This window comes from Picosynechococcus sp. PCC 7003 (assembly GCF_001693255.1).
Classification (GTDB): Bacteria; Cyanobacteriota; Cyanobacteriia; order Cyanobacteriales; family MRBY01; genus MRBY01.
Genome location: NZ_CP016474.1, coordinates 2,976,974 through 3,034,644, shown reverse-complemented (window position 1 = coordinate 3,034,644; position 57,671 = coordinate 2,976,974). Strand labels below are relative to the sequence as shown.

49 protein-coding genes (2 of these 49 running past the window's edge) are annotated in these 57,671 nt (G+C 48.4%); 23 read left to right on the top strand and 26 right to left on the bottom strand.

The window, feature by feature from the left end; translation table 11 throughout:
* From AWQ21_RS14360 to ggpS, 5 genes are all read right to left on the bottom strand, one after another.
* Positions 1-223, bottom strand: the start of a protein-coding gene (locus tag AWQ21_RS14360; RefSeq protein ID WP_065715114.1) for a molybdenum cofactor guanylyltransferase. It extends 377 nt beyond the left edge of the window; 223 of the gene's 600 nt are visible here — the first part of the coding sequence; it begins with the start codon at positions 221-223; the stop codon falls past the left edge of the window.
* On the bottom strand, positions 216-851 hold the full coding sequence (locus tag AWQ21_RS14355) for a phosphoribosylanthranilate isomerase (protein ID WP_065715113.1): 636 nt from the start codon (positions 849-851) through the stop codon (positions 216-218). The genes AWQ21_RS14360 and AWQ21_RS14355 overlap by 8 nt, the downstream gene beginning before the upstream one ends.
* A 105-nt stretch (positions 852-956) precedes the next feature.
* The gene (locus AWQ21_RS14350) at positions 957-1,898 is read right to left on the bottom strand and encodes an NAD(P)H-dependent glycerol-3-phosphate dehydrogenase (protein WP_397428185.1); all 942 of its coding nucleotides are present in this window, start codon (positions 1,896-1,898) and stop codon (positions 957-959) included.
* Positions 1,899-2,081: 183 nt separating this feature from the next.
* A complete protein-coding gene (gene glpD, locus AWQ21_RS14345; protein ID WP_065715112.1) occupies positions 2,082-3,782 on the bottom strand; it encodes a glycerol-3-phosphate dehydrogenase in 1,701 nt (566 codons plus the stop codon).
* 148 nt (positions 3,783-3,930) lie between these two features.
* Positions 3,931-5,433, bottom strand: a complete 1,503-nt coding sequence (gene ggpS / locus AWQ21_RS14340; protein WP_065715395.1) for a glucosylglycerol-phosphate synthase — start codon at positions 5,431-5,433, stop codon at positions 3,931-3,933.
* Between the two features lie 867 nt (positions 5,434-6,300).
* Here ggpS and gghA (AWQ21_RS14335) point away from each other — a divergent pair.
* Positions 6,301-8,850, top strand: a complete 2,550-nt coding sequence (gene gghA, locus AWQ21_RS14335; RefSeq protein ID WP_198159665.1) for a glucosylglycerol hydrolase — start codon at positions 6,301-6,303, stop codon at positions 8,848-8,850.
* Positions 8,851-8,951: 101 nt separating this feature from the next.
* On the opposite strand, the gene AWQ21_RS14330 is transcribed toward gghA (AWQ21_RS14335), so the two are convergent.
* The 6 genes from AWQ21_RS14330 to AWQ21_RS14305 all read right to left on the bottom strand — a co-directional run bounded on the left by AWQ21_RS14330 (position 8,952) and on the right by AWQ21_RS14305 (position 17,381).
* Positions 8,952-10,355 carry a mannan-binding protein gene (locus AWQ21_RS14330; RefSeq protein WP_065715110.1) on the bottom strand — a complete coding sequence of 468 codons (1,404 nt, stop codon included), beginning with the start codon at positions 10,353-10,355 and terminating at the stop codon, positions 8,952-8,954.
* A gap of 189 nt (positions 10,356-10,544) precedes the next feature.
* A complete protein-coding gene (locus tag AWQ21_RS14325) occupies positions 10,545-12,224 on the bottom strand; it encodes a PLAT/LH2 domain-containing protein (RefSeq protein WP_065715109.1) in 1,680 nt (559 codons plus the stop codon).
* 393 nt (positions 12,225-12,617) lie between these two features.
* On the bottom strand, positions 12,618-13,247 hold the full coding sequence (locus AWQ21_RS14320; protein ID WP_157094778.1) for a DUF1353 domain-containing protein: 630 nt from the start codon (positions 13,245-13,247) through the stop codon (positions 12,618-12,620).
* Positions 13,248-13,344: 97 nt separating this feature from the next.
* Positions 13,345-14,550: an MFS transporter gene (locus tag AWQ21_RS14315; RefSeq protein WP_065715394.1), complete on the bottom strand. Its 1,206-nt coding sequence runs from the start codon at positions 14,548-14,550 to the stop codon at positions 13,345-13,347.
* Between the two features lie 103 nt (positions 14,551-14,653).
* Positions 14,654-16,111: an MFS transporter gene (locus AWQ21_RS14310; protein WP_065715107.1), complete on the bottom strand. Its 1,458-nt coding sequence runs from the start codon at positions 16,109-16,111 to the stop codon at positions 14,654-14,656.
* A gap of 64 nt (positions 16,112-16,175) precedes the next feature.
* Positions 16,176-17,381: an RNA-guided endonuclease TnpB family protein gene (locus AWQ21_RS14305; protein ID WP_065715106.1), complete on the bottom strand. Its 1,206-nt coding sequence runs from the start codon at positions 17,379-17,381 to the stop codon at positions 16,176-16,178.
* Between the two features lie 223 nt (positions 17,382-17,604).
* Between AWQ21_RS14305 and AWQ21_RS14300 the strand changes: the two genes are divergently transcribed.
* From AWQ21_RS14300 to AWQ21_RS14280, 5 genes are all read left to right on the top strand, one after another.
* Positions 17,605-17,880: a hypothetical protein gene (locus AWQ21_RS14300; protein ID WP_083998038.1), complete on the top strand. Its 276-nt coding sequence runs from the start codon at positions 17,605-17,607 to the stop codon at positions 17,878-17,880.
* Positions 17,881-18,016: 136 nt separating this feature from the next.
* Positions 18,017-20,365 carry a glucosylglycerol hydrolase gene (gene gghA, locus AWQ21_RS14295; protein ID WP_065715104.1) on the top strand — a complete coding sequence of 783 codons (2,349 nt, stop codon included), beginning with the start codon at positions 18,017-18,019 and terminating at the stop codon, positions 20,363-20,365.
* Between the two features lie 87 nt (positions 20,366-20,452).
* Positions 20,453-21,961, top strand: a complete 1,509-nt coding sequence (gene glpK / locus AWQ21_RS14290) for a glycerol kinase GlpK (protein ID WP_065715393.1) — start codon at positions 20,453-20,455, stop codon at positions 21,959-21,961.
* A 98-nt stretch (positions 21,962-22,059) separates the two neighbouring features.
* On the top strand, positions 22,060-23,310 hold the full coding sequence (stpA, locus tag AWQ21_RS14285; RefSeq protein ID WP_065715103.1) for a glucosylglycerol 3-phosphatase: 1,251 nt from the start codon (positions 22,060-22,062) through the stop codon (positions 23,308-23,310).
* Positions 23,311-23,379: 69 nt separating this feature from the next.
* Positions 23,380-23,964, top strand: coding sequence for a Uma2 family endonuclease (locus AWQ21_RS14280; RefSeq protein WP_198159735.1), 585 nt, complete (start codon positions 23,380-23,382; stop codon positions 23,962-23,964).
* Positions 23,965-23,984: 20 nt separating this feature from the next.
* Here the strand turns inward: AWQ21_RS14280 and AWQ21_RS14275 are convergent, their stop codons facing one another.
* Positions 23,985-24,839, bottom strand: coding sequence for an ABC transporter ATP-binding protein (locus AWQ21_RS14275; RefSeq protein WP_065715102.1), 855 nt, complete (start codon positions 24,837-24,839; stop codon positions 23,985-23,987).
* Between the two features lie 97 nt (positions 24,840-24,936).
* Here AWQ21_RS14275 and AWQ21_RS14270 point away from each other — a divergent pair, with 97 nt between their 5' ends.
* The 5 genes from AWQ21_RS14270 to AWQ21_RS14250 all read left to right on the top strand — a co-directional run bounded on the left by AWQ21_RS14270 (position 24,937) and on the right by AWQ21_RS14250 (position 30,690).
* Positions 24,937-25,803 carry a glycerophosphodiester phosphodiesterase gene (locus AWQ21_RS14270; RefSeq protein ID WP_065715101.1) on the top strand — a complete coding sequence of 289 codons (867 nt, stop codon included), beginning with the start codon at positions 24,937-24,939 and terminating at the stop codon, positions 25,801-25,803.
* 78 nt (positions 25,804-25,881) lie between these two features.
* On the top strand, positions 25,882-27,498 hold the full coding sequence (locus AWQ21_RS14265; protein ID WP_065715100.1) for an RluA family pseudouridine synthase: 1,617 nt from the start codon (positions 25,882-25,884) through the stop codon (positions 27,496-27,498).
* 192 nt (positions 27,499-27,690) lie between these two features.
* Positions 27,691-28,809, top strand: coding sequence for a response regulator (locus AWQ21_RS14260; protein WP_065715099.1), 1,119 nt, complete (start codon positions 27,691-27,693; stop codon positions 28,807-28,809).
* Between the two features lie 220 nt (positions 28,810-29,029).
* Positions 29,030-29,698: a Mo-dependent nitrogenase C-terminal domain-containing protein gene (locus AWQ21_RS14255; protein WP_065715391.1), complete on the top strand. Its 669-nt coding sequence runs from the start codon at positions 29,030-29,032 to the stop codon at positions 29,696-29,698.
* Between the two features lie 92 nt (positions 29,699-29,790).
* Entirely contained in the window at positions 29,791-30,690 is a 900-nt protein-coding gene (locus AWQ21_RS14250) for an acyl-CoA desaturase (protein WP_083998037.1), read from the top strand.
* A gap of 90 nt (positions 30,691-30,780) precedes the next feature.
* Here AWQ21_RS14250 and AWQ21_RS14245 read toward each other — a convergent pair whose 3' ends face one another.
* Both AWQ21_RS14245 and hemW read right to left on the bottom strand, forming a co-directional pair.
* Entirely contained in the window at positions 30,781-31,719 is a 939-nt protein-coding gene (locus tag AWQ21_RS14245; RefSeq protein WP_065715098.1) for a GDP-L-fucose synthase, read from the bottom strand.
* A gap of 30 nt (positions 31,720-31,749) precedes the next feature.
* Positions 31,750-32,940, bottom strand: a complete 1,191-nt coding sequence (gene hemW / locus AWQ21_RS14240) for a radical SAM family heme chaperone HemW (protein ID WP_065715097.1) — start codon at positions 32,938-32,940, stop codon at positions 31,750-31,752.
* A 187-nt stretch (positions 32,941-33,127) separates the two neighbouring features.
* Here hemW and AWQ21_RS14235 point away from each other — a divergent pair, with 187 nt between their 5' ends.
* From AWQ21_RS14235 to AWQ21_RS16575, 3 genes are all read left to right on the top strand, one after another.
* A complete protein-coding gene (locus tag AWQ21_RS14235) occupies positions 33,128-34,207 on the top strand; it encodes a PIN/TRAM domain-containing protein (protein WP_065715389.1) in 1,080 nt (359 codons plus the stop codon).
* A gap of 46 nt (positions 34,208-34,253) precedes the next feature.
* Positions 34,254-34,967, top strand: a complete 714-nt coding sequence (locus AWQ21_RS14230) for a DUF1176 domain-containing protein (protein WP_065715096.1) — start codon at positions 34,254-34,256, stop codon at positions 34,965-34,967.
* A 126-nt stretch (positions 34,968-35,093) separates the two neighbouring features.
* Positions 35,094-36,077 carry a hypothetical protein gene (locus AWQ21_RS16575; RefSeq protein WP_065715095.1) on the top strand — a complete coding sequence of 328 codons (984 nt, stop codon included), beginning with the start codon at positions 35,094-35,096 and terminating at the stop codon, positions 36,075-36,077.
* Here the strand turns inward: AWQ21_RS16575 and nagA are convergent.
* Positions 36,074-37,237: an N-acetylglucosamine-6-phosphate deacetylase gene (gene nagA / locus AWQ21_RS14220; protein ID WP_083998077.1), complete on the bottom strand. Its 1,164-nt coding sequence runs from the start codon at positions 37,235-37,237 to the stop codon at positions 36,074-36,076. The two genes, AWQ21_RS16575 and nagA, sit on opposite strands and share 4 nt — an antisense overlap.
* A gap of 22 nt (positions 37,238-37,259) precedes the next feature.
* Here nagA and purE point away from each other — a divergent pair, with 22 nt between their 5' ends.
* The 3 genes from purE (at position 37,260) to AWQ21_RS14205 (ending at position 39,195) form a co-directional block, all read left to right on the top strand.
* Positions 37,260-37,784, top strand: coding sequence for a 5-(carboxyamino)imidazole ribonucleotide mutase (gene purE, locus AWQ21_RS14215; protein ID WP_065715093.1), 525 nt, complete (start codon positions 37,260-37,262; stop codon positions 37,782-37,784).
* 40 nt (positions 37,785-37,824) lie between these two features.
* Complete coding sequence (locus AWQ21_RS14210; protein ID WP_065715092.1) at positions 37,825-38,004, top strand: YgiT-type zinc finger protein; 180 nt, start codon at positions 37,825-37,827, stop codon at positions 38,002-38,004.
* 258 nt (positions 38,005-38,262) lie between these two features.
* Positions 38,263-39,195: a mechanosensitive ion channel family protein gene (locus AWQ21_RS14205; protein ID WP_065715091.1), complete on the top strand. Its 933-nt coding sequence runs from the start codon at positions 38,263-38,265 to the stop codon at positions 39,193-39,195.
* A gap of 199 nt (positions 39,196-39,394) precedes the next feature.
* On the opposite strand, the gene AWQ21_RS14200 is transcribed toward AWQ21_RS14205, so the two are convergent.
* The 5 genes from AWQ21_RS14200 to AWQ21_RS14180 all read right to left on the bottom strand — a co-directional run bounded on the left by AWQ21_RS14200 (position 39,395) and on the right by AWQ21_RS14180 (position 43,935).
* Entirely contained in the window at positions 39,395-40,090 is a 696-nt protein-coding gene (locus AWQ21_RS14200; RefSeq protein WP_065715090.1) for a YkvA family protein, read from the bottom strand.
* Between the two features lie 31 nt (positions 40,091-40,121).
* The gene (locus AWQ21_RS14195; protein ID WP_065715089.1) at positions 40,122-40,856 is read right to left on the bottom strand and encodes an ABC transporter ATP-binding protein; all 735 of its coding nucleotides are present in this window, start codon (positions 40,854-40,856) and stop codon (positions 40,122-40,124) included.
* 108 nt (positions 40,857-40,964) lie between these two features.
* Positions 40,965-41,330 carry a phage holin family protein gene (locus AWQ21_RS14190; protein WP_065715088.1) on the bottom strand — a complete coding sequence of 122 codons (366 nt, stop codon included), beginning with the start codon at positions 41,328-41,330 and terminating at the stop codon, positions 40,965-40,967.
* 80 nt (positions 41,331-41,410) lie between these two features.
* Complete coding sequence (locus AWQ21_RS14185; RefSeq protein ID WP_065715087.1) at positions 41,411-42,169, bottom strand: hypothetical protein; 759 nt, start codon at positions 42,167-42,169, stop codon at positions 41,411-41,413.
* Between the two features lie 176 nt (positions 42,170-42,345).
* Positions 42,346-43,935, bottom strand: a complete 1,590-nt coding sequence (locus tag AWQ21_RS14180; RefSeq protein WP_065715086.1) for a glycoside hydrolase family 57 protein — start codon at positions 43,933-43,935, stop codon at positions 42,346-42,348.
* 271 nt (positions 43,936-44,206) lie between these two features.
* On the opposite strand from AWQ21_RS14180, the gene AWQ21_RS14175 reads away from it, so the two are divergent.
* Positions 44,207-45,394: a histidine kinase gene (locus tag AWQ21_RS14175; protein WP_065715388.1), complete on the top strand. Its 1,188-nt coding sequence runs from the start codon at positions 44,207-44,209 to the stop codon at positions 45,392-45,394.
* On the opposite strand, the gene patD is transcribed toward AWQ21_RS14175, so the two are convergent.
* A complete protein-coding gene (gene patD, locus AWQ21_RS14170; RefSeq protein ID WP_065715085.1) occupies positions 45,360-45,731 on the bottom strand; it encodes a heterocyst frequency control protein PatD in 372 nt (123 codons plus the stop codon). The genes AWQ21_RS14175 and patD overlap by 35 nt on opposite strands.
* A 308-nt stretch (positions 45,732-46,039) precedes the next feature.
* Between patD and AWQ21_RS14165 the strand changes: the two genes are divergently transcribed.
* The gene (locus AWQ21_RS14165) at positions 46,040-48,307 is read left to right on the top strand and encodes a bifunctional (p)ppGpp synthetase/guanosine-3',5'-bis(diphosphate) 3'-pyrophosphohydrolase (RefSeq protein ID WP_065715387.1); all 2,268 of its coding nucleotides are present in this window, start codon (positions 46,040-46,042) and stop codon (positions 48,305-48,307) included.
* Between the two features lie 118 nt (positions 48,308-48,425).
* Complete coding sequence (locus AWQ21_RS14160; RefSeq protein ID WP_065715084.1) at positions 48,426-49,496, top strand: diguanylate cyclase domain-containing protein; 1,071 nt, start codon at positions 48,426-48,428, stop codon at positions 49,494-49,496.
* On the opposite strand, the gene AWQ21_RS14155 is transcribed toward AWQ21_RS14160, so the two are convergent.
* From AWQ21_RS14155 to AWQ21_RS14140, 4 genes are all read right to left on the bottom strand, one after another.
* Entirely contained in the window at positions 49,474-50,340 is an 867-nt protein-coding gene (locus tag AWQ21_RS14155; RefSeq protein ID WP_065715083.1) for an NAD(P)-dependent oxidoreductase, read from the bottom strand. The two genes, AWQ21_RS14160 and AWQ21_RS14155, sit on opposite strands and share 23 nt — an antisense overlap.
* 347 nt (positions 50,341-50,687) lie before the next feature.
* The gene (locus tag AWQ21_RS14150) at positions 50,688-52,322 is read right to left on the bottom strand and encodes an iron uptake porin (protein WP_065715082.1); all 1,635 of its coding nucleotides are present in this window, start codon (positions 52,320-52,322) and stop codon (positions 50,688-50,690) included.
* Between the two features lie 304 nt (positions 52,323-52,626).
* Entirely contained in the window at positions 52,627-52,905 is a 279-nt protein-coding gene (locus AWQ21_RS14145; protein WP_065715081.1) for a 4a-hydroxytetrahydrobiopterin dehydratase, read from the bottom strand.
* 563 nt (positions 52,906-53,468) lie between these two features.
* On the bottom strand, positions 53,469-54,854 hold the full coding sequence (locus tag AWQ21_RS14140) for a TldD/PmbA family protein (RefSeq protein ID WP_065715080.1): 1,386 nt from the start codon (positions 54,852-54,854) through the stop codon (positions 53,469-53,471).
* 238 nt (positions 54,855-55,092) lie between these two features.
* On the opposite strand from AWQ21_RS14140, the gene AWQ21_RS14135 reads away from it, so the two are divergent.
* The 3 genes from AWQ21_RS14135 (at position 55,093) to AWQ21_RS14125 (ending at position 57,417) form a co-directional block, all read left to right on the top strand.
* The gene (locus AWQ21_RS14135) at positions 55,093-56,055 is read left to right on the top strand and encodes an orange carotenoid protein N-terminal domain-containing protein (RefSeq protein ID WP_065715079.1); all 963 of its coding nucleotides are present in this window, start codon (positions 55,093-55,095) and stop codon (positions 56,053-56,055) included.
* 111 nt (positions 56,056-56,166) lie between these two features.
* A complete protein-coding gene (locus tag AWQ21_RS14130; RefSeq protein WP_083998036.1) occupies positions 56,167-56,880 on the top strand; it encodes a fatty acid desaturase in 714 nt (237 codons plus the stop codon).
* Between the two features lie 210 nt (positions 56,881-57,090).
* Positions 57,091-57,417 carry a hypothetical protein gene (locus tag AWQ21_RS14125; protein WP_232315002.1) on the top strand — a complete coding sequence of 109 codons (327 nt, stop codon included), beginning with the start codon at positions 57,091-57,093 and terminating at the stop codon, positions 57,415-57,417.
* On the opposite strand, the gene AWQ21_RS14120 is transcribed toward AWQ21_RS14125, so the two are convergent.
* Positions 57,409-57,671, bottom strand: partial view of a ribonuclease Z gene (locus AWQ21_RS14120; protein ID WP_065715076.1) — the end only. 691 nt of this gene lie beyond the right edge of the window; 263 of the gene's 954 nt are visible here — the last part of the coding sequence; its start codon lies beyond the right edge, outside the window — the gene reads right to left on this strand; it ends in the stop codon at positions 57,409-57,411. The two genes, AWQ21_RS14125 and AWQ21_RS14120, sit on opposite strands and share 9 nt — an antisense overlap.

Here is a 57,671-nt window from a genome sequence, read left to right as displayed (position 1 = left end):
GCTGAGCGGGATCGTCGAGCCAGCGGACGGTGGTGCTGAAATAGGGTTGATAGCGATCTCGCCAGGGGGTCAAGAGATAAACTTCGTCACTGAGGGCCGTGGCAAGAGCAAGGGTGCGTTCTAAAATGGTCTGCTCACCGAGGTTCAGGAGGGCCTTGTCGGTACCCATGCGCTGGCTTTTTCCCCCCAGCAGAATAAAAATCGGCAGTTTTGACCTAGACATGGAGCGGTTGCAGGGCATTCATCAGGGCTTGCACCTTGGTCAAGTCTTTAATGCCGGGGGACAGTTCCACACCGCTCGAGAGATCAATGCCATCGGGGTGTAGTTGGCTGAGGGCCATTTGGATATTGTCAGGCCGTAGACCGCCAGCGAGCAGCCAAGGGACAGCGGGACGAAATTGCTGTAAATCTTCCCAGTTAATTTGATGGCCAGTGCCGCCCAATTGTTCAGGATGGTAGGCATCGAGCAAGAGGGCATCAACAACGGTTTCATAGTTTTTCGCTGCTTCTAGGGAAAGGCGATCGCGGATCCGCAAGGCTTTAATAATTTCGATGTCGGGCCGTTGCTGACGGAGTTGCTGACATAGCTCTGGGGATTCATCACCGTGGAGTTGGGCGGTGGTGAGGTGGCCTTGGTTAATAAATTCGAGCATTTCGGAGACCGTTTGGTTCGCGAAAACCCCCACTTTACCAATGTTCCCTGGTAAGGCGGCTGTCAGGGTTGCTAGTTGAGTTGGCGTCACATACCGGGGCGATTTTTGGACACAAATAAATCCCAGATCCGTTACCCCCACATTGGCGATCGCCTGGGCCTGGGCCACCTGGGTGAGTCCACAAATTTTAATCCGCATGAAAGTTCCCTATGCCAACAACCATGGTGCGAATTTAGCATAACGTCGCAAAAAAAGAGGCGGCGATCGCCCCACCTCAGTATCTTTTTTAAATTAGCGACGGATCTATTCCAAGATGTCGCACGCTTCCGGCTTTAAATCCCGTTCCATCAACATTGTCACCGCTTCCATGGGCGTAACTTTGCCCTTGAGGAGACGATAAACCTGCCGGGAAATGGGAATGGGGATCTCCTCACGATTAGCCAGATCGAGCAGGACAGCGGTGGTATTTACCCCTTCGGCGGTACTGCCCAACTCTTCGAGAATCTGTTCGAGGGATTTACCCTGGGCCAGACCATAACCGACGCGATAGTTGCGGCTGAGGGGACTGGTACAAGTGGCAAGCATATCCCCCAGCCCCGCAAGGCCCAGGAAAGTTTCTGGCTGGGCGCCCAGGTGTGCTCCCACCCGAATCATCTCCGGCAAGGCTCTCGTAATTAGAGCTGATTTGGCATTGGTGCCGAGTTTGAGACCTTCGCAGACCCCCACGGCGATCGCCATCACATTTTTCAGGGTGCCACCCAATTCAGTCCCCAGGGGATCATTGTTGGTATAGACCCGGAAACAGTCAGAGGCAAATACTTCTTGAACGGTTTCGGCGGCCTCTAGGTCAGTGCTGGCGACCACCGTTGCGGCGGGTAAACCGGCTTCAATTTCCTTCGAGAGGTTCGGCCCCGATAATACGACCACCGGATGGTCAGGGAAGGTTTCTTGCCAAATTTGAGATGGGGTACGGGTCGTCTTGGGGTCTAAACCCTTGGTGGCCGTCACAATAATTGCCTGGGCCGGGAGGGAAATCGTCTTGAGTTGCTCTGCCACATCGGACACCCCTTTCATGGAGATGGCTGAAATGATGATGTCGGCGTCGGCGATCGCCTCTTTGAGGGACAGTTCACCCCGGCGCGACCAGAGCCGTAGATCATGGTCATTCACGGCGGCGAGGGTGGCGAGGGCGGAACCCCAGGCCCCAGACCCAAGCATGGCAATGGTTTTACGGTTTGTATTCACAGACTTTAGACGTATTGTCGGGACAACAGTATTAAGGGATTGGGCGTCTTGGTCAAGGCCATTGGGAGAAATGGTTGTCATCTATCTTCTCAAAAAAATCGGGTCTAACAAACTTGAGTCGGGAATGGAAATAGCTCCCAGGGTCTTCGGGTTCAGTGTAGGTAAGGATCTACAGAAAAACCGTCAGGAATAAACTTCTGTTTTCGAGGCTTGGGCCTGTGCATCGATGCGATAGTCGGGTAGACAGTTCTGTTCGATGAAGGTTTTGTAATCAGCCACTTGGCGATCGCCTTCGGCATCATCCCAACCGCAGTGGGTTTTGAGGGTATCCACGAGGGTCGGCAGGGCATCATAGCCATAGTTCGCCAACATTGAGAGGGTAGTGCGCCGGCGGCAAATATCTTTGAGGTTATGGGCCAACTCAGAGCGCAGGGCATAGACCGCTTGGGCTTTAATATCCGGTAGATAGGGCACCAGGCGATCGCCCAGATCGGGGGCTTCATCCACCAGGGCCAGGACTTCCGGGGCTTTAGCGCCATACATCCGGAACAAATGTTGAATCGTGGTGCGACCAACGGTGGGCGTATAGCGACGGATCATTGTTTCAATGGTGTGGGAATCAGCGGCGATCGCCCCCGGTAAAGTCCGTTTGCGGGTGGGACAAGGGGGAACCGGACGATTCAACTTGCGATAAACCAAATCCACCATTTCTTCACCCACCTGGCGGTAGGTGGTCAGTTTCCCGCCAATTAAGGAAATGAGATTTCTCGCCCCTTCAGCACTGTGGTCAAACAGAATATGACTGCGGGTAATGCTGCCGGGTTTTTTATCGCCCACATAGGGTAAGGGCCGTACCCCTGAATAGGTAAAGCGAATATCGTCCCGACTGAGCTGGGCGGACGGTAAGACTCGATTGGTTTCGGCGAGGAGATAATCGATTTCGTCGTTGTCGGCCTTCACATGATCTAGGCTTCCGGTATATTTCAGATCCGTGGTGCCAATGAGATATTTACCCAGCCAGGGAATGATGAAATAGGGGCGATTATCGCTGGCGGCTTCCACATAGAGAGCAGCCTGGGGAGCGCCAGGGAACGGATCCACGACAATATGACTCCCCTTGGTGCCGCCCATTTTTTGTTCTGTGCCAATGGGTTTGGCTTTTCCGGCGGCGCGACCCAAGTGACAAATTTCATCGACCCAGGGGCCGGAGGTATTCACAACCATGCTGCCCTTGGCTTGGACGGTAAAGGTTTGACCCGTGAGTTGATCTTCACAGGCGATCGCCTGGATTGTGGCGGTGCTCTCATCCCGTTGGAGGGCAGTCACGGCGGTGTAGTTTAAAACCGTTGCCCCCGCCGCTTGGGCATCTAAAATATTTTCTAAACAGAGTCGTTCGGCGTATTCTACCTGGCCGTCATAATATTGGGCCGCCCCCACCACATCCTGCGATCGCACCGTGCGAAAAAGATTCTGAAACTTGCGGGCGCTCAACATCCGGTGGGAAGGCACCGTTTTATCAAAACTGAGAATGTCATAGAGCAACATCCCCGCTTGGATGAGCCAGTAGCCCCGGGCCGCCCCTTTGTAGAGGGGGATCGTCATTTGTAGCGGTTGCACCAGGTGGGGCGCGGTACGCAGGAGCACCTCTCGCTCATGGAGGGACTCCCGCACCAAATGAAATTCTAAATACTCTAGGTAACGGAGGCCCCCATGGATCAGACGGGTAGACCAACTGGTGGTGCCACTGGCAAAATCTTCCTTTTCAATGAGTAAGGTTTTTAAGCCCCGTAAGGCCCCGTCCCGGGCAATCCCAGCACCATTAATGCCGCCACCAATGATGATTAGATCGTAGGTTGTGTTTTGAATGGTTTGAAAATCTCGCATTATTCAGGTTGGGAATTAGGGTCAAACTTGTGTGCAGTTAGTTGGCTTGGGCCATGACCGGTGCGATCCACCGTTCCGTACCGCTCCCTAACCCAGGGGATTTTTGTGGCGGCGATCGCCCCTCCCCCAGGTTAAGCAGAAAAACGACCTAGACGGGGGTCGGTTCCTTGCCCAGGACCGCCGTTGCCTTGGCTTCCCGGAACATGTGATTCGCCCACTGCTGCACGTCATAGCGCTGGATCGACTGGTACATATTTTTCATGCGTCGCTGTTGTTCCTCGACGGGCATGGCCAGGGCTTGATCAATGGATTCATCCATCCGTTTCGCTGCGTAGGGGTTGGTGAGGATCGCATCGGGTAGTTCCACCGCTGATCCGGCAAATTCCGACAGGATCAAAACCCCATCATCGCAACCATGGGCGACCACATACTCTTTCGCCACGAGATTTAAGCCATCCCGTAGCGGCGTAATCCAGGCAATATCTGCGGCCCCAAAGAAACCAAGCAGTTCCTCATAGGAGAGGGCACTGGTAAAGAGTAAAATCGGTGTCCAGTTCAACTTGGCGAAGCGACCATTGATCCGACCCACGAGCCGCTCAATTTCACTTTGGGCGTTTTTGTAAACCCGCATCCCAGAAGCAGCCTTGGCGGCAGCAACCACCAGATTTACTTTGGTTTGCAACTCCGGTCGCCGTTCTAACAGACGTTCATAGCAGACCAACATTTCCTTGGTGCCTTTAACGTAATCCACCCGGCCAGCGGACAAAATGAGCTTGTTGCTGCCCAGTTCTTCCCGGATTTTGCGGATTCGCTCCTGGGTACTGGCTTTCTCTACCTGGGCGCGGATCTGGGTGGGGTTTGTGCCCACGGGGAAAGCATCCAAATTCACCAGGTGATCTTTATATTTCAACTGGGTGGTAATTTCGGGTTCTGCGAGGGCGGTGCCTACGGCAGTAAAGGCGTGCTCATCGACGGGCACTTGGCGGGTAATTTCGACCTTGCGCAAACTCCGGGCAACGGCGACAAAATTTTGCACGTAGCGGGGCAAATGGAAACCGCACAGGTCACAGCAGAGGAGACTATCTACGATTGCTTCACGCCACGGCAGAATGTTAAAAATATCAACACTCGGAAATGGCGTGTGGTGGAAAAAGGCAATTTTAGCGTTGGGTTTCTTCTGGCGGATGAAGTAGGGGGTCAGCCAGAGATTGTAGTCGTGGACCCAAAACAAAGCGTCATCATCGGCATCTTCGCAGGCAGCATCAGCAAACATTTCGTTGATTTGCTTGAAGTTTTCCCAGTCTGAGGAGTCGTAGGTAAACTGCCAGGGGAAGGAGTGCAGAATCGGCCAGAAGGCTTCTTTTGAGGTGATGTGATAGAAGTTTTTGACCTGGTCTGCGGACAGGGGGATGCGGTGAACCACGGAGTTTTCCTGACCGGGAAATGCCATCTTGGTCTGGAACTTCTCTTGTTGTTTGCCAGAGATTTGTTTCCAAGCGACCCAGGTGCTTTGTTCGGCATTGGCAAAGAAGCTTTTGAGGGTCGGCATGATCCCGTTAGGGCTTGTTTTGTCACGGTAGAAGGTTTTACCGTTTTCGCGCACCTCATCATAGGGTTCCCTATGGTAGAGAATGACGAGAGAAGATTTCATTAAGACCTCCAGGGGTTGGTATGGTTCAGATAAAAAAAGGCCGCTTGCGGTGGCAATGGGCCTGTGTCCATTGGCGGTTGTGGCCTGGATCTTGGGGGGCAAACCGTTGGCGATCGCCCTGGCCACGGTACCCAAATCAACCATTGATTCTGGCCTTGAATTCACTCCCACAACTAGAGATACAACACTGGGCTGGGGCAATCCTCGCCAACAAATATTCAGAGGCCCAGTGCAAAGGGCGTTGCCATTATTTCCCGACGAACAGCAAATTTAGTGGGGGGAATTCACCTGGGGAAACTGGGTTTCAAAACTGCCGAGGGGTTGTTTCATGGGCCGTAAAAACGACAAATATGGTTGATTAAATGGCTACTATATTCAATTGGACACTTTTTCATTATAGCATTTTTCTCAGTTTATGTTTTTGGCTGAGTTAGTGATGGCTTGCCGGAGGGAAAGAGAATGATTTATTATAGGTGAGACTTTTTATTTAAACGGTTATCTGCGGGGTGAAAGCCCGTCGGAAGGCTAATCTTTCGGGCAAAACTTAATCTTAAATTAAGGTGGTTTTAAGCTCAAAAAATCGATGCATAACAAAGATTCCTAATACTTTCTTAAGTAATCAAGGTATAAATAGCCGCATTTTAAAGTGATTTTTTGGGGGGCGATCGCCGATAAATTGATAGCCGACAAAATAATTTAATTCTGTCAGGATATATTGATTTATCTAATCGACTCATCAGTTATCTTTGCTGGTTTGCGATCAAAAGATAAGTCATTTGGCAGATGCGAGGATGGATGTGTTGGTAAAGGGCGATCGCCCCAGGCACCCAATCCGATGAATCAGTTGTTGTTACGGTTACTTAGATAGTGAATACGGCCTCTCAAATTCAGCTTAGCGAAGCAGACACCCGAATTTTGTTAGATTGGGCAGCCCAAGTGACCCATTCCAATGAAAGTTATTTCCACAAGGGGCAACGCCTCGCCAAACGCTTGGGGGCCCATTACCGGGCGGATGGCCTCACGGAGATCGGTTTCTGGACGCCGGAACTGGCGGGGGAAGTGATCCAAACAAACCGCGATATTTTCTTGGAAGTCTTTACCCCCCTCGAAGCGGTGGACTTTAGTGCTCCCAGCCAAACCATTAAATGCCGCCGGGACTGTGTGGAACTCAAACAGCAGGGGGAATTTTGTTGGGGTGTGGTTGCGGGGATGCGCCCAGGCACCAGGAAACAAATGGGTTCTATGTACTGGTTGCGCTACTGCGATCGCCTCCAGGATGAAATTTCGATCATCCGCGATGTTTTGGCCTATTCTCTGCCCTATGGGGTGTTTGGGCCAGCAGAACTCTACGACATGGACAGCCTCCAGCAGCAACGAACAGACCTGGCCTATTTTGAGGCCCATTCGACGCCCCTCGATCCCGACCAAGCCCCCTGGGAACGTCCCATCCTCGATAATGCCGATGAGGTGTTGCCCCGGGTGCCCGCTCCCTTAAATATTTTGCAAGTCCACCTCAAAACAGCCTCCCCGGAAGGGACCCTAGCGGGCCTAACCCAGGTTTACCAACGCCTCTCGGAAAAGATTGCCGCCGGGGAATCCCTCACTGCCGCCGAACAAAATTATGTTGGTTACGATGCGCTGCAGTTGCTCCCCATTGAACCCACCATTGAATATCGCCTTGAGGGGGACAACCGCCACCACGAATTTTTTGCGATCGCCCCCAATGAGACAATTGAAACCGGGGAAATGGCCTGTGGCCTCGAAGTAGAAGTCACCCTACGCAAAGCTAAAACCCAAAATTGGGGTTACGATGTGCCGATTTTAGGCTCAGCGGCCACCAACCCCACGATCCTGAGTAGCCTCCGTCCCGATGAACTGGTGGACTTTATCAGTACCCTCCATAATTTTGCGGGGGGGCCGATCCAGATTATTTATGACCTGGTCTATGGCCATGCGGACAATCAATCGTTGGAGCTCCTGAACAACCAGTACCTCAAAGGCCCCAATATGTACGGCCAGGATCTCAACCACCAACTTCCCCAGGTGCGGGCGATCCTGTTAGAGCTGCAACGGCGACGGATCAACTCCGGGGCTGATGGTATTCGCATTGACGGCGGGCAGGATTTCCGCTTCTTTAACCCCCTCTCTGGCCGGGTGGAGCAAGATGATGCTTATCTGCTGGCCATGAGTGATGTGATCCAGGATATTGGCGATCGCCAACGGCTACTCTTCACGATTTTTGAAGATGGTCGGCCCTGGCCCGAAGAAGGCTGGGAAACTTCTTCGACCTACCGCGATCTGATCGAACTGCGCCCTGAGTCCTACCAGTGGGGGCCATTGATCTTTGCCCACAATACGCCCACCATCGAAGGCTTCTGGGATTACAAATGGAACCGCATTATTGAGGTGATGTTCCAAGGCGATCGCTGGATTACAGGTTGTGCCAACCACGATACAGTGCGTCGAGGGAACCAAATCGATGCCCAAGCCGCCGCCATTAACTGGCATTTGGGCGCGACCCTCAACGAAGTGATTTTAAATGCCTACGATAATCCGGCGACCACCCTTTGGGTCTATGGCTTTATGCCCGGCCTACCGATGGATTTTATTAATTCTTTGATGCGGGCACCCTGGGGCTTTTTCCGCAACACCGACGAACTCTATGGGGTCAAAGTCGCGGCGGAGGAAGTGGGCTTTTTGGACTGGCAGATTACTCCGGAATTATTTGCTAAACCCTGGGCTTTCCGGCAGCTCAAGCAGTTGGGGTTTGAGGATCTCGATTTTCTAAAGCGTTTTATGCGGGCCTTGAATGAGGCGATGATCGTCACGGATTATGATTTGCAAAAAACCGCTGATCTGTGCCAACGTTGCATCGGTAATCCTGATGGGGTCTGTGAAGTTCAGCCCATGAAAGAAATTGGAGAATCCGATCACCAGGCTTTCCTCGACCATTTAACGGTGCCAAAACTGAAGACCATCGCCATGGCGTTTATGGAGGATGGCCACGAAACCTGTCGGGTTTCCCATTATCTCGACCGAGTCAATCCAGCCCAGGCGGAATTTAATTTAGCCCTGCGGGAATACCGTCGCGCCCACCCTTGGCTCCGGGAAAATCTCCAGGAAGGCGATCGCTTTAATCGCCTCAGCAATGAGGAACATACTATTTTTTATGGTTTACGCACGGAACCCCTCGATGATGACAGTGACCAGACCCTAGAACAGATTGTGATGGTGGCCCACATGGGCGGCGAACCAACCACCATTACCCTTGGTGATTGGCTCCAGTTGGATCTCTCTGAATGGCGCGTGGCGATCGCCACCCCTGGTTTAGACATTGGCAAAACAGAGGATGAGCTGAAGATCTTTGAATTAAAAGATAGCCAGGGCCTCATCCTTGAGCGAATTTCTGACGAATAAAAATTAATCATCATGGAAATATAATCAATTTTTATTTAGACTCCCAAATTTGAGGATTAAAGTTGACTAAAATTCATTAAAATGACCATTTCAAAAGAGAATCATTGAGAAACTGATGTGATTGAATAGAGATCTCTCTTAGGGCCATTATTCATCCCAAAAGAAATCATTCGACGATCAACATCAATTTGAAGTTGGAGATTTCGAGTGGGATCATTGAGATAAACCGAACTATTATCTCGCCCGGTTTCCTGGAAAGTAAATGCGACACCACCATTGGTATCAAATTCCGTCCATATGCCGGAACTTGTTTGTTGTAGATAGCCATTGGCGAATCTGGCAAGACGAATATTGTCACTGTTCACACTTTCTTCCAAAGAATGAGCATTGAAAATGTAGCTTGTAGATAATCCATAGTGATCTGAGAGGTCGCGCACCATGGTTCCACCAAACAAATTCAAGAAATCGCCCTTTCCTGGAAGCTCATATTGGGAAGCTGTACGAAACTTTTCAATATCAAGTGTTGTCCTGTTCGGTTGGATTCCTTCGTTGCCGATTAATACATAATCTAGCCATTCAGGTGAATCATTCGGATAGCGGTATTTTGCAAGATCATTGCTTCTGGGATCAAAAGTATAATCTTGAGGAATATCCCCTAAAAATTGAGCGTTTAAAGTCTCAAGAGCATCGTCATATTCAGCAGTTTGATAATCGAAGTTTAGATCACCAGCAATAATGATTGCTTCCCCTCGTGATGATGCGCCTTCTGTTTTTTGGTTAATAAAAGTCTCTAATTGTCTCAACTGATTTGCTCTAATATTTCTATTTCCCGCATCTGCCTGTAGATGGGTGCCAAAAATATGATAAATTATCCCTTCTTTATCAATTTTGGCGTACACAGCACCTTTATTGGATTGACAATCAAAGCCATTACAAGCCGAAAAAATAATCTGGTCAGTTGCCATAATTGGCCAACGACTTTGCAGATATACGCCACCATCTTCTAGCTTGCCATTATTTGTATCTACTACTTCAGTGATAAAAGAATATCCCACTTCTTTTAAACGGCGCGATAGCTTGTTTCTCGCTTCATTATCGAAGGCTTCATTGATGACAATGACATCCCATGGGTCTGAATTACGGATCGCTGTAGCAATTTCTTGGGCGCGATAATCTTGCATGAGATTACCTTGACTAGGAATATTCCGGCTTAAGAGCATTACATTATAATTGAGAAGAGAGAAGCTTTTGGTCTCAAGATTATTTAGAAATTCTAGCTGGCAAACAGACATAACTCCTGAAATGGTTGTCCACCACTGACCCGTCCAAGTTCCTCCTTCTTCTTGGGCTAATCTGGGACATTTTACATTCGCATCATTTTGATTCCAAATAGGCCCGGCTTCAACGGCACGAGTCGTATTTGCACTTGCGGGTAAACTCAAAGAAAAAATGAAGCTGATCGTTGAAGTTGCCAAAAAAGAGAAGCGAGAAAGTTTGTTAAACATAATTTTTGAAGTTCTGATAGGTGATTTTATTGTTTTACTGAGATTGATTTTTGAATTTGATTTGCCCAAAATAATGTTCGTTTTTATTATTTTGTGTTTTTGATGTTTGCCGTAAAATACTTGATAGTAAAACAGGCTCCTTGTTTTGAAGCCTGCATGTTGCCAATTCGTCCATCGTTATATCCGGTGTTAGCGGTAGAAAGAAGTCACAGAATATAAGTCGCGCTTCGGACCATTGCTTTGTCCATAGGAGATCATCTTGCGGTAAACATCCAACTGAAGCTGAACATTCCGGGAGGAATCATTGAGATAAACAGACCAGTCGTCGCGTCCTGTTTCCTGGAAGGTGAATGTTACTTGACCATTCGCATTGAATTCTTGCCAAACCCCAGGACTTGTTTCTTGTAGATGACCGTTCGCAAATCTCGCTAGGGTGATGTCAGAAGCCGTAATTGGATATAAATCACGCTTCGGGCCATTATTTTGTCCATAGGAGATCATCTTACGGTACAAATCTAGTTGGAGTTGAACATTTCGAGAAGAGTCATTGAGATAAACAGACCAGTCGTCTCGGCCTGTTTCGCGGAAAGTGAATGTTACTTGACCGTTCGCATTGAATTCTTGCCAAACCCCAGGACTTGTTTCTTGTAGATAGCCATTTGCAAATTTGATCAGGGTTCCATCTACGGCATTCGGTGTAGGAGTTGTTGGATTTACCGGGGGCGTCGGGTTTGTGGGAGGTGTTGGCGTGGATGGTGTTTGGCCGATGACTTGACCGCCTTGACCAGAGACAACCCAACCTGCTTGCAACCACTTGGGTAAATATTGGCGACGAATCGTATTGACTTGCTCAGGATCAAGATATTCAAACCATTCATCCTCTAGGGTATCTAAGCCAATCGTCGTGATTGAACCATCTTCGTTGCGCTGAGGGAGAACGAGAAAATCACCTGAACTAACGGGACGAATTTGCGCACCAACTTTGCGGATAGCACGACTCTCGCCCGTAGAGGAGCGATACACTTGCTCAGCGTAAGGAACCTCAAACGTCACCTTGCGTATGATTGCTGTTCGGGCTGGGGCCATAAATGCCCAATTAAATTCCGAAGCACTCATTTTTTCCTGGGATTCAGAGCTTGCTTCATTGATAGAACGTTGCCATTCTGCACGGGCCTCTGCCCCAAAGGTTCCAGCAACGGTTTCCGGACTTTCATAGGTGACTGAAATTCCAGCGCCGACAGTATTAGTCGTATCTTTAGAAACAGAAACGCCATCAACTCTACTCCAGCTTTCTGTAACGCGCATTACTTCCTGGTCAATGGGGCCTGGGTTATCGCTGAATTGAGCCAAAGTAATTCTGATGGGGTTATTCACAACAGGGCCAGCGGGCGTGACTGTTACCCTGGGGAGTGCTCCTCCTGTGCGATTAAAGGAGACAGGATCATAATCTAAAAATTTGCGAATTGAGAATTCAGACCATCCGTCTGCGTCACCTTTACGATTACAGGCGGTATCGCGGTAAACCCGGACATAGTTGGCGGCCCACTTATCGGCTAGCCAGCCTTCTACATCAATGGTGACTCTATTGATAAGGCCAATGTCCAGAGTTTCATGTTCAAATTCATCTAAATCATTATTTTCATGGCTACCTTGGAGGGCGAATTGTTCACTGGTGCCGTTCTCGCCATGCATCGTCATGTAAATGGGATTATCTGTACCAGAACCAGAATCGGTGTAAGTTTTGACAGAGATACAGTAGGGAATGGTGCTTTGGGCTTGGGCGGGTTGGACTGTGCCCACTAATCCCAGAGTCAGTAAGCTCCCAAGAGCCGCTTTTTTGAGGAGAGGAGAGGAATCAAAATTAAACATAGTTCTTAGTCTTTGTAAAAAGTTAGTCAGTTATGAATCAGTTGCAAGGTAGTAGTTATAAAAAAAATTGGCCTATGCAGTTTTTGATGATTATGAACTGGAATTATTATTAATGAAGCCTCGAAACTACTGCTAAAAGAGAGCTTCAGAAAAGTTCGATTCTAATCATTGAATATAGACATCACATATAATCTGCCTTATATCCAAAGAAGATTATTAAGATTCAGTGGGGAAAACTTTAAAAAACTTGTATCTTGGCTTAGAGCATTAAGTCGTTTTATTTAAGCTTAATGCAAGCAAATTCAAGTAACGCCATTACTTTTGCATCCTAAAGCTGCATATTACAGCAAAAAAGTATTCTGTTTTACAGAATAGCTTGTATTGAAATATTTCTTATAGGCCTTCCCAGATCTTGGGATCTAAATTTTGCAATTCGTCTATTGAAAGATCTGGGTTCTCTTGACAAAATTCGGCCATTTTTGCCGCAGTTTTTTCATCAATTTGAATCGTATTCTGTTGTAGAGTGCCATCATCCGTCCAGATCGGGCCGTAATGAAATACAGCTAAATATAGTAGATTCGCTTGCCACGGGCCTAAGCCTGCGGCTCGACAGGCATCCCGAAAAACCCAGTGGGTCTCCTCCCAAGAACGCTCTTTGCGATCGCAGTAAACATCATGGATAACCGAGGCATCGCGATAGGGGCCGGTGGTCGGGGCACCGACAATCGTCCAGAAGGCCCGTGGGATTGAAGCCCCATCAATAATGGAGCCTGCTTGTGCTTGCCAGATACTTTGATTTGAAGCGATATATTCAACGGGCTCTAATAACCGAAATTGTCTTGAAGCCTCTGGATCAGTGGCGCGAATCCACTCTGTTTTAATGGTGTTGCTAAAGTAGGCAACGGCGCTATTGTACTCAACGGGGACAAACTCTCCGCTTGGACTTCTCAGGCGTAAGACAAAGACAACAGCGGCGATCGCCAAAAGCACCATTCCCAATCTTACTTTCAGTTTTTTTCTCATGGCATTTTCAAAGTTGAAATTCTCTGTTGCAGAAAGTTGGTTTTGACCCAGGAAAAAAGAAAAAAATTGGAGCAACAATTAGCCAGAATTGCCATGGCTATAGTTTTGAGACTTCACTAGATAGAGTTGCGATCGCCTTTTTCTGTTGGGAAATGAGGGCCAGAACCGTGGCGATCGCCAAACAAATCACGCCGATAAATCCTTGCAAAAGGGTTGCGTCTGCCGGTATCCATTGGGGCAAAACCATCGCCGCGAGGCCAGAAATCCCAAAAAAGATGCCGATGCCCAAACCAGCCCAATCCCCCGGAATTGTATTGAAAATGTAGGGCAAGGTGCCGTTTCTGACGGTCGCAAAGGCCCAGGCCCAGAGGAGAGCGATGACCACATAACCACCATCCTGGGCGGGCGCTCCCAACAGCAACAAGAGAATGACAGTCAACCAACCGAAGGCAACACCCAAAAGGGGATACCGCCGCCACCGGAGCGTTAACCAACCTACAGGAATTGCCAAGAGCGCCACCAGCAAATTTAAGCCTTGGCCGACGGTGAGCCCTAACGTCAACGGAATTGAACCAAATAAACCGAGCCACCGCTGTAAAACGATTGCACTTCCCCATGTAAGGGCGATCGCCATGAGGATCGTTTGCAAAAAACCCAACCAGGGTAAGGGGCTTGGGGCTGGAGCTTCATCAATCAGAGGGGCAGTAGGCTTCGGTAGAATCAACCCTAAACACAAGGAGGCAATTAACAACGTTACTGATCCCGCCAAGAACGCTGGCAACGCCCCCACCGCTAACAACCCATTTTGAATACTGGGTTTTAGGACGCCCATCACCCCAATCACCATGGTCAAGACCGAAATGGCCAGAGGTAACTCGGCACGGCTGGGGGTACTTTTGAGCAGTAGCACATAAATCGGGGTGCGAAACATCGTCATCGCCAAGGCCCAAGCAATGGCAACTGCGGGCAATACCCAGCGCAATGGCAATTGAAACACTCCCAAGATCGGCAAGCCAATAAAAATAGCCGCCGCTAAAATCACCCCCAAACTGATCAAAGGCAGGCGACTCCCCAGAAAACGCTGTTGGCGATCGCTCAAGGCCCCAAACACCGGCTCCATTACCACCGCCAGGAAAACTTCTACTGTCAACAGTTGCGCTGTAAACTCCTCTGAAAACCCCCACCCGCCCAACAAGGTACCGAGATAGGCACGATAGGCAATCCACATTAAAGTAATTGCCGCCTGGATTGCGGCGATCGCCATTACCCGTCGCCAAAGAATATTGAGCCGTTTGGTTGCCATAAAGTTGTTCGATGTCGCCACAATTTTTTTCACCATAGCGAAGAACATTTAGGCCGCAACAAAAGCCTTACATCTTGCAATCTTCCGCTTAAAAACTGAGTGTTTATTGGATGTCGTGAATGCTGTTTTCTTTAATCTGACTTGAGAGGCGATCGCCCGCTTGGAGTTTGCGACGAATTTCAGCGTGAAACCCTTGGGTAATCGGATAAAAATAAGCCAGGATCAATCCCCCGATGAGCAACACTGTCCCTAGAGGGCCAATCACCAACCGAATCACCCAGAGAGCAGAATCTGGCTGTACCGCCGGGGGGCCTCCCGGTACCCGCTCAATGTAACCCGCCCAATCGAGGGCTTTACCGACAATATAAATCCCAAAGGCAATGCCCAGCTTTTGGAGCATTACCATAAACGCATAGAAAACCCCTTCTCGCCGCTGCCCAGTGCGTAGTTCATCTAGTTCGATCACATCCGGCAACATCGACCAAGGAATCAAATAGGCCGTTGAAACCCCCAGGCCCGCCATAAAACCTAACAAAAACAGCCACTTTTCTTGACCCGGTTGCAGGAAAAATAGACCTGCTTGGGCGACAATCCAGAACCCCATCCCCAGGGCATAAACAGTGCGTTTACCCCAACGGCGACTGAGGCGACTCCAGACAAATAACATCAGTAGGGCGGTTCCCTGCACCACCAGGGCAAACTGAGTAAAGACAAAATCCGAAAGCCCCAGCCAACTCACCACAAAGTATTGCATCACCACTGCCGTGAGTTGCGCCCCCAGCCAAGAACAGAGATAAATGCCCATCACCAGCAGAAACGGTCGGTTATTAAAGACAATCTGCAGTTGCTGCACCAAAGATAAACGCGGTTGGTGGCGCTGTTGATGCTGCTGGCGATACTGCTCCATGAACTGCACCCGCTGCCAGGTCCCACGCACACACCAATACATACTGCCCAAGGCGATCGCCGCTGTGATTACCGCCAGCACAAGATAACGCTGGGAAACCACCGGCACAACTCGAAAGACCACCTGGGCCAGAGCCAGCGCCAAAATGCTGCTCCCGATGGCAAAGCTAAACCGAAAACTATTCAGTTGGGTGCGCTCATTATAATCAGACGTTAACTCTGGGGTGAGGGCGACGTAGGGGAGAAAAATTACTGTGTAGGCCGTATTAAAAATCAGCGCCAAGGTAATGTAATAGATCAACAACCACTGGGTATTCGTAGTAGGAATGCCCCACATGGCCACGAAGCACAACGCAAACGGAACCACCCCAAAGATCATCCAGGGAAAGCGTCGGCCCCAACGGGAAGTGGTGTGATCGCTCAACCAGCCCACAACGGGGTCACTAATCGCATCCATCACCTTGCCCACCATCAGGATTAAGGCACTTTTATCCGGTGGTAAACCCGCCACATCCGTAAAGAAAAATAAGACAAAAAAGACCAGGATATTCCCAGTCATAGAAACCCCAACGGTACCTGCACCATAGGCCAGTTGGGTGCTGAGTTTGAGGGGGGCGAGGGCTTGATGGGGCAGGTTAGAAGACGAATTGGACATTAACAAGTTCACGCAACAGTGTGACATACTCCCGACGCTCACCTATCGGTAGAGCGCGGGCTTCTTAAATCGCTTTAAGATATTCCTGCTTCAAAGCCTCCCTATCGGGTATCGCTCCACAGGATTGAACGGTCTGCCCAACCGCGATTAATCCACGATTGCGAATCACTTGTCCGCTAGCCACATCTCGATTGGTGATGTAACCACATTCCGGGCATTCATGCCGACGCACAGACAAATCTTTCCTCACCGCTACTCCACAGGCTGGGCATTCTTGGCTTGTGCCAGCGGCTTTAACCTTTTGGAAATGCACACCCCGCTTGAAGCAGACCCATCTCAGCGTATCCAGGAACTGTCCCCAACCAGCATCCAGGCAATGCTTACCGAGCATTCCTTTGGCCAGTCCCTTTAGGTTCAACTCCTCCGCAAATATCATGCCTGCTTGGTCGCAGAGATGATGGGCTAGTTTACGGTGGAAATCCTTGCGCCGGTTCGCAATTCGTTCGTAAAATCTTGCGACTCGTTGACGCGCTTTTTGCTGGTTCTTTGACCCTTTTTGCTTTCTGGCAACGGCACGGTTCAGCACTTTCAGCCTGTGTTGTGCCTCCACAAAGAATCGGGGTCTCGCAATCAACTCGCCTTCTGATGTCGCCACAAAATCAGTCAATCCCATATCAATGCCAATCGCATAACCCTTGATTGGTGGCTCTGGGATTTTAACGTCACTTTGGATTACTAGCTGGATATACCAGCCAGAAGCGCGTTTTACTACCCGTGCTTGCTTCGCTTCAAACCCTACTGGGATCGGACGGTGCATCACGGTCTTCACCCAACCAAATACAGGCAACTTAATTTGATTGTCGCCGATTGGGTTTTTGCCCAACTGCGGAAAGTTAAAGCTGCGAAAACGCTTCTTAAACCGTGGGAAGCCAAACCCACTATTCCACAGGGCGTTAAATGCTTTCTCTAGCCGGCCTATCACCTCCTGAAGCACTTGAGAATGCACATTTTGCAGAAAAGAGTTGTCTTTTCGGGCTGCAGTTAGATTCCGCTTTTGGCAGTAATAGGTAGGTTTCTCAGCATCCATTGGGTAAATAAACTCCCGCTGAATACTGCAAGCATTAATTGGGCACTTACGAGACTGAATCCAATCACGACGTTCTGCTAGTGCATAGTTATATACACGGCGGCAGGTATCAAGCCACTCTTCCATAAGAGAAAGTTGATCCCTGGTCGGATAAATTCTGTATTCATAAGTCAGATTGATCATATGAGTATTCTACCATGAACTTAGGGATAATTTCTAGCTCCCTAGAATTGTTCGTCTCCGCGTTGCTGCAACTCACTGCTCCTCATCCCGACGCTGAATTAAAATTACAACGCGGGGCTTCCCCGCGATTAGCTAAAAACTAACACTATTTGCTCAGAGCCGATGCCCTTGATGGTTTTTTAGCCACTTTACTGGGCAGTGTAAAATGAAATTATCCTAAGCAATGATGCCCATGCCTGAAAGTGGCACCAGTGAAAAACTAGACCGAATTGAAGCTACTTTGGAAAAATTGGGTTCTGAAATCAGTTCCCTTGGCGATAAGGTCGGCAAGTTAGATGGTGATGTGCGGATTATTAATGACCGCGTCGATACATACCAAAAAGCCTCTACCCAAGTCGTTAACCTTGCTTTTAGCCTGATTGTGGCGGCAACATTGGCGATTATTATTCCGATCATCTTTAGGCGATTGCCACAGTCAAAAAAATTTTCTATCCCATAATTGGGAACACTGCATCGATCAACTTTACTGTGACAAACTAACTTTGGAATTTTTTGTCACTAAGATCAGCATAGTAAAATGGCGACTGTAGCAAGCACGGGTAAATTGTCAATGACAGTTTTGCCCTAAGGTTCGAGTGAATATTTCACCCCCCATTCAACTTGTCGAAGCCCCCACCCAAGCTTTATTGACCTGGGCTGAGGCGATCGCCACGGGCACCCCAGATCCGTTTCAACGGGGGCAACAACTGAGTCAGAAATTGGGCGCAACCTACGGCAGCGACGGCCTGACCCAAGTGGGATTCTGGATCCCGGAGGTGGGCGATCGCCCGGTTTACCTCGAAGTGTTTACCCCCATGGAGGCGATCGATTTTCGCCTTGCTGATCAAGTCATTTCGTTCCGTCGGGAGGTGCTAGAGCTACCGCGCCAAGGGGAATTTGCCTGGGGTGTTGTGGCGGGCCTAAAAGCCGGAACCCGTACCCAAGCGGGATCGTTTTACTGGTTGCGCAGTGGTGAGCAGATTATTCGCGATGTCTTTGCCCACTCCCTGCCCTACGGTGTGTTTGCGCCCGCCGAGCTTTACGACATGGCCCAACTGGAACGAGAGAGGGCTGACCGAGACTATTTTCACCAGGAAACTTGGGTAACACCGCCCCGCAATATTTTACAAATCCATGTTGGTACCGCTTCCCCAACGGGCACCCTCGCTGGACTCACTCGCATTTACAGTGACCTCGCCCGGAAATTAGCCAATGGCCATCCCCTCAGCGCCGCCGAAAAAAACTATGTGGGCTTTGATGCAATTGAACTGTTACCCATTGAACCCACGGTGGAATTTCGGCCCGCAGATAATGAAACGTGCCATGCTTTTTGGCAAATTCGGGCGATCGCCAACCAAGAAGTGCAAGTTCACCTGAAAAAACCAGACACCCAAAATTGGGGCTACGACGATTTAATTTTAGGGGCAGCGGCCACCAGTCCTGCCCTCCTCAGTACCCTCAGACCCGCCGAAGTTGTGGAGTTTGTTGCCACGCTCCACACCGCCTTTGCCCGCCCGATCCAGATTATTTTTGATCTGGTCTATGGCCACATCCACCACCAAGCCCTGGGGCTAATTAACGGGCAATTTTTCCGGGGAGCGAATATGTATGGCCATGATACAAATCAGCAAAACCCCATGGTGCGGGCTGTCCTATTAGAGTTACAGCGGCGGAAAATTAATCTGGGCGCCGACGGCATCCGGGTTGATGGGGGTCAAGATTTTCAGGTTTCTAACGCAGTTTCGGGCAAATTAGAGTATGACGACGATTTTCTGTTAAAAATGGCCGCAGTGCCCCAAACCGTTGGCACGGCCACCCGCGAGTTGTACACCATTTATGAAGATGGTCGTCCCTGGCCCAATGTCGGTTGGGAAGATATGGCCACCCATTTAGATTTAATTTACCTCAAGCCCGATTGTTTCCAGTGGAGTCCGTTGATCTTTGAGCACAATACGCCCACTTTGCAGGGATTTTGGCAACGGGAATGGCGGGATGTGTGCAAAATTATGGCCCATGGCGATCGCTGGGTGACTGGTTGTGCCAACCATGACACGGTACGTAAGGGCAATCACATTAATACCGCCGCAATTCGCATTAATGAATATTTAGGGAATTCTTTGCCAGAAATTTTGCAAAATGCCTACGATAACCCGGCAACCCAATTGTGGATCCACGGCTTTAGTCCAGGGATTCCGATGGATTTTTTAAACGCATTAATGCATACCCCCTGGGGCTTTTTTCGCAATACAGATGATCAGTATGCCGTCAAAATCATGGCGGAAGAAATTGGCTTTCTCTATTGGCAAATCACACCGGAAATTTATCGGCAATCTTGGGCATTTCGACGGTTTAAAGCCATGGGGTTTTATGACCTCCTGTTAACGCGACGGTTCTTTAAAGCAGTGGAGCAAGCTATTGAAAAAATTGGCTATGATCTGCCAAGGCTTACTGTTGTTCTCCAGGCCGAATTAGATGGGCAATTTGATTTTTTAAGACCCATTACAATCACAAACCTGAAGGAAATAGCGATCGCCTTTATGGAGGACGGCCACGAAGCCTGTCGGGTCTCCCATTATTGTGGGGCTGTGCCAGATGAGCGGGCGAGCTTTAATTTGCGCTTGCGGCAATATCGCCAGGCCCAACCTTGGCTGCGGCATCATCTCGATTTTTCAGGGGGCGATCGCCTGCATCATTGGTCCGATCACCAACGCACCATTTTCTATGGGATGCGGCAAAATCCAGACACCCAACAACGGCTTGTTTTAGTGGCGCACATGGCCGGGGCACCGAAAACCGTCGAGATCGGCAAATGGCTTGCCCTCGATTTAAACCGCTGGCAGGTGGCGATCGCCACCCCGACTCTAAAGATCAACACAATTCATGATCTAGCCGAAATTCACCTGCACAATGGCGAAGGTTTTCTCCTATCTGAAATCCCTCCATAGGTGATGGCTCCTAAATCAAAATCACCTTAAAAAACACGTCTTTTAAACTCACTTAATCTCTTTTAAAAACCTTATTTAACAATGACCATGGCCCATCAAAAATACATCCTTGCCCTAGACCTTGGCACTACCGGCAATCGTGCCCTTTTGTTTAATCACAAAGGTGATATCGTTGCCCAAGCCTACAAAGAATTAACCCAATATTATCCCCAACCGGGTTGGGTCGAACATGATGCGGCGGAAATTTGGAACGACACCAAAGCTGTGATGCAACAGGTGGTGAACAATAGCAGTATTGCTGCCCAAGACATCGCGGCAATCGGCCTCACAGTACAGCGAGAAACCTGCGTCCTCTGGGATAAAACCACCGGTAAACCCCTCCATAAAGCGATTGTTTGGCAGGATCGGCGGACGGCCCCCCTCTGTCAAACCCTCAGTGCCGCAGGAAAAGCGGCAGAAATTTACGACAAAACAGGCTTGGTGCTGGATGCTTATTTCTCGGCAACGAAACTGAATTGGTTATTAAGTTGGGCCAAGGAAAATAGCGCCGTTAACCCCAATAATGTCCTTGCTGGAACCATTGATACCTGGGCCTTGTGGAATCTCACAGGGGGTAAAGTCCACGCCACAGACCACAGCAACGCCAGCCGGACAATGTTACTGAATCTCAATCACAAAGACTGGGATCCGGATTTGTTGGATTTATTCGACATTCCCCGCCAGATAATGCCAACGGTGCAGTCGAGCCTGGGGGAATTTGGTAAAACTGATCCTAGTTTATTAGGGGCCGCAATTCCAATCACTGCCATCTTTGGGGATCAACAGGCGGCCCTCTATGCCCATGGATGCGATCGCCCTGGTTTGTTGAAATGCACCTATGGCACAGGGGCGTTTTTGGTGGCCCATACGGGCGACGAAATTAAACGCTCCAAACATCAACTCTTAACGACCATCGCCTGCACCCAAACCCATAATGATGGCGCAAATCTTGATGTTGGTTATGCCCTCGAAGGGAGTATGTTTACGGCTGGTGCTTGTATTCAATGGTTGCGCGATGGTCTGCAAATTATTGAAACGGCGGCCGAAACTGATGACCTCGCCCAAGGGGTAGATGATAACGGTGGTGCTTACTTTGTTCCTGCCCTGAGTGGCTTGGGGGCGCCCCACTGGGACATGAGTGCGAGGGGCGCATTTCTTGGTTTAACAAGAGGCGTCAAAAAAGAACACATGGTGCGAGCTGTCCTAGAGGCGATCGCCTACCAAGCCAAAGAAGTGGTCGAAGCGATTAACCAAGATTCTGGCACCCCGATCCAAGAATTAAAAGTCGATGGTGGCGCGTGCAATAACGATTTTCTGATGCAATTCCAGGCCGATGTATTGGGTATTCCTGTGGAACGTCCCGCTGTCCTCGATGCCACGGCCCAAGGGGCTGCCTTTGCTGCCGGGTTAGCCGTCGGTTTTTGGGATGACTACCAAACCCTGGTGCAAAACCGCAAGATTGATTACGTCTTTAAACCCAGTGCCAACGCCTCCCAAGCTCAAGCCCATTTTAAAATCTGGCAAAAAGCCGTAGAGCGAGCAAAAAATTGGGCCTAATCCCCTCTGCCGAAAACAAGTCCCCCTTCTGAAGCCGGAGCTTTAGTGAGGAGATTTAGGGGGATTAACTGTAAACCTATTGAATTAAAAAAGGATTTATGACTGTTTTACCGCTCCATGACCAACATTACTCCCTTGATCATGAAGCCTTTCTTTCAACGCTCAGCGATACGGAAAATTTACTGATTATTCAGGATCTTGATGGCGTTTGTATGGGGTTAGTCAAAGACCCCCTAACCCGCAAAATTGACCCTGACTATATCCGCGCCACGCGCAAGTTTAAGGATCATTTTTTCGTCCTTACCAACGGTGAACATGAAGGCCGCAGAGGCGTAAACCGCATTGTAGAACGAGCATTTCGGAATATTGAGGCCAAAGATGAAACGAGCTATTTACCTGGTTTAGCGGCAGGGGGCGTGCAGTGGCAGACGGATCATGGCCAAATTTCCCATCCCGGTGTTAGCCAAGCAGAACTGGATTTCCTTGGGACGGTGCCGGATTTGATTGGTCAATGTTTAGGGCAATTTTTTACTAAATATGCTGATATTTTTCCCGCTGATCTGCAACCTGAGCTGATCCATGCTTCGGTTTTAGATAATCTCGTTTCGCCGACCGCAAATTTAAATGTCCTCGCAGAATATTTGGGCGATCGCCTAGAGATTTACCAAGATCTCCAGCACACCATGAAAACCCTAATGAATGATTTGCTCACCAAAGCCAGTCAACAGGGTTTAGACAATGGCTTTTTTGTACACTATGCGCCCAATTTAGGGAGAGATAATGCCGGTAAAGAAATTGTCCGCTTTGCCACGGCCAAAGATTCGGGCACCACAGATTTTCAGTTTATGGTGCGCGGCGCTGTCAAAGAAGCGGGTGTTTTAGTGCTGCTGAATTATTACTATGCCCAACGCACAGGAAACTATCCCCTCGGTGAAACCTTTAACGCCCGCCAAGCACCCCAAAACCACGAGGAATTGTTGCAACTTGTGCAAGATAAATTTGATCCGCAATTCATGCCGTTAATTGTTGGCGTCGGCGATACAGTCACGAGTCATACCGAAGGCGATCAAGTCCGACGGGGCGGGAGCGATCGCCTGTTTCTACAACTTGTGCAAGATATTGGTAAATGGGCCAACAGTGGCAATCTTGTTGTTTATATTGACAGCTCCCAGGGGGAATTAAAAAACCGGATTCCCTTAAAACTAGGGACAATCAATGGTCAAACCCAAGTCCTTGAAGGCATCACCGATCCGGCCGATCCGTTAAAAATTAACGTCGCTTTTCCGGGCGGTTTTGAACAATACACCGCCCTCTTTCAGCAAGCCGCCGCAAACCGAACCGAAAAATAGGAGGTGAATTCGAGCCTCGAACAAGCCCATTACAATAGCAGTAGTGACCCATTGGTGGGAGATAAGGTAATGGACATGACCCTTCCTTTAGTTGAGTTGAACCTCGAAAATTGCAATTTCAGCGATGAACAATTCTTTCAACTCTGTCAACAAAATAAAAATTTTCGTTTCGAGCGGAATGCCCAAGGAGATTTAGCGATTATGTCCCCCACCGGCGGCGAAACCAGCAACCGCAATATTGATTTGTCCTATCAACTGCAGGCTTGGAACCGTCGCACAAAACTAGGTATGGCCTTTGATTCTTCCGGAGGGTTTATCTTGCCCAATGGTGCGATGCGATCGCCCGATGCTGCCTGGATTCCCCTCGCCCGTTGGGAAGCCCTCGCCCCAGAAGTAAAAACAAGATTTCTACCCCTCTGTCCAGATTTTGTTGTCGAGCTATTGTCACCCACGGATTCCCTGCCCCGCACCCAAGCGAAATTACAGGAATTTATCGACAATGGGTCACGGCTGGGCTGGCTGATTAATCGTCAAACTCGGCAAGTTGAAGTGTATCGCATTGGCCAACCCATGGAGATTTTAGAGCAACCGGATTTTCTCGATGGTGAAACTGTATTGCCGAATTTTCAGTTAGATTTGAGTACCATTTGGTAAGTGTTTACTCAGTCCAAACCTTAGTCCAACTGCCGCCCGGTGAGTTCCACGAAAATATCTTCGAGGTTTGATTCCCGCACCATCATGCTGGTCTTATCTGGCAAGCTGTCGAGGTAATGTTCTGCTTCCTGGAGAGTCGGGAAAAATTTGTATTCCCAGCGATCACCTTTTTGTTTAACCACTAAACCCTTACCGTGTTTTGCTTGCAGTTCTTCAAAAGTGCCTTCGTCGATCAGGCGACCTGCTTCCATAATGCCAATGCGATCGCAAAGGGTAGCGGCTTCCTCCATGTAGTGGGTGGTGAGGAGAATCGTCATCCCATTTTTGTTGAGGTCGCGAATAATTTCCCAGAGGCGGCGACGGGTTTGGGGATCGAGGCCAACGGTGGGTTCATCCAGAAACAAAATTTTCGGCTCATGCAACAAAGCCCGGGCAATTTGGACGCGACGTTTCATGCCCCCTGAAAGGGTTTTGACCATCGCATCGCGGCGATCGCTCAGTTCCACATACTCTAGGGACTGACGAATTAAGCGTTGCCGGCGGGGGTTAGGAATATGGTGTAGACGACCATGGAACTCCAGATTTTCCCAAACCGTGAGATCAACATCAACGCTCATCTGTTGCAGCACCACGCCAATGTTGCGTTTGGCATGGGCGCGATTTTGCATGACGTCTTCCCCGGCGATGTAGATTTTGCCCCCGGTAGGTTCAGTAAGGGTGATCAGCATCCGGATCGTGGTCGATTTCCCTGCGCCATTCGGCCCCAACAGACCATACATTTCCCCGGCTTGAATCTCAAAGGAAAGTTCATTGACCACCGGGACTTTGCTAAAAATCTTGGTGACTTTATCGAGGGAAACCGCCGCAGATGTCATGGAATTTGTAACTGTTTGTAAAGTTTACCGTTCCCATTATGCCCTGTCGCGCCGTTACTTTTTACCGTGGAAGCAGTGATTAGAGGATTTTTCCGCGATGCAATCGAGATTTTTTCAGCCGTCCGCACGTCCCCTAATCTTCGGCCATCGGGGGGTTGTGACCGATCACCAAGAAAATACCATGGCGGGTTTCCAAAAGGCGATCGCCTTGGGTTTAGACGGCATTGAACTCGATACTTTCCTCACAAAAGATGGCAAATTAGTGGTTTTCCATGACCTTTATACCAAGCGGCTGACAGGGGTCACGGGGAAAATTACGGAAATGACCTGGCCAGAAATCCAAACCCTACACATTAAAGATTCCCTCAAAATCGGCAAACAAACCTATACCTATCCCCAACGCGAAAAAATTCCCCTCCTTGAAGATGTCCTGGGTGAACTGCGGGGCAAATTGTTGATCAACATCGAGATGAAAGCGCCCCGCCTCAACCTCCAACAACGGAAAACAGGTATTGCCGTTGCCCAACTGATCGAAAAAATGGAGCTGCAACAGGAGGTATTTGTCACATCCTTTAGTATTTGGGCTTTGATGTGGCTTAAATTCACCCATCACCCCATTGAAACAGGCATTCTCTACTCGCCTTTAGTAACTAAAAATCTACTTGTTCGCAAATTTACCGAAAGTCGCATTTTAGAAAAAATTCTCGATGCCAGCTTAGTCAGTCTCAATGTTAATCTGTTTAAAAAACAAACCATTCAGCGACTCCATCAACACCAATTGGCCGTTGGTGCTTGGACAATTTTTTCGCCGCCCCACAAAAACCCGAAAAAGTTCGCCCAAGAATTAGCCCAAATTGATCGCCTCACTGCACAAAATATCGACTATTTCATTACTGATCATCCCCGCAAGCTCCAACAGCACCTCCAAACTCGCTCTGGTGTCATGGTGGAGCCTCAGGTTTAGGTCGCTGGCTTGAACCTCTGGGAAATTTCTACTTTCCACTAAAATAGAGGGCCACACTCCTTACTCTTTAGCGCTTCGATGTCTTCGCCCCTGTTCCCTTATCAACCGCAATTTGAGCCTGATGTTGTCACCGCTTGGTATGAGGGAATTTGTCCAGCGACGAAACAACTTTGCCGCCTACCCCGCACCCAAAATGCCGAGGCGATCGCCCAAGGGTTAATGGCAGAGCTTCGGGAAAATCCGGATTTCAGTTGGGAAGGGAAAATGTATGGGGTATTGCTAGCAGAAACGGCCACCGGGCAACGGGTATTTCTCAAGGCATTTTCGGGACTGCTCAAAGGCCAAAAAGTTCTCCCCGGTTGGGTGCCGCCGATGGATGGAGGCGATCGCCTGATTTTAGAAGAACAAGAAATCCTCGCCCAGTTACGCCAGATCCGTCGGGAAATACAGCGCCTCGAAACCTTACCAGAACGGAAAAAATATCAAACTCTCCAGCAACAATGGCAAGCAAAAATTGAGCAGTTCAACGCAGAACGCCGCCAAAAAAAACAAGCTCGCCGTCAAAAACGAGAGGTTTCCCAAGCTAATTTAACTGGGTCTGAATTAGCGCAAGTGCTCACCGCTTTAGAGGAAGAAAGTCGCCAGGAAAGTAACCACAAGCGCGACCTCAAACAAGCAAGGGATCAAGAAATTGACCCCCTCGCCGCGATCATTCACCAGGCTGATCAAGATTTACAGAGCCTCCGCCAACGCCGCCAAACCCTGTCTCGCACCCTCCAAAAACGGATGCACCAAGTCTATCGTCTCAAAAATTTCAACGGGGAATCAAAGGCGATCGCCGATCTCTTTCCCACTGGCCTACCCACCGGCACCGGCGATTGTTGCGCCCCCAAACTTCTCAATTACGCCGCGAAACACCAGCTTAAACCGATCGCGATGGCAGAATTTTGGTGGGGAAAAAACAGTACCGACAAACAAGCGGGAGAATTCTATCTCGCCTGCGAAGAACGCTGCCAGCCGATCCTCGGCTTTTTGTTATCTGGCTTGGGGGGAAAGTCTTTTCAAGATATTTTGACGACCCCGGAAATTCCCCTAAAAATTATCTACGAAGACCAAAGTTTAATCGCCATCCATAAACCTGCTGGCCTCCCGTCGATTCCAGGGCGCAGTAGCCAGACCTATGACAGCGCTTTTTCCCGGTTACGCCGCGATTATCAGAATATTTTTCTCGTCCATCGCCTCGATCAAGACACTTCCGGGATTCTTTTGTTTGCGAAAAATGCCACTGCCCAACAGGATCTCCAAACCCAGTTTCGCCGCCGCCAGATCCACAAAGAATATGAAGCCTTACTAGAGGAAAAAATTCAGCTTTCGGCAGGAATGATTACTCTCCCTCTCTGGGCTGACCCTGGCGATCGCCCCCGACAAAAAGTAGATGCCCAACGGGGTAAACCCAGCGAAACCCATTTCCACAAATTAGACTCCCATCGCCTCAAACTCAAGCCGATTACAGGCCGCACCCACCAGCTGCGGGTACATTGCGCCCACCCCGACGGGTTAAATAATCCGATCCTAGGCGATCGCCTCTATGGCAACCATGCCGCCCCCCGTCTCCATCTCCAGGCCACGGCCTTAACTTTTGTTCATCCCACCACTAAAAATTCACACACAATTCGTAGCGCTGCAGAATTTTAACGTTTGTATCGCTAAAATGATTATTGTTCAATCCATCTGGCATACTTTTTGAACTCTTTATATTTTTCTAAAATAATTAAAGGAAGACAAAAATTTAACAGAAATCAATATTTTAACGCACACAATTCTAATCATTTCAATGGCATCATACTAATGGCGATTCCAAAGCCAATGTGGTGAGCTTTAAGCATTATGATTCAAGATTCTTATCTGAAGCACCGGGGCGATATATTAATTGTTGACGATGTTCCTGAAAATCTACAACTCCTTTCAGAAATTTTAGTTGAAAAGGGCCATGAAGTGCGACAAGTTATTAATGGCAAACAAGCCCTCAAAGCAGTTGCAGTCGATCCTCCCGATTTGATCCTATTGGATATTAAAATGCCTATCCTGGATGGTTATGGCGTTTGTCAACGGTTAAAGGCTGACCCAGTCACCGCAAAAATTCCAATCATTTTCATTAGCGCGTTAAATGATGTTTTCGACAAAGTAAAGGCCTTTTCCTTAGGAGGCGTTGACTATATTAATAAGCCCTTTGATATGTATGAAGTGCTTGTTCGCGTTGAAAATCAACTTAAGATTCTTCGTAATGCCCAGGAGCTTGAAGAAAAGAACAAACAGTTAGCTCAAATTAATCAAGATCTAAAATCCTTTAACTATATGGTTTCCCATGATTTGCGGCGCCCATTAACGAAATTATTAGGGTTTTGTGACTTTCTTTTAGGTGATGTTAATACGTTTGATGCAGACACCTTAGAGTCTTTAGATATTATTGCGAATTCCGCGAAGGAGATGAATAATATTATTTCTGACCTGATGCGCCTTGCAGAAATTAAAGAAAAGCAATTGACCCTTGAGATGATTAATTTAAGTGAAATTGCCACAGAAATTGTTCAGGATCTCCAAGGCGAAACACCCGATCGATCGATAGAAGTTAAAATCGAGCCAGGTGTGATCACGATAGGCGATCGCCCGCTGCTCAAGATGGCTTTTGAGAACCTATTTGAAAATGCCTGGAAATACACCAGTAAAGTCACAAATCCCCAAATAAAATTTTATAAAATTGATTCCCAAATCTATTGTCTCGAAGATAATGGTGTTGGTTTTAACGCAGAGCACTTAGAAGATATTTTTTTGCCATTTAAGCGACTGCACACCCGATCTGAATTTGAAGGAACGGGAGTTGGTTTAGCAATCGTTAGGCGCATTATTGAAGTACACCGGGGACAAATCTGGGCCGAACCACAAGTTGATCAAGGTGCTAAGTTTTGTTTTACTTTAGGTTTTGAAATGCCCCCAACAAATACGTAAAAAGTCACTCTATTAATCACAAAATAGTTTTCAGGAAATTAGATCGTTATAAATTTATAAAACTGCAGAAATTACTTGATAGATTGACATAAATCATCCTAGAATATTGATAATTAAAGCTTGATTTTATTTAGCTATGGGTTAATTTGGGCGTATTTTTCTATGGCTTCTTAATTTCTTGCCTACAATGGGGGGAGAGTTACAGATTTTTGAAACAGCTATGAGTTCTGCGAGCACAACTGTCTACAGCGATCGCCAAATCACGGCTTGGTTACGGGGACTGCTGACCATTGCCTGGGCCGATGGTCATTTTGATAGCGAGGAGCAAGAGCTCATTGTCCAGCTGACTCAGGATGAGCTTGCGCCCCATAGCAGCTTAGGGGACTTAGAGCCAATTACGGGTCAAGAGTTGGCGGCGGATCTTGGAGAAGAGCCGAATATCCGCGAAAACTTTCTCCGGACAGCGGTCATGATGGCGATCGCCGATGGTGTTTATTCCCTTGTCGAAGCCGACCAGATCAAAGCCTTTGGGCAAGCCCTTGGGGTCAATCTCAGTGCCCTCCACAACCTCGAAAAGACCCTCTACGACCCGGAAACTGTCACCACCGAAACCCCCCAACCTGAAGTCCACCTTGACGCTCTCAAACCGATCCGTAACTGGCTCGATGGCATGGACATTGACGATCCCCGTGTCGCCCGCTTCATCTGCAAAATGGTGCCGCCCCAATGCCCCTTTGAGCGCGACATCAAGCTATTTGGCAAGAAAATTGTCCATATTCCGCCGATGTGCAAACTGAACCCTCTCTATGAACAATTGGTCGGCCTCCGTTTCCGCTCCCTGTCTTACTTGGCCGATGACTGTGACGAAGATATTTCCGAATTTATTTAACTTGGCTGTAACGGATTCGCAACTCATGAGTTGTAAAGTTATGTAAAAGCACGGTTTTATAGAAGATATTCTCAACTCGTTAGGAAAGTATTTTGACGCATCACAGCAACGTTCTTGACCCGATTCCCTCTACACCACCACAACCTAATCGTCCCCGCAACTACTCTAGGCTAACTCTCCTTAGCTATGCCACTGGCCCAATTTGGATTATCCTTTGTCATCTCGGCATGGCGATCGCCTTTTTCACTGGTCTCAGTTGGGGGGCTGTACTCTGGATTGTTTTTTGGTACTGGCTGAGAATGCTCGGCACCACCGCCATTTACCACCGTCTCCTCACCCACAAAGCCTACCAAGCTTCCCCTTGGGTGAAATGGATCGGCAGCTTTATCACGGCCTCTGCCGGTCAAATGGGGCCTAGTTGGTGGAAAGCTCACCACGAAGATCACCACCGTTTTAGCGATCATCCAGGTGATCCCCACAGCTCTGAGGAAGGGTTTTGGTGGGCCCATTACCGCTGGCTCATTTCTCCCAATACCTTCCCGAAAAAATTACCCGCCGACATTGAGCGAGATCCGATCCTCAAGCTGATTGATCGCTTTCATTTTGTCCCCCTTATTACCCTGGGAGCTTTGTCCTACTGGGTCGGTGGCCTGGAATATTTGGCAGCATTTTTCATCAGCACCACCCTCCTGTTTCACGGGGTTGCCTTAGTAAATTCCGTCTGTCACAAGTGGGGCGACCAGCCCTTTCAAACCACTGACCACAGCCGTAATAACGCTTGGGTTGCGGTTCTGGCCCTCGGAGAAGGTTGGCATAATCTACACCATGCCTTTGGTTGGTCGGTGCGCCACGGGATCACAATCCAAAAAGGTGAGGTGAAATACTTACCAGACTTTACCTATTCCTTTATCCGTTTACTAGAACGTATAGGATTGGCCAGTAAACTCAAACAACCAAACCAAGCAGACCTCCACGGTGCAATGAATCGATAGTTTTGATTTATCTCCCCTGAAGGGGAGATTTTTTTAGCCTGGGAGAATTCTGAGCCACTGTTCCTTTGGGGAAAGATGATCTGAAAAAAATTACCCAGGATTTTGACGATACCAATCAATCGTTTCCTGTAAACCCTGCTGTAAACCAATCGCTGCCTCGAAACCAAATTTCTCCTTGGCTTTCTGGGTATCTAGGCAACGGCGGGGTTGTCCATTGGGCTGATCTGTCTCCCAGATAAGCTCTCCGTCAAAGGCCATCAGTTCACAAATTAACTCCACCAAATCCTTGATCGAGATTTCTGTATTGGTTCCGAGGTTGATTGATGCTGCCTCGTTATATTTTTGCGTACCTAAGACAATGCCCCGTGCCGCATCCGTCGCGTGGAGAAATTCTCTGGTCGGGCTGCCATCTCCCCAAACCTTGAGCTGTTTAATTCCTGCCTGTTGCGCTTCATAGACTTTACGGATTAAAGCAGGGATCACATGGGAGCTTTCCGGTTTGAAGTTATCCCCAGGGCCATAGAGATTAACTGGGAGTAGGTAAATACCATTGAAACCATATTGCAGACGGTAGGCTTCTAATTGAACGAGGAGTGCTTTTTTCGCAATGCCGTAGGGCGCATTGGTTTCTTCAGGATAGCCGGCCCAAAGGTCTTCTTCCTTAAAGGGTACAGGGGTGAATTTTGGGTAAGCGCAAATTGTTCCGACACAGACAAACTTTTCGATCCCGGCTTCGTAGGCACTGTGGATCAGTTGGGTGCCCATCATTAAGTTGTCATAAAAAAGTTCCGCAGGTTTCTCGCGGTTGAGGCCAATCCCCCCCACGTGGGCAGCCAGGTGAATGACGATATCTTGGCCGTGAACGGCTTTTTGACAGGCTTCTAGTTGGCGGAGGTCACAATTTGAGGAACGGGGAACAGCAATATTTTCGGGTTGAGCCCCTGCTTGGATCAGTTGCTGAATTACCTGTTGACCAAGGAAGCCGGCACCACCAGTGACAAGGATTTTTTTCTGGAAAAGATCAATCATAGTTAGGGAAAGAGAAAGGGGAAGGCGTGATTATTCTACGGGGTTTTCTGGGTCGAGGTGGTGAAAAAGTTCCGCGAGAATCGTGTTGGAGAACAGTAACCCTTCTGGATCGCTCAGGGCAAGGCGCGGTGGCGTTGTGGGGGAAAGGACAGCCCAGTCTTTCTGAAAAGCAGGTTTCAGGATTTCTAGAATTCGATCCACATTGCTCTGGCCGAACTCTGTGATCAGTTGAGATAGGTCTAAACCCTCCGTTAAACGCAGACCCAGCATTAAGGTTTCAAGGAGGCGATCGCCTTTTGTTAAAGGCTCCACATTTAAGATGCCGTGATTGTCTTCATATTGTTCAACCCAGGCGTAGTATGCAGCGCGGGTGCGGGGCCGAGAAAAGCGTTGGTTTTGGGTAAAGCTGGCAGCCCCCATGCCAAAACCGTAGTAGGGGCGATTTTCCCAATACACGCGATTATGGCGACATTGGTAATCCGGTTTGGCGTAGTTGGATATTTCGTAGTGGTCATAACCCGCCCGCTGGAGGGTTTCACTGGCGAGGCGATACATGGCGGCAGTATTTTCATCGGAAGGGAGCGGGCCTTCACCGGGTTCGTATTGTTTGCCAAAGGGGGTTTGGGGTTCGATCACCAGGTCATAGCAGGAAATGTGGTGGGGGTTGAGGGCGATCGCCTGATCAAGGGAAGCCTGCCAATCATCGAGGGTCTGATCCGGTAATCCGGAGATCAGATCCAAACTCCAGGGGATCTGCGATCGCTCCAGGTGATCACACGCAGTAAATATATTTATTACCCTGTGCGATCGCCCACAGTTGGCCAGTAAATTATCCTGAAAAGCTTGTACCCCAAGGCTTAAACGGGAAATGCCAATATTTTTGTACCAGATCAATTGTTCTAAAGAAAATGTGCCTGGGTCGATCTCTAAGGAAATTTCGGCCCCCTGGGCAATACCAAATCGCTGATCAAGGGTACTTAAAACTTTCTCCAAGAGGTCAACCGGAAATAAAGAAGGCGTACCCCCCCCAAAGAAAATTGTCTGTAACTTGCCCCCTAGGATCGGTGTTGTCTGAATTTCCCGACAGAGCCAGGCCCCATATACTTCCATTTGGGCGCGAATGCCCGCCGTTTGTTTTTCCCCCGTCACCGTAATCGGAAAATCACAGTAAAAACAGCGACGTAAACAAAAGGGGAGATGGAGATAGGCACTGGTAATCAAGGTAGAACAACCTCAATGGAGGATAGGGAGCATTTAGCTGGAAAATTTGGGGAAAAATCAACAAATTTTGTTAATTCCCAGAGGCGCGAAGGAATGGAAGGCCCACCGATATAATGAGGGCATTATTCTCCATTATCCTAAACCCCAAATTCCCCCTAAAACTGGGACTTATAGCCGGGTAAGACCTATGTTCGATATTTTCCTTGTTCTGATCTTTGTGGTGGCGATCGCCCTTGTGGGATTTGATGTCATTGATTTACTCCCTGCCTCCGTGCGTGACCAAGCCTCCAACATTGAAGCGCTCCGGTGGGTTGGAGCAGGTTTTGCTTCCCTACTGGGTCTCTCCATCGGTCTCCTAGCCCAAAGTACCTATCGCCGCTTCGAACAACAATTTCGGCGCACCCCCATCGAAATTATCGTTACCCGGGCCGTCGGTTTAGTGATTGGGCTTTTGGTGGCAAATCTCATGCTTGCCCCCATTTTTCTGTTGCCGATTCCTTCGGAGTTTGGTTTCCTGAAACCCACCTTTGCCATTCTCGGTAGTATCACCTTTGCGTACCTTGGTGTGAGCCTCGCCGATGTCCATGGACGTACTTTTCTGCGGCTGATCAACCCCAATAGTTTAGATACCCTCCTCGTTGCCGAAGGCACCCTCCGTCCTTCCCCCACAAAAATCATCGACACAAGCTGTATCATTGACGGTCGCCTAGAAGAACTCCTCAAAACAGGTTTTATCGAAGGACAAATTCTGATTCCAATCTTTGTCCTCAACGAATTACAGCAACTCGCCGACGCCAGCAACGACCAAAAGCGAGCGAAGGGTAGAAGGGGCCTAGATATTCTCCAGAGTATGCAAAATCGTTTTCCGAAACGGGTTTCTGTAAACCCTGCAGACTACGATGATATTAATACCGTTGATGCAAAATTAGTCCATCTGGCCCAGGAGATTAATGGCATTTTATTAACTAACGATTACAACCTCCAAAAAGTTGCCAATCTCCAAAAAGTTGAGATTTTAAATATTAATGACCTCGCCCAAGCGATTCGGCCTATCTATCTCCCTGGGGATAATTTAGATGTCAAAATCCTCAAGCAAGGGAAGGAGGAAAAACAAGGGGTTGGTTATTTAGAAGACGGCACTATGGTTGTTGTCGAAGAAGGAAAAGAATTTATGGGCTCTGATGTTGCTGTAACCGTTACCTCATCTTTGCAAACTTCTGCGGGGCGGATGATCTTTGCAAAATTAAGTTCTTCCCTTGCCCTCTAAAAAACTCGGAAATTTTCTTGTGGTTTCGTCAATGGAGGTCGGATACATGAGGTTTAAATATATCGTTTGTAGTACCCTAGTGAGCTTTGGCTTGGGGTTGAGCAGTTGCCAAAATCGCTCTGAACCCATTGCCCCTGAACCCGACGGAACTACAACTACCGATATTACAGAAAAACCGATTCCTGTCCCCGCTGAACCATTGCCTCTAGTCAATTCTCAAGGAGCGGATACAAAGGAAGTATCAGAGACAAATTCTAATGATTATCTCTCTCCCGACATTCGTGCACAAATTATTCCGGAGCTCATAGAAAATCGGGAAAACTTGGGGCTTTGCCAAGAGTTTAGATTTGAATCGGAGCTTACAGAGGCTGCATCTAATGTTTACCGTGTAGGCGAAAATGAATATCTTGTTCACCTTGTTTGTGGCTCGACGGCCTATCAACTGCTCCAGGATTATTTTTTATACCAAAGAGACGGCGATCAGTTTGATCTAACGCCATTGCCGATTACCTATTTCTACCAAGATGCGGATCAACAATTAATTAAAGAAACAGAAGTAACCCGGGCTGGCTATTCAGAATATGATCCAAGTACCCAAACTATTAGCATTTTTACAAAAGGCAGAGGTTTAGGGGATTGCGGTAGTTTAGGATTTTACCAATTTACAGGTACAGATCTCAGTCTCGATCGGTTTCTCCTAAAGGATGAATGTGATGGTGACTACATCGAACCTATTAACTATCCCCAAGTTTATCCTTAGGAGAATTATGAAGTGTTTCGCATTGATTTGTTTAGCTCTGTAAAGTCTTAATCGCTTGGCTAAAATGTCACCAAAATAGGACACAATGGGTAAATATATGTGGTTCTATTTTTGAGTCCATTCCCCATGGAACAGAAAAATCTGAAAGCTTACCTTGACTTGGTACAAAAACTCTTAAACTGCCGCCGGGGTGAAGAGTGGATTGTCCTCCGGCAAAATGAGCAGCTTGTGGATGCCCAATTTATTGAAGTGATGGAACAGGTGGCCAACTACCTTGCGGCGGAAGGTGAACTGAATGGGGCTCGCTACCTCCACAACTGGGCGGGCAAATTACATCATATTCTCACCCAGCCGAATTCGGTCGCGCCCCAACCCGATGCCACCACCCAAGCCTATGCCCAATTGATCGAAGCGCTTTTGCATTGTCGTCGGGGAGAAGAGCAGCAAATTTTAGCTGCGAATCAACAGCTGATTACCCCAGATCTGGTGAAGTTGATGAAGGAAGTGGCTAAACAATTTGAAGAGCAAGGCAAACCCCAAACGGCAGCCTATCTCCAGGATTTGGCCACTGCTGTCAATCGCACTTGGATTCAAACCCATGATTTTCAGCCGAATCTGCAGAAGGCGAATCAGTTGGCCCCAGATCCTTGGGATGATGCACCACCAGCAACGTCAGCAAATTCTCCTGAACCGCTCTCAACTGTTCCGCCACCCCAGCCCGAAGCCGTAGCAGAGCCGGAAACAGTGAATCCTACGCCAAGGGACACATCGGCAGCGACAACAATTTCTTTAGAAGAGACTGTGCAAGATCTAAGGGATCAACTGGCAGAAATGAGAACGCAAATGATGGCGATCGCCCAACATCTCGCCAGAGTAGAAGCAGCTGTTTCGGACTCCCGTCAAGCTTCAAATCCCCTGGCTTATCTCAGCATTTTAGAACAGGCGGCGACGGCAGGTTGGATGATTTCGACGGATGAAGTGGCCCAGTTAATCGGCGTTCAACCCAGCCTAAAAAAAGGGAAAAAGAGCTTTGAGCGGGGCAATTGGCGGTTTATCAAAGCAGGTAGGATTGGTGCCCAAACCGGTTGGCACGTCGAAAAAATTCACTAAAGCCAGCTAAATTCAATGGTGTCATCCACTGCTTGCCAGCGCAAAAGGTTGATGGGTTTGCCCGTCGTCCAAGTCGGTATGCCCAGGGCTTTTCTGGGGGCGAGGGTGGCTAAGGCGATCGCCTTTTCTAAATCACAAATCCCCCACTGGACAAGATTTTTGACCCCTTCAAATAGCGGTAACGTCGTGCCGGACAGGGTGCCATTATCCAGGCGAGCCGTGCCATGGGTAACTGTAATTTGGCGATCGTCCCAGGGATATACCCCATCGGGTAGACCAATGGGCGCGAGGGCATCGCTGACTAAAAAAGGGTGTTTCGCGGCCCGCAAAAAAATTTCTAACATCGTGGGATTGACGTGCTGGCCATCGGCGATAAAACCACAGTGAACATTAGGGTTAACCATCGCTGTTCCTAATAAACCGGCCTCCCGGTGATGCAAACTGGGCATCGCGTTAAAGGCGTGGGTGATCATCGTTGCGCCATGGGCAAAGGCTTGATTGGCTTCTGTTTCTGTAGCGAGGGAGTGACCCAAACTAACAACAATTCCCAACGAGCGCAGATATTCCACACATTTATTGGTGGGGTCGAGTTCCGGAGCAAGGGTAATGATTTTGATCATCGGGGCAAATTCACCGATGACTTCTTGCACATTTTTCAGGGTCAAGGGTTGTAGATATTGTGCCGGGTGGGCACCTCGTTTTTCGTAATTGAGAAATGGCCCTTCTAAATGTATCCCTAGGATTTTTGCTGTATTGGGTTTCGGGTCTCTCCAAAGTTCAGCAAAAACAGCCAGCGATCGCCGGATATTTTCTAAAGAAGTGGTAACGATGGTCGGACAAAAAGCGTCAATGCCCTGGCCCCAAAGATAATCACAAATTGCTTGGAGTTCTGGCAGATCCGCCTGGGTCACTTCCGGAAACGCTAAACCTAGGCCACCGTTAATCTGTAAGTCCACTCCCCCCAGGGATAATAAATCTCCGGCAATATCCTGGGTATTTTCTTGAAATTCGAGAGGGATTTCGGTTTCCATTGGCTCTAGGTGCGTTAAACAACGATTTGCATCTAATCGCAACCAAAATTGACCTTCTAAACCGACAAGACGCGCCCTAATCAGGGTTTGTGCAGAGTTCTCCCTTTGTTTATGATGGGTAGTCGGCATGACATACATGAGCTAAAAACCTATGAGTGTAATTAATCCCCTGGTTGGCATCATTATGGGGAGCGATTCTGATCTTCCCACGATGGAAGCGGCGATCGCCATCTGTAGACAATTTAATATTCCCCACGAGGTTGGCATTGTGTCTGCCCATCGTACCCCGGAGCGCATGGTGGAATATGCCCAAACAGCCCATGAACGGGGTTTAAAGGTGATTATTGCGGGGGCAGGTGGAGCTGCGCACTTACCGGGGATGGTCGCCGCTCTGACGCCTTTGCCGGTGATTGGGGTGCCCGTCAAAACCAGTACCCTCAGTGGCGTGGATTCTCTCTACTCCATCGTGCAAATGCCCCGTGGTATTCCGGTGGCGACGGTGGCGATTGGCAATGCGACCAATGCAGGTTTGTTGGCAGTACAAATGTTAGGTGCTTTCGATCCAGAGCTACTGAAACAGGTGCAAGCCTATCGCCAGAGCCTTAAGGATATGGTGCTCGATAAACAAACTCAATTAACGGCAATTGGTTATGAAGATTACCTCAAGCAGATGTAGTGCTTTGCAAAATGGGGAAGTTCCTACAGGAAATTGGTAGATGGACGACACTGATTTTCAGAAAACGTTTGTTGATGCTTTTGTGACCTATTCTGAGGAAATTGCTGGGAAAGTTTACATCCTGGAAAATGTACCGGCTAGGGTTTGTCAGGAAACAGGAGAGAAATTATTTGTGCTGGAAATGGTGGATCGGTTGCAAGAAATTATCTGGGGTCAATAACCACCCCTCAAAGTTTTAGGAATGCCTGTATATGTGTATTTTTTTCGTAAAGCTTGTTGCTTAAGATGACAAAACATTCAAGATGCTAATGGCGATAGCGAACATTTCCTTAAATTCAATGAAATATTTTTTAGTAAATATTGTTCAATACGTTAAGTCTCTTTTTATTTAATCAAGTATAAATGTAAAGTCGGCAGTCAAAAATATGATCTGATGGGCATAATAAAATTATTCTTTTTTGATTGAGATGTGAATGCAATGGCACAGCTAATCGAGTTGATCCAGTCTTTGTATCGCGACCCAATGCTTATCAAGTTCACATTTGCGATTGTTGGGATCATAACAATCAGCTTTTTGATTCGTTTTTTTCAATATTCACTAACTCGCTATCTCAAAGATTCTGATGGTCGATACTATGCCCGTAAACTTGTCGCTTTTTTGGGTTATCTTGCTGGCTTTGTTTTTATTACGATTGTTTTTAAAGATCGACTAGGAGGACTTACCGTTGCAGTTGGGGTTGCCAGTGCCGGCATTACATTTGCTTTACAGGAAGTTATCAGTAGCATTGCAGGCTGGATTGCGATTTCGTTTGGGGATTTTTATAAACCGGGTGACCGTGTTCAACTGGGTGGCATTAAAGGAGATGTAATTGATATTGGGATTTTGCGTACTACGGTTATGGAATTGGGTGAATGGGTAGACTCTGATCTTTATACCGGAAGAATTGTACGTATTGCCAATAGCTTTGTCTTTAAGGAACCTGTATTTAACTATTCAGGAGATTTTCCATTTCTCTGGGATGAAATAAAGATCCCAGTAAAATATGGTAGCAATCCTCAGTTAGCTAGAGAAATCTTGGATCGCGTATTAAATGAAGTGGTAAGTGAGGAGATAGTATTGTCTGCAAAAAAATATTGGCAGAAAATGCTTAAGAAATATTTAATCGAAAACGCCAAAATTGAACCAAGGGTGACACTTTTTCTGACAGATAATTGGATGGAATTTACTTTGCGATACGTGGTGAACTATAAACAGCGCCGCTCCATCAAAGATCAACTGTTTACGCAAATCCTTGATGCGTTCACGAAAACACAAGGACAGGTCAGTATTGCTTCTACTACTGTTCATTTGGTTGAATCACCAGTTTTTGATGTTCGTCTACGCAATGATCATAGTCATTCTTCACTGTAGAAGGCTATTTATAAAGTAAATAAATTTATTGGTTTACCCCCTAAATCTCCTCACTAAAGCTCCGGTAAAATGGGGGACTTTGATTCCATTAATTGACTAAAAATCCATCCTAGACTGGGGGCGGAGGGCTTTATAAATTAGCTCTAAGCTTGCATAATAAGTGTTTGCTGAATTCGTCGTTTTTATGATTAATAAATGATTAAGCTAAATAATTGAGAATTAATTTGACGATAATGGCGATCGCCGCTGCGGCAATACTACCGAGAAGCGTGATTCTGACGTTGGTGGTGTGCTTTTTGATTTCAATTTCGGCCTTTTTCTCTGCCTGACGGGTCATGTATTTTTCTAACTCGAAGGCGAGGGTCGAACCCACTGCAATAATTACCGCCGCATCATCGGCCAACCCCGCAAAAGGAATCGCATCCGGCACCGCATCGAGGGGCGAAACTAAATACAGTAATGCGGCGATCGCCATTGTTTTTGACCGCCATGCCACATTCGGATCTTTAATCAGTTGGGCGAGGCCTTGTACCTTTTGCCAAATATCTTTGATTGGCCCCCGGCGCATCTCCCCTAGATGAGCTTTAATTTTTTCAATATCCGCTGGCGTTACCCCCTGGGCAAACCGTTGGAATACCTGGGCAATGCGGGTTTTATTTTGCTCCCGTAAATTTGCCTTAACCTGTTCTTCGAGGTCGTCGTGGAGAGTCGTGGCTGCTGGCTGGGCTGGGCGGAATCTCTCAATAATCTTTTGCCAAGGCTTAGGGGAGGATGCTTGGGGTGGCGCTTCGATGGGTTCTGCGGTCACGTCGATCACGTCCGGGGTCTCTGGCGATCGCCGCCATTGCTGCCAAGAGGTTTTCAGATTGTCCAGAAACTTCACCACGACCGCCATTACCCAAGCTCTAATTTTTACTGTAGCGAATCTAAGTCTCTTTGTAGGCGGCACCGAGGTAGAGTTCTCCGACCTTTGGGTTCGTCAGTAAATCTTGACCTGTGCCCTCGAAGCGATCGCAACCACTTTCTAAAACATAGCCCCGATCAGCAAATTCCAACGCTTTTTTCGCGTTCTGTTCCACGAGCATAATCGCCTTGCCCAATTGATTAACCGCTTTGATTTGTTCAAAAACACTGGCCACAAGGATCGGTGAAAGGGCCGCCGAAGGTTCATCCAGGACTAAGAGGTCCGGGTCTAACATCAAAGCCCGACCCATCGCTAACATTTGTCTTTCGCCCCCAGAGAGGGTGCCTGCCCGTTGTTTGCGCCGTTGTTTGAGGACGGGGAACATCGTATAAATTTGTTCCTTGAGATTTTCTAAGGAGCCAGACCGCACAAAGGCCCCCATTTCTAAATTTTCTTCGATACTCAGGTTGGCAAAGACGTTTTGAATCTGGGGGACGTAACACATACCCCGTTGCACAATTTGGTTGGGACGGAGGTCGGTAATGGATTTTCCTTTAAACGTGATGCTGCCTTGGTTGGGGGTCAAGAGACCAAAAATAGTTTTAGCGAGGGTCGATTTTCCTGCGCCATTGGGGCCAATGACCACTACCAATTCTCCGGGAGCGATCCGAAAGTTAATGCCCTGGAGAATATTTAGATCTTTGATATATCCTGCATGGACGTCATTTACGACCAAGAGATTTTCCGCAGTTGCCATAGATTTTGGGTAAAGGTTGCCAATTTTCTCCCTAAGCATAAAAGCAAATTGCCCCCTGGTTCACTACTAGGAGGCGGAATTTTTCATGGCATGAGTGACGAAAAAAGATTATTCGGTGAGTTCGTCGTCTTGACCGAGGAGTTGATTGATTAAGCTCGAAATAAAGGTCAGTACCAAGGAACCAATCACCGCTGGGAAAAAGCCATTGACTTCTAAACCTGGTGTTAGGTAGCCGACTAACCCCAAGGCGATCGCATTGACGACGAGGAGAAACAAACCGAGGGTCAGAATGGTTAGAGGCAGGGTAAAGAGGATCAAAATTGGTTTAACAATGGCATTGACAAACCCAAGGGCGATCGCCCCGATCAAGGCTGTGGTCAGGCCATTACCATTAATTTCTAAACCAGGGACAATGGTCGCCGTGAGAAAGAGGGAGCCAGCCGTCGCGAACCAGGTCAACAAAAACTGAGGCATAGTGATTGCGGGGATGATATTTTGTTCCTATTCTATCGGGACTTTTTGACCATTAAGGCGCAGCGGCTCAAACCCTGGGCCTAAGCTTGTTTCCAGAAGTGAATAATTTCCCGCACATGGTTCAGCACTTGGCTATCTTCACTGAGTTGGGCGATCGCCGTTGTGGCTTCTCTGGCGAGTTGTCGGTGGGCGGCTTCATTGGTGGCTTCTAGTTGTTCGAGGGCAGCACGCATTTTTGCTAAATCGCGCCGGAGACTATGCCATTCTTCCTGGTGGGTTTGGGTATTTCTTTCCGTAGTCGTTTGGAGATTTTTCATCCCTGTTTCTAGGGTCACAACCCGATGACGCAATTCCACCACATCTTCCCGGGGATATTGAATTTGTTTGCGAATCGACATTAAGCGCCTCGCGATGAATTGGTAAGCCCGCACTGCTGGCCGCAACACCGTGAGCAATAACATCGCTCCTCCTGTCACATACCCCACTGGACTAATGCCCCAGGCCGCAAGACCATATAGCCCCAAAGCTGAAAATACATGGAGGGCGATCGCCAGCAGCAAACCAAACCGGGCGACCTTCGCCACATAGGCCAATTGTTGGGCATCAACGGGAATCTTTTTCTGGCGAGAAATGACGGCCTCGGCCTTCGTTTCCTCCGCTTCGAAGTAAATATTCCAGGGAATCGTCACTACCGCCAACAGCCACCAAAAACTAGCGATGCCCACAAGCCAATCCACTAAACTTCCCGCCGGAATCTGGAGCCACTGCAAAATAAAAAAGACCACTAGGGCGAGAAATCCAGACCCAAACCCAAAACTTACAAAACTGTAACTGACCATGACGAAAATCTCCTGAGGCGATCGCCTTTCTGATCACCATTGTGGCGACCCAACCCCAAAAATTTTTTTACCCTGTGCCACTTCTTAAACTGTCCAAAAAAATCCTCCCTTGAGGGAGGTGGCCGTCAGGCCGGAGGGTGTCTTCTCCCCTTGAGGGGAGCTAGAGGGGTGTCTAACTACAAAGGCCGATAAACCCGGTAATCAATATTCGGGAAAATGTTGTCCATCTTTTCAATCTTTTCAAGCCAACCCGCATCAATCTTGCCGACTTTTACATCCTCATAGATTTTTTCGAGGCGTAACACATGGCTCTTTGTGCGCCGTTCTGCATAGGGCACCATCGTTCCCGTGCGCATAATAAACGCCCAGTCCGATGACTGTGCCAACAGCAATTCTCGGGCTGCTTGGTTCAAGGCCCGTTCCTCTAGTTCATCTGCCGGTTCCCGTGTCGAAAGCTCAATCATGCGTTCCGCAGCCTTGTGGAGATAAGGGTAAATCCAAGCGTTTGTCTGGTTAAGCCAATATTCATGGAAGCCTTTGTATCCCCAACTCGACTGGGACGGCACCGCTACTTGTTGCGTCGGTTCCATTTTTAGATAATCCGCCAAGTGGGTCATCTGGTATGTACCTTGGTCATACCAAGACTTGCGGAAAAAATAATCTAAGAACCAAGGGCCTTCGTACCACCAGTGGCCAAACAATTCCGCATCATAGGGAGACACCACAATCGGATGACGCCCCATCATCTTATTCAAGCGGCCAATCTGCTGTTCCCGGTTGTACATGAAGTTACCCGCATGTTCGGCGGCTTTTTCCCTAGCCCAGTAGGGATCATAAAGTCCTTTTTCTGACAAGCCACCATCGCGACTGGTGATCTTGTGGTATTTGATCCCCGTATTTTTCCGCTGGCCGTTGGGCATGATGTAGGGCTTGATGTATTCGTAGTCCGCTTCCCAACCCAGATCTTTGTAAAACTCCCGGTAACAGACATCGCCCGGATAGCCCACCTTCGATGACCACACCTGCTGGGAAGACTCGTGATCCCGGCCAAAGGCGGCCACCCCTGTTTCGGTAAAAATCGGCGCATAGTTGCCGTAGCGGGGACGGGGGCGTGCGTAGAGAATGCCATGGCCATCGGTGAGAAAGTACCGTAATCCCGCATCGGCGAGCATCCGCTCTAAACCTTCATAGTAGGCACATTCGGGTAACCAAATGCCCTTGGGAGGACGCCCAAAATTCTCCTCATAACTTTCGCAGGCCACCTGGAGTTGCGCCCAAACCGCTTGGGGGTACATTTTCATCAAGGGGAGGTAGCCATGGGTAGCGCCACAGGTGATGATTTCGAGGTTATTGCTGTCTTGGAATTGCTTAAAGGCTGTAACGAGATCCCGGTCATAGCGTTCCCAAGTTTCGAGAATGGCACTAAATTCTTTGTGGTAATACTCCGCTAAATATTTAATGTGACCGTTGTATTTGTTATGAACAATTTCCTTTTCAACCAGCTCCATCAACAGCTTCATGTGGGCGTCGTAGCGGTCTTGGAGGAGGGGATCCCGGAGCATGGCAACCAAAGGCGGGGTCATACTCATCGTAATTTTAAAGTCGATCCCGTCTCGCTTTAGCCCTTCAAATACATGGAGCAGGGGGATATAGGTTTCGGTAATTGCTTCAAATAACCACTCTTCTTCAAGGACAAAATCACTCTCGGGGTGACGGACAAAGGGGAGGTGGGCATGGAGAACGAGGGCAACGTAGCCTAAAGCCATAGTGGTATTCCTTCCTTAAAAAGAGTCGCTTGCTGAACGATTTTGAAGAGTCGGTGTCAATGTCCATTAGATTCTAAAACGATTTGGTCAATGCACCGCATCTAACTCAAGTTTGAGGCGCTGGGAACATGGGGTAATTGGTCCTCTACGGATTACAATGGGTTTTGGAGTAAGCTCACCATAAACTGTTCTTTTCCCTTAGATTGTGCATGGTAGACAGATTGGGGATCACTTACTTTCTGGGGGCGAATTTGTCTTGTTTGAACTGCCTGTGTCTGCTGAAGATCAATCTCAACTTGCACCTGTTACGACTGATATACAACTGCGATTGTTGTTGTTCACGGATGAGCGTTTGGCCCATCGGGGTGAGATCAAGCGGGTACAAGATTGTCTTGAGCGTTTGCGGCAAGAAACGGACTTTTCTTTAGAAATTATCAGCATCAAAGATCAACCCCAACTGGTGGAATTGTATCGTTTGGTGGCGACGCCTTCTCTCGTGAAGGTTTTCCCGGAGCCGTTGCAGGTGTTTGCGGGGAGCAATATTTTGCCAGACCTAGAGCGCTGGTGGGGGCAGTGGCTGGATACGGTGGCGGCCTTAAAAAAACAGTTTGGCGATCGCCAATTGGTTGAGGTAGAACAATGCGATCGCCGCTTGGCTGCGTCCCAGACAGAGCATTCGAAGGAAGTGATGCGCCTGTCCGACGAAATCTTTCAATTGCAACGGGAAAAAGAAGCCCTCCTCAAGCAGATCGAATTTAAGGATCAGATTTTGGCGATGCTCGCCCATGATCTACGGAGTCCCCTCACTGGAACTTCCATCGCCATTGAAACCCTAGAAATTCTTTCAAAACGCCCGGAAACGGAAAAAACAATTGGCTTGCGGGGTCAGCTCTACCAGCAGGCGAAAAATCAGCTCCAGATCATGAACCGGATGATCACAGAACTGCTCCAAGAGTCACGGCAACTGCTGACAAAGTTAGATGTTAAGCCCCAGCCGATGGCCCTGAGTACCCTGTGCCAACAAATTACAGAGCAAATTCAGGAGCGGTTTCAGCGCAAATCGATTCAGTTGGTTTTGGATATGCCCCGGGATCTGCCGGAGGTTTATGGAGACCGGGAACTGATCCGGCAGGTGATTGTCAATTTGTTGGACAACGCCATCAAATATAGTCCCGAAGGCGGGCGAGTGCGTCTTGTGGGCCTCCATCGTACCCTCCAACAGGTGCAGGTGAGCGTGATTGACACAGGCCATGGTATCCCTGAAGAGGAACAAGAAAAAATCTTTGAGGGACATTTTCGCCTGAAGCGGGACGCCACCCAAGAGGGCTATGGTTTAGGTCTGGCTGTCTGTCGGCAAATTATTCACGCCCACCAAGGCCGCATTTGGGTTGATAGTAGCCCAGGCCAGGGCAGTGAGTTTCATTTTACGCTTCCGGTATCGGGCGATCGCCAAGCTTAAGTATTTCCGTGCAATATTGATCGAGTTGGGTCAGACGGGCTTGGATCTGTTGTTGTTTTTGGCTTTGGGTGCTGGGGGTGCGACTGCCCTGGAGAAAGATTAAATCGGTATTGAGGAGCCGCAACCCCCGATACAATTCCGTGTGGAGCGATCGCCAAGCGCTATAGATTTCTTCGGGTAGCTGTTCCCCGGTGAGGGGGGCCAACTGGATTTCCCAAAAGCTGAGAAACTGCTGTCCCTGACGGACTAAAGCCCCTGGTTCCTGTTGGAGGTGGGTTAAATCCGTGGCGAGGGCTTGCAAATGGATTTTTAATTGTTGATAGGCGGAAAAATTCATCGGGGAGATCGTGCAAATTTAGAGAACAAAAAAGCCATCAAAACTGTATCAAAATTAATCTTTCCGAAAATATTTTGTGCAAACCTAAACTTTTCAGTGAGAATTAAGGTATTTAAAATAAACTTAATCTCCGTTTAAAGCTTATTGTTGAAGTTTTCCGCTTCATCCTTCTGTTCTCAGGAGTCGGCCCCTCGCTTTCCCTTGACCACCTCGGAGTGTGGGCTAAGGTTTTCCCAAGCATCGCCTTTGATTACAGCTTCTTTATCGAGTCCGCTGTCGTTGTTGTTGTTGTTCCCCCCTGTGTTCCTATGACTGCCCCTTCCGTTCAATTAACTGCCGCATCCGAAACAGAAAAATTTGATGTGCCGTTGCCCGCTTGGTTGAAAAATTACCTCTACCAGCCAGAGCAATTGGTCGGGGTCTCCGAAGGCGATCGCCAACTCATCGGTGAAGCCTTTCGCTTTGCCCATGCCCTCCACGAAGGCCAAACCCGCAAATCCGGCGAACCTTATATTGCCCATCCCATTGCCGTAGCAGGGCTATTGCTCGATCTAGGGGGTAATGGCGCGATGATTGCGGCGGGCTTTCTCCATGATGTGGTCGAAGACACAGAAGTCAGTCCCGAAGAAATCGAAGAACGCTTTGGTACCGAAACCCGCAAGCTCGTCGAAGGGGTCACCAAACTCACCAAGTTTACCTTTTCGAGCAAAACAGAACGTCAGGCCGAAAATTTCCGGCGGATGTTCCTCTCCATGGCCGAGGATATCCGGGTGATCGTGGTGAAACTCGCCGATCGCCTCCACAATATGCGCACCCTCGAACACCTGCGCCCCGACAAACAAGAGCGCATTGCCCTCGAAACCCGCGAAATCTTTGCGCCCCTGGCCAACCGTTTAGGGATTTGGCGCTTTAAGTGGGAACTCGAAGATCTCTGTTTCAAGTATCTAGAGCGGGAAGCCTACCGTTCGATGCAAAAACATATTTCCGAAAAACGCACCGAGCGGGAAGCCAAACTCGAAGAAGCCATCGAACTAATTCGCGATCGCCTACGTCACCTGGGCCTCCATGTCTGGGAAATCAAAGGTCGCCCGAAACACCTCTATAGCATCTATCACAAGATGCAACGGCAACACAAAGAATTTGACGAAATCTTCGACATTGCAGGAATTAGGATTATCGTCGAAACCAATGACGAATGTTACCGCGCCCTGGCGGTGATTCACGATGCTTTTAAACCGATTCCTGGACGCTTTAAAGACTACATTGGCCTCCCCAAGCCCAACCGCTACCAATCCCTCCACACCACCGTTGTCGGCTTAAATGGTCGCCCCCTCGAAGTGCAAATTCGCACCATGGAAATGCACCACATCGCCGAATACGGGATTGCCGCCCACTGGAAATATAAAGAAGCTGGTCATTCCGCCGCCAGTTTCACCTCCGAAGACGAAAAATTCACCTGGTTGCGGCAACTGATCGAATGGCAAAGCGATCTCAAGGATGCCGAAGAATACATCGACAACCTCAAGGACAATCTCTTTGAAGATGATGTGTATGTCTTTACCCCCAACGGCGATGTGGTGGCCCTGGCCAAAGGCGCAACTTCCATCGACTTCGCCTACCGCATTCACACCGAGGTGGGAAATCACATGAAAGGGGCGCGGATCAATGGCCGTTGGTCAGTGTTAGAAAAGAAGCTCCGCAATGGCGATATTGTCGAAATTATCACCCAGAAAAATGCCCACCCTAGCCTTGATTGGCTCAATTATGTGGTCACTCCTAGCGCTAAAAATAGGATTCGCCAATGGTTTAAGCGATCGCGGCGGGATGAAAATCTCACCCGGGGCCGCAGTTTACTCGAAAAAGAACTAGGGAAAACGGGCCTCGATTCGATCCTCAAATCCGAGGCGATGCAAACCGTTGCTCACAAGTGCAATTACCAAAATACAGAGGATCTATTGGCCGCCCTGGGCTATGGCGAAGTGACCCTCAACCAGGTGGTCAACCGCTGGCGGGATCAAGTGCGCGACCAGGAAGAAGAACATCTGCCCCAACTGGAGCTAGAAGCTTCTCTAAACACAGCGACAAAACCCCCTAAGCCCCTCCAAGATGGCCATAAATATCCCATTGCTGGCATTGAAGGGTTGGTTTATACCATCGCCAATTGTTGTGCGCCCTTGCCCGGAGAACCGATTATTGGCATTGTCACCCGCAGCCACAAAGGAATTTCTATTCACCACCGCAACTGCGCTAATGTGCAAAATTTTGATGGCGATCGCCTAATTCCCGTGAGTTGGAATCCCAGCATCGACCAAAAACACGCCCCTGTTTACCCCGTGGATCTCCGCATTGAAGTCATTGACCGGGTAGGGGTGCTGCGGGATATTTTGTCACGCCTAAGCGACCAGCACATCAACGTGCGGAGTACCAATGTAAAAACCAGCCACGGCCAACCGGCGATTATTTCTTTGCGGATTGAAATTCGTAACGCCCAACAACTGGGCCACAGCATTAATCAAATTAAAAATATGAGTGACACCTTGAATGTGCGCCGCGTCACCCAAATCGAGCAGGAATAGTAGACTAAGTGATCATACTGAGAATCTCTGAAAGGTCGTCAAATTAACATTAGAGGGCCGATTGCTAGGGCAGTAACCCGTTAGAATAACTATATAGTTCTTTTTGCGCCTAGAATCTATGACCGCTGATTCTGCCTCAATGCAGGATGATCAACCGCTAATTCTTGTTATTGATGATGATCCAATTTCGCGTCGTCTGATTCGTTTTTGGATGGAAAAAGAAGGTTATGTCGTCGCTGAAGCAGTCAATGGCCAAGAGGGACTAGAGGTGTTCCAAAAAACCATGCCAGATATTATCCTGTTGGATTTTATGATGCCTGTCATGGATGGCTTGGCGTTTTGTAAGGCGTTTCGAGAGTTACAAGCGAAGGCGGGAATTGCACTATTAAAAACCACGGAAACACAACCACAGTACTCTGTTCCTCCCTATCGAGAGTTGACGGCCTATCTCCAGGCAGAAGAGTTACTGACGAAAATTGCCCGGACACCCATTCTAATGATTACGGCCCGGGAGGATGATGAATCGGTTACGCAAGCCTTTGCCGCCGGAGCAACGGACTTCATCACCAAACCGATCCACTGGACGATTTTGCGCCAACGGGTGCGCCATCTCATTTACCAGGCAAAGCTCTACCAGCGTTTGGAAGCGACTAATGTGCAATTGCAACGGTTAGCGGCTTTGGATCCTTTAACCCAACTGGCGAATCGTCGGGTTTTTGATTTGGTCTTAGAGCGGCAATGGCGGTTGATGCTCCGGAATCAAATTCCTTTATCGTTGATTTTTATTGATGTAGATTTTTTTAAAAATTACAATGATACCTATGGTCACCAGGCAGGTGATCATTGTTTGTTTGAGGTGGCCCAGGCGATCGCCTCCCAGATCCAACGGCCCACGGATTTGGTTGCCCGTTATGGTGGCGAAGAAATGATCGTCATTTTGCCGGATACTCCCGGGGAGGGGGCTCAGTTAGTGGGAGAACGAATTATTGCTCAGATTCAAAGTTTGGCGATGCCCCATTGCGCTTCCCCAGTGGCCCCCATTGTTACGGTTAGTTTGGGGATCGCATCCATGGAACCGGGCTGTGTAGCGAGTCCAGAAAAATTCGTCGCCCTAGCGGATGGTGCGCTGTATGAAGCCAAGGCCCGGGGCCGGAATCAAATGGTCGCTAAGGTGTGGGATCAGGGTTGATCACTTGATAAATGGCAGAATAGTCTGCTTCGGCGAGATTAAAGGCGATCGCCTGCTCGATAATTTCTCGAATGCCTTCTAGGCCAGTCGTATCGAGGCCGACGGTTTTTGCGGCGGTCAAAAAGAGCCTGGTGTCTTTGAGCAAATGCTTCGTTGGGAAGTTGGGATTTTCAAAGGTGCGATCGCCCATGCGGGGTAGTTTTTTATCAAAGGTCGGGGCATAGAGGGCACTATCACGCAAAATTCCCATAAATTTATCAAGATCGACTTTTTCTCGCTGAATCAAGCCTAGACTCAAGGAAAAACTAGCTGTTAAACCTGCAATCAACTGATTTAAAGCCAATTTCAGGGCAGCTGCCTGACCGACTGCGCCGATATATTTCGGGTCTTGCCCCAGGGTTTTAAAAATCGGCAAACAGACTTGGAACAATGTTTCTTCGCCCCCCACCATTACGAGCAATGTCCCTTTTTTCGCTTCGGGGATACTGCCCAGCACCGGCGCTTCTAAATACTGGCCTTGACGCCGCTGAACTTCTTCGGCGATCGCCTTGCTTTCTTCTGGGGCAATGGTTCCCATCTGAATAATGATTTTTTCCGCAAAGGAAATGTCTGGATTTTCAAATAAGACCGCTTGGATTGCCGCCGCATCACTGAGGGTCAAAATTAAATAATCACTGTTGGCGATCGCCATTTTGGGATCTGTCGTTGTTGTTAAACCTTGTTCTTTTAAGGGATGCAGTTTTGCCGCTGTGCGATTGTAGGCGATCACCGAAAAATTTTCCTGGGCCAATTTCGAGGCGATCGGTGCTCCCATTAGTCCCATCCCAAAAACACTAATTCTCATACAAACTCACTTCCAAATATCTAACTTCACCATCTTCCCCTAATTATCCTCCCTTGAGGGAGGTGGCCGTGAGGCCGGAGGGTGTTCTTCTCCCCTAGAGGGGAGTTAGAGGGGTGTCCCTTGAGGGAGTGAGAGAGGTACTCTCATTAGGTTGCTGGTTAACACTCCCCTAGCCCCTCTCAAGAGGGGAACAGTTGGCTGGTATGCTGGCAACTCCTAACAATCCTCCCTTGAGGGAGGTGGCCGTCAGGCTGGAGGGTGTCCAAAAGAAAACCCCACCCGGAGGTGAGGTCTTTCTTAAAATCAAAAAGTGTGAGCGTTAACCAGTCTAAATAGAGCTAATCAACTTAGAAAGTGAAAGTAGTGCGGAGAGTACCAATGAAAGTACTTTCTTCATCAAATGCACCTTCTGCCGAGTTATTCAACCAAATCACACCAGGGGTGATGGAGATACCATCGGTCAATTGATACTTATAGAAACCCTCGATCTGTAAGGGAGTTTTGTTTGCACTGATTCGGTCGCCGAGAGCTACGCCTTCGGCATTACCAGATTCAACATAAGGGGGGACACCGGCAAAGATGCCCAAAACATTACCTTCTTTGCCGAGGTCAGAGAAGGAAAGACCTAAGCCATAGCTGTAAATGTCTACGCTGCCAAAGTCAGAAACGTCTGCATCGGTGTACATACCGTAGGCAGCAATATCAATTTTATCAGTGAGAGAGAACTTACCTTGAACACCGTAGGTATTAGCTTCTGTCGCTCCGATAGCTGGAAGAGAGTTTGCCCAAGCTGTACCATTCACAGCTGCAGTGCCGCCGAAGTTGTAGATAGGGCCATCTTGCTGGTAACTATTTACATAAGTTACACCAAGCTCTGCACGCTCGCCAAGATTAAAAGCAATCTGTGCTAAAGCACCATAGTCACCGTTGAATAAACCCGCACCTTCGGCAGAAGAACTTGCGTCCTCAGCTAAATAACCTAAGGAGATGTCAACGGGGCCGAGAGGCATGTTAAAACCAAGACCGGAACCACCACTGATAGTGTAGATCGGGCTAGATGCGGCGAGTTGTGTTAGAGAACCACTGCCGCCAGTGAAGTCTTCAAGACCTGCCGCGCCAAAAGTTGTGCTGGTGTAATCGCTATGGAGACCGCCAAAAGCTGCGAGGTAGACATTCGCTCTGCGGAGAGGGAAATAGTAGGCTAACCAATCGATAACAACGTCGTTAGCACCGGTATCAAGGTTAAAGGTTTGAAAGCCAACGCCATCCAAACCACTGCCTAATTCTTGATCTACAGGAGATAGAGGAGAAGAATTCCCGGCTGTTAAGCGGGTAATTAAAGTATCCTTTCCAGTAAAGCTAGTTTCAAGGGTGAGACGAACGCGATCACTGAATGTCGTTTCGGTGAAATCCTCATCAAGGCCATCAACAGCATTACTGTCACCAAAGCTATCTTGAATTGCAAAAACAACTTCACCGCTTAGTTTGGTGGTGGTGGAGAATTGGTGATCTTCGAGGAACTCAACACGGCCTTCGAGGTCATCAACGCGAGCACCGAGGGTAGCAAGTTCCGCTTCAAATTCGTTGATCAAGCGACGTAGCGCAGCAAGATCTTCGGCGGTTACTTCAGAACCACCGCTTTGGATCATCCGCTCGATCTGCTGTAAACAAGCGTTCAGACCAGCCGCAAATTCGTAACGGCTGAGGGGGCGGCTACCACGGAAGGTGCCATCGGGATAACCAACAATACAGTTGTAGTTTTCGACTAGATTACGAAGCGCATCAAAAGCCCAGTCGGAAGGAGAAACATCGCTGAGTTGGAAAACGCTGTTTACCTGAGCAATGTCACCTTGGCTGTAGGTGTTGATTTGATTGAGAAGTTCGCTGTTATTTGCTTGTGCCTGGGCGGTGCCAGCAGTGGCAACAGAGACGCCGACAGCAGCAGAAGCAATGGATAAAGATTTCCAGAGAGATGTTTTCATTTGTTTTTCCTCACACATTAAAGGCACTAAGTTCTGGATTCAGATTAGGCCTTTGTATCAATCATATTAGCTCAAAATTTTGGATTGGGAATGGATTCGTCATAAGAATTTTTTGATGATTCCTTTACCTATCCATTAAGTAAACGTTACCTGAGAAGTTTTGTCAGAAATGTTACAGCATTGTCCCCTAAATCTTTAGACGATAGATCGTCTTTACTGGATTCTTTTTTGAGAGAGAAAATCTGCAAACTTCCCAGATGTCTTTTCTTAAAGTTTTATTTGAGGTGTTGGCGGCCTTCGACGTTTACAGTTGATTGAAGGTTCCGGCAAGATCAAAATCTTTCTGGGTGAGGCCACCAGCGTCATGGGTGGTGAGGTTTACAGTAACTTTGTTGTAGGAAATTTCGATGTCGGGGTGGTGGTCAGCGGCTTCGGCAGGTTCGACGAGTTGGTTCACAAAGTCAACGGCCTCAACAAAGTTTTTGAATTTGAAGAGACGCTGGATTTTGTTATCAACTTGTGACCATTCAGAAAATTGGCTCAGTTGCGCTTGGATTTCGGTGTCGGTCAATCGGGTTGCCATGGAGAAAACCTCCTATAAAAAACTATCCGCCCTTACTAGGGTTATCTCTACGATAACGAAGCAAGGGCGGTCTAGTCGGGTCTCTTTAGTTAAAATCTGACTGCCGGAAGGAACTCCGACTCTCTTAACTCACTCAAAGAGCAAGCAAAATTTTAGAGAACAGCCCCGGCACACAGCCGATTTACTTTAACTGTGAGACCCATGTTGTTACTACTGTCATTCATGGGCATCACCTCCTATTCTCCGGCAGGTTTTATCCGGTAGAACTCTTTTATGCTGGCACAAGCATTTTGAAAATTCAACTTGTACAACCCTCTAGCTCCCCTAGAGGGGAGAGACACCCTCCGCCTGCGGTACCTCCCTCAAGGGAGAGACAAACACCCCTCTAACTCCCCTCATAGGGGAGAAGTTCATAGGTCTTGCCAGCATACCCGCCAACTGTTCCCCTCTTGAGAGGGGTTAGGGGAGTGTTAACCAGCAACCTACTGAGAATACCCATCTAACTCCCCTATGAGGGGAGAATGGTCCCCTCCGCCTTCGGCACCTCCCTCAAGGGAGGATTTTTAGCCGACGACGACATCACGGATGCGCAGGGAAGAGCCACCACAACCGACGGGCAAACCACTTTGGCCGCCTTTGCCGCAACCGCCGGATTCGTCCCAGTAAAAATCGTCGGCGATCGCCTCAATATTTTTTAAGGTTTTAAAGACGTTGCCAGAGAGGGTCACATCCTTGACGGGTTCAGCAATTTTGCCATCGCGAATCATCCAGGCTTCTCCAGCACTAAAGGTAAACATTTCGCCGTTGGTCATGCCGCCAAGCCAGTTTTTCGCATACACCCCTTCTTTGATGTCCGTGGGCAAATCAGCAACGGGCGTTTGACCCCGTTCGATCCAGGTATTTGTCATGCGGACGATGGGCGGATAGTGATAGTTCAAGCAGCGAGCGTTGCCGGTGGGCTGTTCGTCGAGTTTGCCAGCGGTTTCGCGGGAATGAAGGCGGCCCACGAGTTTACCGTCTTTGATCAATTGCGTCGTGCTGGCAGGAACACCTTCGTCATCATATGAATAACTGCCGCGATGGCCTTCCGGTGCGGCTCCGTCAAAAATCTGGAGATCCTCCCCACCAAATTGCCGGCCCATGCTCATGGTTTCGAGGAGGTCGGGGTTTTCGTAGGCCATATCTGCCTCGGAAAGATGGCCAAAAGCTTCGTGGACAAATAGCCCGGTCAAAATTGGGTCAATGACAACGGTATAGGTGCCGCCTTTGGCTGCGGGGAGGGTCAATGAATTAACGGCCCGCTGGGCTGCGCCTTTGACCTGTGCATCAAGGTTTTCGAGATCTTCGTAGGCTTTGCGGGAGCCGGTGGTTTCTCGCCCGGTTTGAACCGTTTCACCATTACGGGCTGTGGCCGAAAAACGCATTTCCAGATCAACCCAGGACTGTTCGATGAGGGTGCCTTCTGAAGTCGCCAGAATTATATGCTGGGTGCTGTCGCCATAGCTCACCTTGGTACTGGCAATTTTGCCGCTGTGGCTCAAGAGAAGATCACTGTAGCGATCGCATAATTCTTTTTTCCGTTGGAGTGGGATTTGGCGGGGGTCGGTGCCGCTTAGGGGTAGAGTGCAAACCGCTTGGATTGGGTCAATGGGAGCCAAAATGGTTTCGTCGTCACCGATTAAAATCGCGGCGGCGATCGCCTCTTCAATGCGGAGTTTAAGATTTTCTAAATTATTAAAGGCCGCGAACCCCCAACCCCCTTTATGGCAGACCCGCACCTGGCCCCCAAGGGAAGTACTTTCACTGAGGGTCTCGATCTTATTTGACCGCAAAACAATACTGCTACCGGCCGCTTGTTCCAAACGGATCGACAAAAAATCCACCTGATTTTTATACTGTTGGATCAAATCCGTCAATTGATCCTTGTACCCAGCCAAAATCGTTTCCATCACTTTTGCCCTTTGATCTAAACCCTGAACATAAACCAATTTTGACATTGACCTTGGCTTATTGAGTAAAGTGCTAAGGCGAACCTAAAGACTGGCTTTGTCTCGGTTTTTCGCTTCAACTAATCAAAAGTAATGCCATTGCCAACATATTCTTATCCAAGATGTAAACAATTGTTAAGTTTTTGTGTGTTAACCTTGACTCAAGGACAAAAACTCAATTATCACGGAGCACATTTGTATGCCTTATACTCTCGATGCAGCAAGAAACATTTTCCCCAGTACATTAACTGCGGATGTTGTGCCGGCCACCAGTGCTCGGTTTAGTCAGCTGAGTGCAGAGGATCAACTGGCATTAATTTGGTTTGCTTACCTGGAAATGGGTAAGTCAATTACCATTGCTGCTCCTGGTGCGGCAAATATGCAGTTTGCAGAATCTACTCTTTTGCAAATCAAGCAGCTCTCTTTTAAAGATCAAGCCCAGGTAATGTGCGACTTAGCCAACCGTATCGATACGCCCATTAACCGCACCTATGCGACTTGGTCTGTAAATATTAAGCTCGGTTTCTGGTATCGCCTCGGTGAATGGATGGAAGAAGGTAGTGTCGCGCCGATTCCTTCTGGTTATAAGCTGTCTGCCAATGCTTCTGCGGTTTTAGATACGATTCGTAGCCTTGAACCTGGTCAACAAATTACGGTTCTGAGAAATGCCGTCGTTGATATGGGTTTTGACCCAGCCAAGATGGAAGGCTATCAGCGTGTTTCTGAGCCGGTTGTTGTGCCGACGGAAATTGCCCAGCGGGAAAAAATCGAAATTGAAGGTGTCGATAACCCCACGATTAACCAGTACATGACCAACCTCAATGCCAATGATTTTTCGGCATTGATCAGTCTCTTTGCTGAAGATGGTGCGCTACAGCCGCCGTTCCAGCGTCCGATTGTCGGCAAAGATGCGGTATTACGCTTCTTCCAAGAGGAATGTCAAAACCTAAAACTCAATCCGAAGAAAGGGGTTGTTGAGCCCACTGACGATGGCTATACCCAGATTAAAGTGACTGGCACCTGTCAAACGCCTTGGTTTGGTGCAGAAGTGGGCATGAATATTGCTTGGCGCTTCCTCCTCAATCCTGAAGGAAAAATTTTCTTTGTGGCCGTTGATTTGCTCGCATCTGCGAAGGAACTCCTCAACCTTGTGCGCAAGTAGTGAATGCTTGGATGAATTGCTTTAATTCCGAATAAATTCATCCCTGGTAACGTCCCAATTGGGGCGTTTTTTTGTCAGTATGGCGTGGTTGGAGGCAATATTTTGAAATTGATGCGGCAAGAAGAGGGTCTGGGATTATTATGGGCGATCGCCATTTTCTCGGCTTGGCTGGGAAGTGCTGTGTATTGGTTAAGCCATCCGTTAATGGCACTTTCCTGGCCTGGAATTGTTGCAGGAATTTGCGTCAGAACCTTTTTCCATACGGGTTTATTTATTTTGGCCCACGATGCCATGCACGGTAATTTGTTGCCGAGTTCTCCCCGTTGGAACCATCGTCTGGGGCATTGGGGGGTCAATCTGTATGCCTGTTTGTCCTACCAAGACTGTATCCGCAACCATGCCCAACACCATCGCCACCCTGCTCAACCGGGGGATCCAGATTTTCATAATGGACGGCACCGCCACCTGCTGCTGTGGTACTGGCATTTTATGGGGAAATATTTAGCGTGGCGACAATTCTGGGGGTTTGTGCTAATTTTCGGGGCGATCGCCTTGCCGTTAAATGTGCTGGGCCATGTGCCCTACGAAAATTTTTTTGTGTTTTGTCTGCTGCCGATTTTTCTGAGTTCTTGGCAACTATTTTTCTTTGGGACTTATCTGCCCCACCGCGATCGCCGCTCTCTGCCTAAACCCAGCATTAAACCGTCGCTTGGGTGGCGAATTTGGTCATTTTTAAGCTGTTACCATTTCGGCACGTTCCATGAAGAACACCATCGTCATCCCCACAAACCTTGGTTTAGGCTGCCGGGTCACGGTATTTCTTAACAAAATTGTAATAAAAACCTTAAATTCCTACGGGCACTTATTTTGAGCAGTGTTTTTGCCCAGGCGATCGCCCCCAAAGTGCGGGATTATGAGAATCCAGACTGCGCTTTTGATACATAACTTATTATAATCAGCCCCATTAGTTTGAACTTACTAAAGTCAAAACGATATTTATTTTGAAACTCACTTTTTCAATTACCCATGCTAACGATGCCCACTGCGAACACTCAATGGTCACTGCAAGAGAAAACCGTCGCCAAGAAAGCGTTTGACTTATCCTACCGCCGGGAAATTGCCGCAGTGATGGCCGAAGCAAAACGCCAGGCGACCCTCGCCGAAGACCCCACTGATCTCTGGCAACTTAACGATTTCTTGAGTGCCCGACGGCATTATCTAGATGGCAAATACGATTTCAGCCCTGAAAGCCTCGTCTTCACCTTCGCCCAGTTAATCAAAGAAGGCTGGTTAGAGCTGCAAGAATTAGAGGGTTTAGCAGCCGAGAAACTTTCAAAAATCCGCATCCTCACCCTAATGTAAGCTCTGGACTAAAGCCTTGCGACGCGGAATCGCATAGTTTAAAAAATCCTTCGCCATGATTGTATTCGGAAAAATGGCCTGGGCCTCAGCTAAAAGATCATCTAGGGTTAGCTCATTCCCCGGCATGTAACGGGGACTAAAGTGGGTCATGATCAGTTGCTTCACTTGGGCTAAAAGCGCCACCTGGGCGGCCATTGTCGAGGTGGAATGGAGACGATCAAAGGCCATCTCTGCATCCTTGTGGGCGAAAGTTG

Excerpts from the sequence above, each read along its gene's own strand:
- AWQ21_RS14355 (WP_065715113.1), bottom strand. The coding sequence starts at position 851 with ATGCGGATTAAAATTTGTGGACTCACCCAGGTGGCCCAGGCCCAGGCG.
- glpD (WP_065715112.1), bottom strand. The coding sequence starts at position 3,782 with ATGCGAGATTTTCAAACCATTCAAAACACAACCTACGATCTAATCATC.
- ggpS (WP_065715395.1), bottom strand. The coding sequence starts at position 5,433 with ATGAAATCTTCTCTCGTCATTCTCTACCATAGGGAACCCTATGATGAG.
- AWQ21_RS14330 (WP_065715110.1), bottom strand. The coding sequence starts at position 10,355 with ATGTTTAACAAACTTTCTCGCTTCTCTTTTTTGGCAACTTCAACGATC.
- AWQ21_RS14325 (WP_065715109.1), bottom strand. The coding sequence starts at position 12,224 with ATGTTTAATTTTGATTCCTCTCCTCTCCTCAAAAAAGCGGCTCTTGGG.
- AWQ21_RS14320 (WP_157094778.1), bottom strand. The coding sequence starts at position 13,247 with ATGAGAAAAAAACTGAAAGTAAGATTGGGAATGGTGCTTTTGGCGATC.
- AWQ21_RS14315 (WP_065715394.1), bottom strand. The coding sequence starts at position 14,550 with ATGGCAACCAAACGGCTCAATATTCTTTGGCGACGGGTAATGGCGATC.
- AWQ21_RS14310 (WP_065715107.1), bottom strand. The coding sequence starts at position 16,111 with ATGTCCAATTCGTCTTCTAACCTGCCCCATCAAGCCCTCGCCCCCCTC.
- AWQ21_RS14305 (WP_065715106.1), bottom strand. The coding sequence starts at position 17,381 with ATGATCAATCTGACTTATGAATACAGAATTTATCCGACCAGGGATCAA.
- AWQ21_RS14300 (WP_083998038.1), top strand. The coding sequence starts at position 17,605 with ATGATGCCCATGCCTGAAAGTGGCACCAGTGAAAAACTAGACCGAATT.
- glpK (WP_065715393.1), top strand. The coding sequence starts at position 20,453 with ATGGCCCATCAAAAATACATCCTTGCCCTAGACCTTGGCACTACCGGC.
- stpA (WP_065715103.1), top strand. The coding sequence starts at position 22,060 with ATGACTGTTTTACCGCTCCATGACCAACATTACTCCCTTGATCATGAA.
- AWQ21_RS14280 (WP_198159735.1), top strand. The coding sequence starts at position 23,380 with ATGGACATGACCCTTCCTTTAGTTGAGTTGAACCTCGAAAATTGCAAT.
- AWQ21_RS14275 (WP_065715102.1), bottom strand. The coding sequence starts at position 24,839 with ATGACATCTGCGGCGGTTTCCCTCGATAAAGTCACCAAGATTTTTAGC.
- AWQ21_RS14270 (WP_065715101.1), top strand. The coding sequence starts at position 24,937 with ATGCAATCGAGATTTTTTCAGCCGTCCGCACGTCCCCTAATCTTCGGC.
- AWQ21_RS14265 (WP_065715100.1), top strand. The coding sequence starts at position 25,882 with ATGTCTTCGCCCCTGTTCCCTTATCAACCGCAATTTGAGCCTGATGTT.
- AWQ21_RS14260 (WP_065715099.1), top strand. The coding sequence starts at position 27,691 with ATGATTCAAGATTCTTATCTGAAGCACCGGGGCGATATATTAATTGTT.
- AWQ21_RS14255 (WP_065715391.1), top strand. The coding sequence starts at position 29,030 with ATGAGTTCTGCGAGCACAACTGTCTACAGCGATCGCCAAATCACGGCT.
- AWQ21_RS14245 (WP_065715098.1), bottom strand. The coding sequence starts at position 31,719 with ATGATTGATCTTTTCCAGAAAAAAATCCTTGTCACTGGTGGTGCCGGC.
- AWQ21_RS14235 (WP_065715389.1), top strand. The coding sequence starts at position 33,128 with ATGTTCGATATTTTCCTTGTTCTGATCTTTGTGGTGGCGATCGCCCTT.
- AWQ21_RS14230 (WP_065715096.1), top strand. The coding sequence starts at position 34,254 with ATGAGGTTTAAATATATCGTTTGTAGTACCCTAGTGAGCTTTGGCTTG.
- AWQ21_RS16575 (WP_065715095.1), top strand. The coding sequence starts at position 35,094 with ATGGAACAGAAAAATCTGAAAGCTTACCTTGACTTGGTACAAAAACTC.
- nagA (WP_083998077.1), bottom strand. The coding sequence starts at position 37,237 with ATGCCGACTACCCATCATAAACAAAGGGAGAACTCTGCACAAACCCTG.
- purE (WP_065715093.1), top strand. The coding sequence starts at position 37,260 with ATGAGTGTAATTAATCCCCTGGTTGGCATCATTATGGGGAGCGATTCT.
- AWQ21_RS14210 (WP_065715092.1), top strand. The coding sequence starts at position 37,825 with ATGGACGACACTGATTTTCAGAAAACGTTTGTTGATGCTTTTGTGACC.
- AWQ21_RS14205 (WP_065715091.1), top strand. The coding sequence starts at position 38,263 with ATGGCACAGCTAATCGAGTTGATCCAGTCTTTGTATCGCGACCCAATG.
- AWQ21_RS14200 (WP_065715090.1), bottom strand. The coding sequence starts at position 40,090 with ATGGCGGTCGTGGTGAAGTTTCTGGACAATCTGAAAACCTCTTGGCAG.
- AWQ21_RS14195 (WP_065715089.1), bottom strand. The coding sequence starts at position 40,856 with ATGGCAACTGCGGAAAATCTCTTGGTCGTAAATGACGTCCATGCAGGA.
- AWQ21_RS14190 (WP_065715088.1), bottom strand. The coding sequence starts at position 41,330 with ATGCCTCAGTTTTTGTTGACCTGGTTCGCGACGGCTGGCTCCCTCTTT.
- AWQ21_RS14185 (WP_065715087.1), bottom strand. The coding sequence starts at position 42,169 with ATGGTCAGTTACAGTTTTGTAAGTTTTGGGTTTGGGTCTGGATTTCTC.
- AWQ21_RS14180 (WP_065715086.1), bottom strand. The coding sequence starts at position 43,935 with ATGGCTTTAGGCTACGTTGCCCTCGTTCTCCATGCCCACCTCCCCTTT.
- patD (WP_065715085.1), bottom strand. The coding sequence starts at position 45,731 with ATGAATTTTTCCGCCTATCAACAATTAAAAATCCATTTGCAAGCCCTC.
- AWQ21_RS14165 (WP_065715387.1), top strand. The coding sequence starts at position 46,040 with ATGACTGCCCCTTCCGTTCAATTAACTGCCGCATCCGAAACAGAAAAA.
- AWQ21_RS14160 (WP_065715084.1), top strand. The coding sequence starts at position 48,426 with ATGACCGCTGATTCTGCCTCAATGCAGGATGATCAACCGCTAATTCTT.
- AWQ21_RS14155 (WP_065715083.1), bottom strand. The coding sequence starts at position 50,340 with ATGAGAATTAGTGTTTTTGGGATGGGACTAATGGGAGCACCGATCGCC.
- AWQ21_RS14150 (WP_065715082.1), bottom strand. The coding sequence starts at position 52,322 with ATGAAAACATCTCTCTGGAAATCTTTATCCATTGCTTCTGCTGCTGTC.
- AWQ21_RS14145 (WP_065715081.1), bottom strand. The coding sequence starts at position 52,905 with ATGGCAACCCGATTGACCGACACCGAAATCCAAGCGCAACTGAGCCAA.
- AWQ21_RS14140 (WP_065715080.1), bottom strand. The coding sequence starts at position 54,854 with ATGGAAACGATTTTGGCTGGGTACAAGGATCAATTGACGGATTTGATC.
- AWQ21_RS14135 (WP_065715079.1), top strand. The coding sequence starts at position 55,093 with ATGCCTTATACTCTCGATGCAGCAAGAAACATTTTCCCCAGTACATTA.
- AWQ21_RS14130 (WP_083998036.1), top strand. The coding sequence starts at position 56,167 with ATGCGGCAAGAAGAGGGTCTGGGATTATTATGGGCGATCGCCATTTTC.
- AWQ21_RS14125 (WP_232315002.1), top strand. The coding sequence starts at position 57,091 with ATGCCCACTGCGAACACTCAATGGTCACTGCAAGAGAAAACCGTCGCC.